The sequence below is a fragment of the Flavobacterium sp. HJSW_4 genome (genome assembly GCF_042436695.1).
GTDB lineage: Bacteria > Bacteroidota > Bacteroidia > Flavobacteriales > Flavobacteriaceae > Flavobacterium.
The window spans coordinates 115,343-173,013 of sequence record NZ_JBHNPP010000005.1 but is presented as its reverse complement, the minus strand read 5'-3'; the positions used below and the strand labels follow the sequence as shown (position 1 = coordinate 173,013).

Genomic DNA, 57,671 nt, shown 5'->3' with positions numbered 1-57,671 from the left:
CTTTTGACCCAATTCTTGCACTAAAGCTTCATAACTTTTTCCAGTTGCTTTTTCGAGCATTAAACCTGCAGCAACAAAACTTGGATTAGAACCGTACCACTCTTGTTTTTCAGTAACAACTTGTTTTTGCTTAAAAAACCAGCTTATAAATTCATAACGCTGTTCTTGATTATTTCCTTTTATTTCTTGTTGATTTGGAGTTTTATTTCCGTAAGACCAAGTTGGAATTGGCGCTCGAAATGTCAAGAAATCCTGCAAGGTTACATTATAAATTTCCGGATTACTTTCAGCTTTTAATTCAGGATATAAATTAAAGAATTTGGTGTCCCATTTTATTTTTCCTTCTTTAACTAAAGTTGTTGCGATATAACTTGTAACGGTTTTTGTGATTGATCCTAAACGAAATTTATCATCGATTTTTGCTTTATAAGAAGACTTATAACGTTGAAATCCTAAAGTTTCGATTTCAATGATAGAATCTGATGAAACGACTGCATAAGCTAATTCTGGAATTTTATATTGTTTTCTGATTTCCTCTGCACGAGAATTATTTTTTTGCCCATAAAATGAATTTAGAAAGCTCAGGAAGAAAGCAAAAAATAATATTTTTTTCATGTTATAAATGATCAGATTTTTTCAGCAAGGTACAAGACTTTTATTAGAAACAAATATAGCATTTCTAAAAATTAATTTAATAAAAATCCTACAAATTTATTAATTTTGGCTTTTCTAATATTTTCTATATGCCTTTAAAATTTAGTTTTTGTCTGATTTTCCTTTTTGGGACTTCAGTCTTTTTCAGTCAATCTAAAAAGTATAAAATACATACAGTTGCTTTTTACAATTTTGAAAATCTTTACGATACTGTAAATGATGAATTTACTAATGATGACGAATGGACGCCAACTGGCGCGCAACATTGGATAACAGAAAAATATCAGCAGAAATTAAAAAATCTAGCAAGAGTTATATCTGAAATTGGAACACCAGAAAATTCAAATCCGCCAACTTTAATTGGAGGTGCGGAAATAGAAAATCGTAGCGTTTTAGAAGATTTAATAAAAGAACCAAAACTGCAACCGTTAGATTTAGGAATTATTCATTTTGATTCGCCAGATAAACGCGGAATTGATGTGGCTTTATTGTATCAGAAAAAATATTTCAGACCAACTTCTTTTTCGAACATTCCTTTAATTATTTATCGAAAAGAAATTCCTAAAAGAAAAGAAGAAACAGAAGTTTTGGATGATGAAGTTGAAGTTAAAAAAGAAAATAAAAACCGAGTTTTTACAAGAGATCAGCTTTTGGTTTCGGGATTTTTGGAAGATGAAGAAATACATATTATTGTCAATCACTGGCCTTCTAGATCAGGTGGAGAAAAAGCAACTAGTTTGTTTCGGGAAGCTGCAGGAAAACTGAACCGAAGAATTATGGATTCATTGCAACAAATTAATCCGCGAGCAAAAGTATTGACAATGGGAGATTTTAATGACGGGCCATTGAATAACAGTATAAAAACAGGATTAGGAGCAAAAAGCACTAAAGCAGAACTTTCAGGGTTTGGAGTTTTTAATCCGTTTGAAGAGCTTGCTAATAAAGGTTTTGGAACTATTGCTTATCGAGATTCTTGGAATATTTTCGACCAGATTATAATGACAGAATCTTTAATAAAATCTGATTTTCTGACTTTCGGTTTTTGGAAAGCAGGTATTTTCAACAAAACTTATCTCATTCAAAATTCGGGAAAGTATAAAGGTTATCCATTACGAAATACATTAGCGGAAGCTGGTTTTAGCGATCATTTTCCAGTTTATATTTATTTGATAAAAGAAGTTAGATAAGTATGCAGTCGCAGTCGCAGCAAAACTGAAAACTGCGACTGCGACTGAATACTTTTCACTACCTTAGCTATTCATAAATTTAGTATTGAAGAAATGGCTATAGCAAAACCTTTTAACCTAACCCAATGGATTGACGAAAACCGTCATTTACTAAAACCACCTGTTGGAAATAAAAACCTATATGTAGATTCTGGAGATTATATTGTAATGATTGTTGCAGGACCAAATGCCCGTAAAGATTATCATTATAACGAAACTGAAGAGCTTTTTTATCAATTAGAAGGGAGCATTAAAGTTGTAATTCAAGAAGATGGCCAGCGTAAAGAAATGGAATTAAATGCTGGCGATATGTATTTGCATCCTGCTAAAGTGCCACATTCTCCTGTTCGTTCAGAAGGTTCGATTGGCCTTGTAATTGAAAGAAAACGTGCAGGACAAGGTTTTACAGATGGTTTACTTTGGCATTGCGATAACTGCAATCATAAATTATATGAAGTGTATTTTGAACTTCATAATATAGAGAAAGATTTCCTTCCTCATTTTGAACATTTTTACAATTCGGAAGAGCTAAGGACTTGCGATAATTGCGGAACTATAATGGAAACTGATCCGAGATTTGTAGCTAAGAAATAGAAAAAACAAAACCCGACAAATTTTAAAAACTTGTCGGGTTTTGTTTTTATTTATAATTCTAACTTCTTCCCTTGTTCAGGATAAATAATCTGAACTCCTAAATCATTTTGCTTTTTTAACTGCTCTTTGATTTTTGCAATATTCTTTGCTGGAGGTTTCAAATGCGTGATGATAATTTTAAAGTTTTTCAGAGAACCTTTTCCTGCTAAATCTTCTAGAACATGAAGTTCTTTCATTAAATAATTAGGAGTTAAATGTCCAAACAAAAATTTGTCAGGCTGTTCGTTTGGAAAAGAAACTTCAATAAAAATTCCTTTTAATTGTCCTTCTTTAACTAATGGTGCAACTGCAGTCCATAAATTACGAAGGTTATTACTTTTTTCTACTTCATCTGGCCCAGTGTCTCCTAAATACAAAGCATAGTCAGTGTCGTTTTTAATTAAGAAAGCGGTACTTTCAAACGGATTAACATGGCTTAAAGGAAATGCTTTAACCGTCATTTTAGCATTGGTCAAAAGGGTTTCTTTTGCCAAATTTAAAGTCTGAAAATGATATTTTTTGATATGAAAACCAGGACCTTCATCTCCAAAATTTGCCCAAGTCTGATCGTTGAAATAATGATTTTCCATCATTTCCATGCATTTATTAGTTGCATAAACAGTTTTTGAAGAATCTGCTGGCGAATTGATTATCAATCCAGAAACATGATCTAAATGCGCGTGAGAAATTAAATATCCTTTGATGTATTTACGTAAAACTTCGCTTGTCGAAACTGTAAATGTTTTCTTTTCAATCGCTTTTTCAATTCCAGCGTTTACAGTTCCAGCGTCAAGACAGATATAATCGTTTGTGTTTGATGGAGCTATTAAATAAGCCGAAAGATTTTTTTCGTCGATTCCGCCCATTACTCCTAAAGGAACAACAGAAAAAGAAGTTTTAGCTTTTTGCGAAAATATTGAAGTTGAAACTAAAAGAAAACAAAGCAGAAGCCTACTGAAATGGGTCATATTTTTAATTTTAAGTATTGCAAATTTCATCAAATAAATTCAATATTTGGTTTCCTTTCTGTTAATACTATAAAATAAACTTAAATTTACGTTCATTTATGAATTAACTTCAATCGGAAATTAATTCTAAAACAATATCTTTACATAAAAATATAACAATTTTAACAAAAAAAGTTACAATGACAACAATAGCATCGCAATTTGGAATGAAGGAAGCTCTTGAAAAATTGGGCATCAAGACAATAAATGAAGGAACATCAACAGGAATTAATAATTTTTCTTCTGGAGAAATCTTAGAGAGTTATTCGCCAGTTGACGGAAAATTAATTGCTTCGGTAAAAATGTCAACAGCTGAGGATTATGAAAAAGCAATTCAAACTGCGGCAGAGGCATTCAAAAAATTTAGATTGATTCCTGCCCCACAGCGTGGTGAAATTGTACGTCAGTTTGGAGAAAAATTGAGACAAAATAAAGAAGCTCTTGGTAAATTGGTTTCTTACGAAATGGGAAAATCATTGCAAGAAGGTTTTGGAGAAGTTCAGGAAATGATTGATATCTGCGATTTTGCAGTTGGTTTATCGCGTCAACTTCACGGATTAACAATGCATTCTGAAAGACCAGGACACCGCATGTATGAGCAATATCATCCGTTGGGAATTGTTGGAATTATTTCAGCATTTAATTTCCCAGTTGCCGTTTGGTCTTGGAATACGGCTTTAGCTTGGATTTCTGGAGATGTTTGCGTTTGGAAACCTTCTGAAAAAACACCTCTTTGCGGTATTGCTTGCCAAAATATTATTGCTCAAGTTATTAAAGAAAATAATCTGCCAGAAGGAATTTCATGTTTAATAAACGGAGATTACAAAATAGGGGAGTTATTGACTGCAGATACTCGCATTCCGCTTATTTCTGCGACTGGTTCGACTAGAATGGGGAAAATTGTAGCACAAACTGTTGCAGGAAGATTAGGAAAATCGTTGCTGGAATTAGGAGGAAATAATGCCATTATTGTGACTCCAGATGCAGATATAAAAATGACTGTTATCGGAGCTGTTTTTGGAGCTGTTGGAACTGCTGGACAACGTTGTACTTCAACTCGAAGATTGATCATTCACGAAAGTATTTATGATAAAGTAAAAGACGCTTTGGTTGCGGCTTACAAACAATTACGAATCGGAAATCCGCTTGACGAAAATAATCATGTTGGACCGCTAATTGATACTCATGCTGTTGAAATGTACGCTGCGGCTTTAAATAAAGTAGTGGCTGAAGGCGGTAAAATTTTGGTTGAAGGAGGAGTGCTTTCTGGTCAAGGTTACGAAAGTGGTTGTTATGTAAAACCTGCAATTGCTGAGGCTGAAAACTCATTTGAAATCGTTCAGCACGAAACATTTGCTCCAGTTTTATACTTACTTAAATATTCGGGTGAAGTAGAAAATGCAATCGAAATTCAAAACGGTGTTGCTCAAGGTTTATCTTCTGCAATTATGACTAATAATTTACGTGAAGCTGAAAGATTCTTGTCTGCAACAGGTTCTGACTGTGGAATTGCAAATGTAAATATCGGAACTTCGGGAGCTGAAATCGGTGGTGCTTTTGGAGGAGAAAAAGAAACTGGAGGCGGCCGCGAATCTGGTTCTGATGCTTGGAAAATTTATATGAGACGTCAAACGAATACAATCAATTATACAACAAATCTTCCGCTTGCGCAGGGAATTAAATTTGATTTGTAGATTTAATCATTTTAATAAAAAGTCCTTTTTCATAATTTATGGAAAAGGACTTTTTTATTTATAGTATTTTTCTTTAATTTTGGTCAAAATCTATATTAAATGAAATCCAAAATTGTATTGTTGTTAATTGCACTTTTTGTTTTAGGTTGTAATAAAAAACCAAGTGCGATAAATAAAATATCTAATGTTGACACATTGAATCAGAATTTATCTGAAGAAAAAGAAGAGAGTTTTAAAGAAGATTTGACTTTGGAACAACCAAATTTTTCAAAAACAGGAAAAACTATTGAAGATTTTGTTTTAGAACCTTACGAAATTCAAATGAAAGCGGAAGGTTTTTTAAATGATGATACATTGAAGGATGTTGTACTTGTATTGCAAAATAAAAATGATGTTTCTGATAATCGTGTGGTATTAGTCCTTTTAAAACAAGAAAAAGGAGGATTTAAACTTCACGATACATCGTGGGAAGCTTTAGAACCTTATTCTCAAGAAGATGGTTTTGTGATGTATGATCATGAAAAAATTTCTATAGATAATAAAACATTACATATTTTGTTACAAGGTACGGGGCCAGTCGTTGCAAGAGAAACGCTTTACAAATATATTGATAATGTTTTGGTTTTAGTCGGTATAAGTACTTTTCATTCTGGCGCTGGTTCTTTTGTAACCAGCAATTATAACTTAATTTCTGGCGAAGCTGATCATGAATTAGCCAATACAATTAACGATAGTATGCCAAGTGATTATGAAGTCAAAAAAAAGTTTCAGTTAAAACGAAAAATGTTATTTGCTTCAGATAACCCGAATACTATTTTAGAAAGTCTTCCTCATGCCGAGTGGTAAAATGCTCAAAATTTCCTAGAATCAAAAACAATATAATGAAGGTATTTTTAACGCTTCTTCTTTTAACAGCTATTGCTATTTCACTACAATATTATTTTCTTAACGGAGAATATCATTCTGAGAACTGGACGACATTAACGATGCCAATTACTATGATTGTTCTCTTGCTTTTTGTTTATTTTTATGCCCCTAGAAAGACTTTTTATCGAAGATTCTTTGGTGTTATCTTGATAATTTGCAGTATTATTTCCATAATCTTTTTTGGACTTTTTTGGTATGCAGTTCAATTAGGTAAAGCATTTTCACATTAAATTATTTATGAAATATTTTACAAAAAGGGAAGATAGAATTAATGTGCTCCTAATAGTTTTTTTGGTTTGCATAGTACTTGCAAATTTAATTCAGATTTATAATTATAAGGCAGATGAAAGATTTACATGGGACAGCGGTGTTCTGAGTAAAAAGGGAAACATAGTACAAGTCAGTACTTGTTATTTTCATCACACAGATGCTTGGAACTATGATGTTGATAAAGATCAAATAATTGATGATGGTTGGGATGAAATCAATTATTCTGAAAAAAGCAAGGATAATGCTTTTTATCCGGATAGTTTATCTATAACTTGGTTTTCTTACACAGAACAAAAATTCTATAAGGGAGATTTTAAGTTGCCTTATGATATCATTTTAGAAAAAGCAAAATACCTGAGAGAAACAACAACTCAGTATGAAAGCACGTTTGCAAGAGAAAACCCAAATCAAATTTTATTAAATTTTTTAGCTGAAATATTACCAAATGGAAAAATTGTGGTATGGATTTCAGATTATGATAAAAAGTTTAAAATTGGCGAATATCAAGCAAAAACTGTAAATGAAACTTGGCATATTTTTGATGATTATGATGAGAAAAATTCTGATTCAAAAATTGATATTGGAAAAAAAGTTGCATTGGTAATGGAACAACATTCTTATAATATTGATCTAAACTTACCAGATGGATTTCATCTGACAAAAGCACAAGTTGAATTATATAATCAAAATGATTGGAACTTGGGAGACGATAAAAATGGAAAACCATATATTTTTCAAAACATTCCTAGTGGCATTCATATCTCATGGGAAAATGATACAAGAGGATTCGCATCGCAAATCGGTTTTAATGAATCAGAAATTTTAGATGCTTTTAGAGAAATGGACAGTCCTAAAGAAGTAAAACCATTATTGTTAGAACTAACCATAAATGAAAAGAACGATAGCATTTTGATATCTTTAAAAAATGATCATAGAGTAGTAAAAATAGTTTCCTCTTACATATATGTTCACCCTTTAGCACAAAACGATAAAAATATGGAAGAAGTTTCGAAATGAATTTAAGGCGAATACAGCGTCTATATTCTTTTTAAAATAAATAAAAAAGGCTTCCTAATTTGGAAGCCTTTTTAGTTAAGTTAGTTTTACTTTTTTATAAGAGTTTGATTAAATGATCCGTCAACAGTGTAAATTTTCGCTAGATAAGTTCCAGGAATTAAACTGCTTGTATCAATGCTTTCAGAGTTTCCAGAGTTAATTACTAGATTTCCAGAAATATTGTAAATAAGTACTTTTTGTACTTTTTGTTCTGTATCAGATAAGTATAATGTACTTGAAACTGGATTAGGATATAAAATTATTTTTGAAGTTTCTGTAGTAGTTGCTGTTTCGGCTACAGCCATTTTTGAAGAGCTTCCGCCATAAACTGTGCTAATATAGAATAAGTTGGCAACAGAATTTTTGGTAATAGTATGAGAACCAGCAGCTACTGAAACCGTCACAATACCTGCAGAAGCAGTATAAGAAACATTGTCTACTTTAATACTTCCTGTAAAAGTTGAATCGAAAACCAAAGTCAAAGTTGATGCACTTGTTGTTGAATACGCTATTGATGTGCTTGATTCTATTTTTAGACGTTCAGTAAGCGTTAATCCGTTATAAGTTACAGAACCCGGAGTTGAATTCATATTTCCTGTAATAGCATAGAATGAACTTGTTTTCCCAGAAGTTGTAAAATTATGAACTTCAGATCCGCCAGATGAACCAGTTGTAACGGTTATAGTTCCAGAAGCAGTTATAGGAGTTCCTGCACTTCCTGAAGTTGTTACAGAGTAAGATACATTTGCAGTCGGAGTTCCTGTAATAGTTATCGTTTTTGCTGATGTATTTTTTACAAAAGATAATCCAGAAGCTGGTAATCCCGTTACAGTTGCATCTGTTGCATTTCCTCCCCAAGTGAACACAATTGAAGCAATAGCTGTTCCAGAAGAAACAGTTTGGCTATTGTTACCAGTAGAAGTTAAAGTTTGAGTGCCTGCCGCGGTAACTGTTACAGTTCCTGAACCAGTGGCTGGGGAACCACTAGTTCCAGAAGTTGCAATAGAGTACGAAACTGTTGCAGTTGGCGTACCCGAAATAGTTATAGTTTTAGCAGTAGCATTTTTAACAAAAGTCAATCCAGAAGCTGGTATTCCAGTTACTGCTGCGTCAGTCGCATCTCCGCCCCATGTAAAAACGATTGATGAAATTGCTGTGCCACTTGCAACAGTTTGATTGTTATTTGAAGAAGATGTCAAAGTTAAAGTCTGCGTTCCAGCTGGAGGATTTCCTTCACCTTGTACCGCAACTAAAGTGCTGCTATAGTTTGTAAGCGTTGTTTTTAATGCTGTAATAACCAAAGAAGAAGTATCATCTGTAGCATTGTTAAATGTCCATTTTAAATCTCCTCCAGAAACACGTCCTGCATATTGAGTAGTTTTTGTTTTTGCAGCAGCTGGTGTATCGATTACTAAATTTTTTACGTACAAATTAGCATCTGTGTCGAAGTTGTTGTACATATTAGCTCCAGATTTAGATTTTACAGAACTGCTTACAACTTCACCTCTTGTTGTTGCTACATAAGCATCAAAATCTGTTGTAGAGCTTATTTTTCCTGAGATATTATATAGTGGATTAGGATCATTGTAAGCTACAAAACGCATGTTGTTTGTTCCATTAGAAGCGTCAAAAGTATTGTTGAAAGCTTTAATACTTCCTCCAGCTTCACCAGAAAATGTTCCCATTGTTCCCGCGTTATTTACTTGGTTGGCTTCGTCCCAAATGTCAGATCCTTGAAGAGAAGTTAGCATTGGGTGCTTGCTGTTTCTGTAGTAATTTCCTTCAACAAAAAGTGAAGAACCTAAAGTTGATCCTGCGCCATATTTAGAAACTCCGTCATAATAGTTGTTATAAATATGTGCCGAATAGTAACGCACACGAGGATGGCGAGAATCAGAGTGGTCAAACCAGTTGTGGTGATAAGTGATATACAGTCCAGAAGTTGTTCCTTCACTCAAGCCTAAAAGACTTGCTTTTCCATTATCCCAAAAGTGGTTGTAAGATAATGTAATGTAAGTTGAAGTTTTATTGTCTAATGCTCCGTCACCTTTTATTTGATCAGCATCGCTACCTGCATTTCCGTAAAATAAATCACAGTTGTGAACCCATACGTGATCATTATCTTGTTGCATTCCTACGTTGTCGCCCGCAGTACTATCACAATTCATAAATCCAAGATTGCTTACCTCTATGTTTGAAGCCGATTTTAATCTAACTCCCCATCCATTTGCAACAGCATCATCGCCAACACCTTCAATTGTTACATAGCTTGAAGCATTATTTGAGTTTTCAATTACGACATCGCCACCTTCCATAACCGACATATCAGTAATATTTCCGATTAAACGAATAATAAATGGGCGAGTGTCCTTTCCTTTTTTAATGGCATAAAGAATATTTTGTAAACCAATACACGGATTTGCACTAGCCCCAGTAATATTCATCGAAATTGTATTTTTTGTATTTTGGGTGATATAAAGAATTACCGCATTGTCTTTAGGAGTTCCATCTGCTTTATATCCTCCTGGAACACGACCGCCATCAAAAGCAAATCCGTTTCTGTCGTGTGCCATTACGGTTAAGCTGCTTGTTGAAGTTCCTGTTCCTTCGGTGCCATTTATAACAGGTTTTACTTTTACAGTATAAGTTCCAGCTTTAAGACCTGGAATATCAGCGCGAAAATAAGAGCCATAACTTCTAATAAGTTGATCATCAATTTTTTTGTCTGTTAATCCATTTCCTGTGTAGTAAACATTGTAGGTCTGGGCGCCGCTGACTGGCTGCCATTTTACAAAAGCAGATTCTAGCCAGCCAGAAGCTTGATTAATCGTTTGTGCCCATAACTGGACTGTCATAAGAAAGACAGCCACGAAAAGTAGGTTTTTTTTCATAGTGTTTGTTTAAGATAGTTAATAAAATAAGTAAGTGGTTTTACTTTCGACTCCAAGTGGTTTAATTGTAATCGATTACACGGAATTATATATTAATTTTTAATACCGTAATTTTTTTACTAAAAAAAAAGACATACTTAATTTTTTTGGCTTTTTAAATGTTAAAAATGCAACTAATTGCATTGATTGTAATTTATTGCACATTTATTTTTGTTTAACAATAGCTGTAATTTCCTAGCTTTTGATAATTTTGAGATTTAAATGGTAAGAATTTAGGAGATTCGTAATTTTTTTTAATTACAAAAATTACATTTTAAATTTTTGTAAGAAATGGATTCTTTTTGAATTTTGAACAGCAGATTATTCTTAGAAGTTTTAAATCTGATTTTATATTTATAAGTAAAAAAGTAGTTATGGAAATAAAAAAAAGCCTTTCTGATTTTACTCAAAAAGGCTTCTGGATTATTTAAAAGAGACTTTTAGTCTTTACTAGAAAGTTTTGATAAAAGTCTTAAGAATTCGATATATAACCAAACTAATGTGATCATTAATCCCATAGCTCCATACCATTCCATGAATTTTGGCATTCTTTCTCTTGCACCTTTTTCAATTAAATCAAAATCTAAGAAAAGGTTAAGAGCCGCTATAATGATAACAAAAACACTGATACCAATACTCATCATAGAATTTCCGTAGTGAACTGGAACGTAGCTTGAAGCAAACATTGAAACAATCCAAGAAATTAAATAATAAGTAGCAATTGCTAATGTTGCCGCAACAACAACAGATTTGAATTGTTCTGTAACCTTTACAATTCTAAATTTGTACAAACCAAGACAAACCAAGAAAGTAACAAGAGTTGCACCAACTGCATTTATTACAATTCCAGGAAATTTTAATTCAAATATTGCAGAAATACCTCCTATGAATAATCCTTCAAATAAAGCATATCCTGGAGCTAGGTAAGGAGACAACTGCGGTTTGAATGAAGAAACTAATACTAGAATAAAACCAACAATTGCACCTCCAATTGTAGGTAACATCGGGTTCATTCCATTAAAAGCCATCCACCATGTTATCATAGCAGCACCGCACAAAATAAGAAATAAAATAGCTGTTTTGTTGATTGTTCCAGACACTGTCATTTCTTGATTGTAATCAATAATCTGAGCTTGGTGTACTTCTGTTCTTGGTTCAGCATTAGATGAAAAACGCTTACTGTTTAAAAATGGATTTTTTGAATTAAAGTTCATATTTTAATACGTTTAATTGAATTCAAATATATGGAGATTTTTTGAAGTGCAATATTAGGAAAGAATTTTTTAACATGAATTTCTGTTCTTTATTTAAGGCATAAAAAAAATCCATTAAAATTGATTTAATGGATTTTGAATATTTTAATGAAATAATCTTATTTCAATAAGTCTAAAACTAATGATGGGAATAAACCAAGAGCAATATTTAAAACAATTGATATTACAGCTGTAGCATAAATAAGGAATGGTCTTCCTGTTCTTTCTTGATTTGGTTCTTTAGAATACATTGCGATAATTAATTTGAAATAGTATCCAACACTAATGATAGAGTTGATTACAGCAACGATTACTAAACCAATATACCCTGCTTGAATAGTTTGGTTGAATAAGAATAACTTAGCAAAGAATCCAGAGAAAATAGGAATTCCGGCCATTGATAATAATGAAGCTGTAAGAACAGCAGCCAATAGCGGATTTGTTTTTCCTAAACCGTGGAAGTTTGTAATATCTTCATTATCTTGATCTCTGCATACATATAAAATAACACTGAAAGCAGCAATACCAGCTAACGCATAAGCAGCAGTATAGTATAATAAAACTCCAGCAGAAGCAGAAACAGTTAATAATGTCATTAACATGAAACCTGCGTGAGAGATTCCAGAAAAAGCAAGCATACGTTTTACGTTTACTTGTCTAAGTGCCATGATATTTCCGACAGACATAGAAGCGATAGAAATAATAACTACGATAACTTCAAATGTGTGTAAAAGGTCTTGATTGTCTAATGAAGCAATTAAGTTCATACCAGAAACTAATTTGAATAAAGTTGCAATTGCTACAACTTTAGCCAATGTACTCATTAAAGCTGTTGTTAAAGCTGGAGAACCTTCGTAAACGTCTGGCGCCCAGAAGTGGAAAGGAACAGCAGCAACTTTAAATAACATTCCAACAACCATTAAAATCATTCCAATTGGAAACCAGATTGGTAACTCTGCAGAAAGTGCGCTTTCGTGAATATCACTAATATCAAAACTTCCCATTGCACCGTAGATCAAACAGATTCCGAAAAGAATAATTCCTGAAGCGAAAGATCCCATTAAGAAATATTTCATACCTGCTTCGTTGCTTTTGATATTCAAACGATCACTTGCAGCAAGTACATATAAAGCAATAGATAAAATTTCAATTCCTAAAAAGAACATTGCTAAGTTTCCAAAAGAAACCATTGCTACAGCTCCAGCCAATAAGAAAACCTTAATTGCAACGAAATCTGAAATTTTTGATTGGTGATTTTGGTAAAAATTATGACTTAATGCTACAAGGAAAATAGTCAAAACGATAAACAAAGATGAAAAAGCTGTAGAAAACTTGTTCACTGCTATCATATTGTTGTAATAACTTTGTTCTGTTCCAAATTCACAGTAGTTAAGTGCCAATACACCTATTAAACCCAAAATGGTAATAGGAACAATGGCCTTTCTTAAATTAAGAATTTCAAACAATAGGCAGAAAATACCCAATCCTGTTATAGCTATTAATGTATTCATTTTTATCTTTTTGATTTAGGATTTCAATTTTTAAGTGGAATCCTAATTTATTTTTTGTTTAAAATATTAGTTCTTATTGATAACTTGTAAAATAGTTTCCAAGCTTGGTGTAATCAAATCTGTGATTGGTTTTGGATAAAAACCAAAGAATAATAAAACTGCAATGATTACCGCAAATGAAATTCCTTCATTAAGAGTAACATCTGCAAAAGTTTTAGAATTAGTTTCGCCTAACATTACATGTTGGAACATTCTCAACATATAGTAAGCTCCTAAAATAATAGTAGTTCCACCAAGAATAGCAAACCAGATATTGATTTGAGATAAACTGTATAATACTGTAAACTCTCCAACGAAGTTAAATGTACTTGGTAATGCAACAGAAGCTAATACTAAGATTAAAAACATTGAGGTGAATTTTGGAGACTGAGTACGGATTCCGCCCATTTCTGCAATTTCTCTAGTTTCATATCTTCTGAATATTACTTCAGCAGCAAAGAACAATCCCACTACCACAAAACCGTGAGCAATCATTTGAAGAACAGCCCCTCTTAAACCGTCAAGAGTCAAAGTGTAAGATCCTGCAGCGATTAATCCAACGTGAGCAAGAGAAGAATAAGCTAATAATTTCTTTAAATCTTTTTGTCTCAAAGCTACAATAGAACCGTAGATAACTCCAGCAATTCCTAAAGCGATGAAGATATACATGTATTCTTTTGCAGCGATTGGCGCAAGTGGCAATTGCCAACGAATTACACTGTACAATCCCATTTTAAGCATGATACCAGACAAAAGCATTGTTCCAACTGTAGGTGCTTTTTGGTACACATTTGCTTGCCAAGTATGGAAAGGAATAATTGGAATTTTAATAGCATAAGCTAAGAAGAAAGCCAAGAAAATCCAGAATTGTTCGCAAGCAGATAAGTTTACTTTATATAAATCTTCAATTAAGAAAGAACCTGCTTTTTGATATAAATAAATGAAAGCAGTTAACATGAATAATGAACCAGCAAGTGTGTAAATAAAGAATTTAACCACTGCTTTTCTTCTTTCTTCAGCATCACCATTACCCCAAATTAAGGCAATAAAGTAGATTGGAATAAGAGCTAACTCCCAGAAAATGTAATATAAAAGACCATCAGAAGCTAAGAAAGTTCCTGTCATAGCAAAAGCCATAAATAAGATCAAAGCATAAAAACCTTTTGCATTTTTATATTCATTTCCAAAAGAAGAAAATATAATAATCGGAGTTAAAGCTGCAGTTAACAAAACCATTGCAAGTCCAAGTCCGTCAGCATTTAAAGCGAAAGAAATTTTTGGCTGAGTAATCCAGCTGTTGATTACGCTGATATTTTCGCCAGCATTATAATTATTCAATAATACAATTGAACATCCTAAAGCTGCTAAACTAAATAGCAAAGCAACTTTTGAAGCTAGTTTGTCACCAGAAAAATAAGTGGCAAATGCACCAATTAAAAGTATAATTAATATAGTAGAAACGTTCATAGTTATAATATTATTGAGCTAAAAATATATAGGAAACAATTGCACAAAGTCCTAAAACAAAAACAAATAGATATAATCCTATACTTCCGGTTTGTAATTTTTTTCCTTGGAAAGCAATTTCGTTTGCTATCTTACCTAATCCAAAAACAAGCGCAGATAATCCTGTCTCGATATAGTCTCTAAAGAATTTAGATAAACTATTAATTGGCTGAACAAATACTGCATCGTAAACTTCGTCTACATAATATTTGTTGTATAATACTTTACTGAAACCAGTAATGTTTTCATCTGATTCTGGAACATTATCTTGTTTGAAGTATTTAACGTAAGCAATTAAAATTCCTAATAATCCACCAAGAACTGCAACACCCATTAAAGTGTATTCAGTTGCGCCTAAATGATGTTCTTCACCAGCTACTTTTGTGAAAAGAGGAGCAAGGTATCCATTTAACCAGCTGTTTCCTGGTAAACTGATTAATCCTCCAAAAGTTGCTAAAATAGCTAAGATGATAAGCGGAATAGTAATTAATGAACCACTTTCATGTAAGTGATGTTTTTGCTCTTCAGTTCCTCTAAATTCTTTGAAGAAAGTTAAGAACATTAATCTAAACATATAGAAAGCTGTCATGATTGAAGCAACCGATCCAACAACGTATAATGGAATACTGTGGTGGAAAGCTGTCAATAAAATTTCGTCTTTAGAAAAGAATCCTGAGAAGAATGGAACTCCAGAAATGGCTAATGAAGAAATTAACATTGTCCAGAATGTGATTGGCATTGCTTTACGCAAACCTCCCATGTTACGCATATCTTGTTCTCCGTGCAATCCGTGAATTACAGATCCAGATCCTAAGAATAAACATGCTTTAAAGAAAGCGTGAGTGATTACGTGAAAAACAGCTACTTCATAAGCTCCAAATCCTAATGCTAAAAACATTAATCCTAATTGTGAAACTGTAGAATAAGCCAATACTTTTTTGATATCCGTTTGAACTAATCCAATTGTAGCAGCAACTAATGAAGTGATAGCTCCAATGATTGCGATTACATTTTGAACATCATGAGCTAAGTCAAAAATAAAGTTCAATCTTGTTACCATAAAGATACCTGCAGTTACCATCGTAGCTGCGTGGATTAATGCAGAAACAGGAGTTGGTCCAGCCATCGCATCAGGTAACCAAGTGTATAACGGAATTTGAGCAGATTTACCACAAGCTCCAATAAATAAACATAAAGCAGCAGCAGATAAAGACATTGCAATTGACGGATCAATTTTAGTGGTCAAAATTATTTGCTTTAGTTCGCTATAGTCTAAAGTGTGGAAAGTATATCCTAAAATGAACATTCCGATTAATAAACCTAAATCTCCAATTCTGTTCATGATGAAAGCTTTTTTCGCAGCATCATTGTAATCTTGGTTTTTATGCCAGAATCCAATTAATAGGTAAGAACAAAGTCCAACACCTTCCCATCCAATGAAAAGAACTAATAAGTTGCTTCCAATTACAAGCGTTATCATAAAGAATACGAATAGATTTAAATACGCAAAAAACTTGTGCATATTCTCATCATCGTGCATGTAACTGATAGAGTATAAGTGAATCAAAGATCCAATTCCAGTTACGAAAAGTAACCAAAGAACAGATAATTGATCTAATAAAAATCCAAGATTGATTTTTAAGTTGCTAATTTGAATCCAATCAAATAAGGTAACTTGAATTCCTTTTCCAGTTGAAGTTATTTGATTAAAAAGTAAAAGAGAAACTACAAAAGAAATTGCCACGGCAACAGTTCCGATTGCACCAGAAGCTGTTTTTCCTAAGCTTTTTCCAAAAAAGACATTTACTAGAAAACCTAGTAAAGGAGTTAAAACTAAAATTAAAGCTAAATTGGTATCCATTTCTGATTATCCTTTTAAATTTTTTAAATTATCGATACTAATTGAGCCGATATTTCTAAAGATAGAAACTAAAATGGCCAATCCTACCGCAACTTCGGCTGCAGCAACCGCCATCGAGAAGAACACAAAAACTTGTCCTTGCGCATCTTGATGATAAGTTGAAAAAGCAACAAATAAAAGGTTTACCGCATTCAACATAATTTCGATAGACATGAAAACGATAATAGCATTTCGTCTGTACAATACACCAAAAATACCAATACAGAAAAGTACAACACTTAAAAAGATGTAGTTTTCAATACCTATTTGATTTAATATATTACCCATTATTTATTTAATTTTTCTTTTTTAGACAATAGAACTGTTCCAATCATAGCAACCAAAAGTAGAACAGAAGCAAATTCGAATGGAACCATATATTCGTCCAATAAAATTTTACCTAAAACTTTAATTGATTGGAAATCTTCTCCAGTAGAATCGTATTCACCCACAATTGGTTTCGAGTTGATAAAGATTGTAATCAAAACAATCACTATTAAACAGAAAGAAACAATTGCTCCTAAGCGTGTAATTCTAGGGCGGTGAACTTCTCGTTGTTCGTTCAAGTTCATCAACATGATTGTAAACAGGAACAGAATCATAATAGCTCCGGAGTAGACTATTATATGTACAATTGCTAAGAATTGAGAATTTAATAATAAATATTGACCGGCAATCGAGAAGAAACAGATAACTAAATAAATAGCACTGTGAATTGGATTTCTGCTGAAAATAGTCAAAAACGCAGTAATAACGGTAATAAACGCTAAAAAGCAAAAGATAATTTGAACAGTTGTTGCGTGTGCAAAATCGGGAATATGTATCATTTAGTTAGCGTTTTTAAGTTGAGCGTTTTTCATAGCCATTTCTAAAGGCATTACTAATTTATCTTTCCCAAAAATGAAATCTTCTCTTTCGTAACTAGCAGGAACTAAAACTTTAGACTGAGTCAAGTAAATAGCGTCTTTTGGACAAGCTTCTTCACATAAACCACAGAAAATACAACGAAGCATATTGATTTCGTAGATTTCAGCGTATTTTTCTTCTCTGTATAAATGTTTTTCATCTGCTTTACGTTCAGCAGCTTTCATTGTAATTGCTTCTGCTGGACATGATAATGCACATAATCCACAAGCTGTACAGTTTTCACGACCTTGCTCATCACGTTTCAACATGTGCTGACCGCGATAAACTGGACTCATTGTACGAACTTGCTCAGGATAATGAATCGTAACTTTTTTTCTAAAAAGGTGCTTAAGCGTGATAGCCAAACCTTTTACAATCGCCACAAGATACAATCGTTCAATAAAAGTCATGTCTTTATTTGACACCACCTTTTTTCTACCCGATAATGATATAGTTTCTATTGACATTTTTACTATTATAGTTTATGATTTGCAATTTGAAATCAATCAAATTTGAAATCTATTTTGTTTTTTATTTGAGCTTCCCAACAATTATCGAGATTGCTATTCAACGTCTTATGATTTTTAGAATCCTAAAGCTGCTGCAATATCGTGTCTTAAAATAACAACACCCGTAATCATAATATTAATAATCGAAAGTGGAATCAAAATTCTCCAGCCTAAGTTCATTAATTGGTCATATCTAAATCTTGGAATCGTCCAACGTACCCACATGTAGAAGAATATGAAGAAACATATTTTCACAAATAATACCGCAATTCCTAACAAGTTCGCTGGATTTACACCAACATTTTCTACCATCCATTGCATTCCAGGATAGTTGTAACCACCAAAGAACAATACAGAAATAATAGTTGCAGAAGTAAACATACTAGCATATTCAGCAAATAAATAGAATCCCATTTTCATAGAAGAATATTCTGTATGGTAACCTCCAATTAATTCACTTTCGCATTCTGCTAAGTCGAAAGGAGTTCTGTTAGTTTCAGCAAATGAACAAATCAAGAAAATCAAAAATGATAAAGGCTGATAGAAAACATTCCAGTTCATGCCTTGTTGCTGTAATGAAATTTCTTTTAAACTCATTGTTCCTGTCATCATCAATAAAGCAATCATTGATAATCCCATCGCAATCTCATAAGAAACCATTTGCGAAGCCGCACGAACAGCTCCCATTAAAGAGAATTTGTTGTTAGAAGCCCATCCACCAATCATGATACCGTAAACTCCAACAGAAAGAACTCCAAAAATGTATAATAAAGCAATATTTACATCAGTTGCCTGAAGAATAACTTCTCTTCCAAAAACTACTAAATGATCTCCCCACGGAATAACAGCACTTGTCATTAAGGCAGTACTCATGGCAATTGCAGGACCTACAACAAATAAAAATCTATTTGGAGTATTTGGAAAAAATTCTTCTTTAGAGAATAATTTCATACCGTCTGCAAGTGGTTGTAATAAACCTCCCCATCCAGCACGGTTTGGACCAACACGGTCTTGTAAGAAAGCCGCAACTTTACGTTCAGCCCAAGTAGAATACATTGCCATAATCATCGTTACAGCAAAAACTACAACAATTACAACACTCTTTTCTATAATAAACGCACCATCTACCATCATTAAGAGTTTTTATTGTTATTGTTTAATGGAATTTCAGCCATACTAATTTTTTTACGGTCAATATCTCTACCCATAAGAATATTCTTTTCAGTATCGATTTGTACTTTCTCAAGTTTTTGAGTGTAGTTATTTTGGTTGATAACAGAATCTTTTTCAAATTCTCTTGGTCCTTCAATAACCCAGTCATTTACATCTTTGTGATCAAAACGACAGCTGTTGCAGATGAATTCTTCAACTTCATGGTACTCATCTTTACGACCAGTCACACGTTGAATTTCTCCACCAAACATCCAAACAGTAGTTTTTCCACAACATCCTGGAGTTGTACATTCTCTGTGAGCGTTGTAAGGTTTGTTAAACCAAACTCTTGATTTAAAACGGAAAGTTTTGTCTGTTAAAGCTCCAACTGGGCAAACGTCAATCATGTTTCCTGAAAACTCATTGTCGATTGCTTTAGAAATTCCAGTTGAAATATTAGCGTGGTCACCACGGTCTAATACTCCGTGAACTCTGTTGTCTGTCAATTGATCTGCAACTTGTACACATCTTTGGCATAAGATACAACGGTTCATATGTAGTTGAATATTTGGACCAATATCTTCCGGTTCAAATGTTCTTTTTTCTTCAATAAAACGTGATTTTGGGTTTCCGTGCTCAAAACTTAAATTTTGAAGATCACATTCACCAGCCTGATCACAAATTGGGCAGTCTAATGGGTGGTTGATCAATAAAAATTCTGTCACCGATTTACGTGCTTCCGTAACTCTGGCAGAAGATTTACTGTTTACTTCCATTCCGTCCATACATCCTGTTACACAAGATGCCATTAATTTTGGCATTGGTCTTGGGTCAGCTTCACTTCCTTTAGAAACTTCAACTAAACAACAACGGCATTTTCCACCGCTGCCTTTTAATTTTGAGTAATAGCACATGGCTGGCGGCACCAAATCTCCACCAATCATACGTGCAGCCTGCAGGATCGTTGTTCCTGGCTCTACGTCTATACTTTGACCGTCTATGGTTACTTTCATCTCTTTATTTTGTTTTTTTAGTTTCAGGTTTAAAGTTTCAGGTTGAACTTGAAACTAAAAAAACTTGAAACTTGAAACTATTTTAAACTTTTTCGTTGAAAGTCGGAATATTGAAAAGAATTGCTGTCCTTTTTAACATTTGAACTTTATAACTTTCTGCTTTTTATACTTATACGATTACTTTACCGCCTACTAAATGCTTTACTTGTGAAAAAGGTTCAGCAACAAAGTGATCTCTATTTTTGATTTTTTCAGGGAAACGAACGTGATATTCGAATTCATCTCTAAAGTGACGAATCGCAGCAGCTACTGGCCAAGAAGCGGCGTCACCAAGAGGGCAGATTGTGTTTCCTTCAATTTTACTTTGAATACTCCACAATAATTCGATATCTTCTTCACGGCCTTGACCGTTTTCGATTCTCCATAAGATTTTTTCTAACCATCCAGTTCCTTCACGGCAAGGAGTACATTGTCCGCAAGATTCGTGGTGGTAAAAACGAGCAAAGTTCCAAGTGTTTCTTACCACACAAGCAGTGTCGTTGTACACGATAAATCCTCCAGAACCTAACATAGATCCAGTTGCAAAACCACCATCACTTAAAGATTCGTAAGTCATTAAACGATCTTCACCGTTTGCTGTTTTGAAAATTAATTCAGCTGGTAAAATTGGCACAGAAGAACCTCCAGGTACAAATGCTTTCAAAGGTCTGCTAGAAGACATTCCTCCTAAATATTCATCAGAATTCATGAATTCGTCAACGCTTAAACCTAACTCAATTTCATAAACCCCAGGATTTTTAATGTGTCCAGAAGCAGAAATTAATTTAGTTCCAGTAGAACGTCCAATTCCAATTTTAGCATAATCATCACCAGAATTGTTTACAATCCAAGGCACAGTCGCAATTGTTTCAACATTGTTTACTACAGTTGGATTTGCCCAAAGACCAGAAACCGCTGGGAAAGGTGGTTTGATACGAGGATTTCCTCTTTTACCTTCCAAAGATTCGATTAATGCTGTTTCTTCTCCACAGATATATGCTCCAGCTCCACAGTGTACATGAAGTTCAAGATCATAACCTGATCCTAATATATTTTTTCCTAACCAACCAGCAGCTTTTGCTTCGGCGATTGCTCTTTCTAAGATTTTGAAAACCCACATATATTCTCCACGAATGTAGATATAAGATAGGTTAGCGCCCAATGCGTAGCTTGAAGTAATCATCCCTTCGATCAATAAGTGAGGAATATATTCCATCAAGAAACGATCTTTAAATGTTCCAGGCTCAGATTCGTCAGCGTTACAAACTAAGTGTCTTGGTCTTCCTGATTTTTTGTCAATAAAGCTCCATTTCATTCCAGCAGGGAAACCAGCTCCACCACGGCCACGTAATCCTGATTTTTTTACTTCTTCAGTAACTTCATCTGGAGTAAGTGTTTTTAAAGCTTTTTCTACAGAAGCATAACCACCATTTTGGCGATATACTTCGTAGGTTTTAATTCCAGGAATATTGATTTTATCTAATAATATTTTTTGTGACATCTTATTTATCGTGTAATATTATTTTATCATCTCTACAATCAGCAATTAACTGATCGATTTTCTCTTCTGTTAATTTCTCTTTGTAGAAATCTCCCAACTGCATCATCGGAGCATATCCGCAAGCACCTAAACATTCTACGCCAGCAATGGTAAACATTCCGTCTGGAGTTGTTTCTCCCATTTTAATGCCTAATTTTTCAGAAGTATAATCCATTAAATTTTCGGCACCGCTTAAACAACAACAAGAAGTCTGGCAAAACTCAAACATGTATTTACCAATTGGTTTTTGGTTAAACATGGTATAAAAAGTAACCACTTCATAAACCTCAATTGGTTTTATCTGAAGAATCTCGGCAACTTTATCTTGCAATTCAATGCTTAACCAGTTGTTATGCGCATCCTGAACCTCATGCAAAACAGGCAATAAAGCCGATTTTTGTTTACCTTCAGGATAATGACTAATCAATTCATTGATGCGAGTCATCAATGCTTCTGTCATGTTTATTTCTTGTTTGTAATGTTTACGTTCCATTTTAATTTTAGATTTCTGATTTTAGATTTCTGATTTTTTCAATCTTTGTCTATAATCTATGATTCTTCAATCATTGTTTAAGTTTTAGATTCTTCAATCTGAATTTTTCAATTCCTAATTATAATTTTTAAATCTAAATTCTAAAATCTGCATTCTCAATCAGCAATCTAAAATCTAAATTCTAAAATCTACAATTTCTTACGCGTCTAATTCTCCTGCAATTACATTCAAACTTGATAAAATTACAATCGCATCAGACAGTAAAGCGCCTTTAATCATGTCTGGATATGCTTGATAGTAAATAAAACAAGGTCTTCTGAAATGTAATCTATATGGAGTCCTACTTCCGTCAGTAACTAAATAAAAACCTAACTCTCCATTTCCACCTTCAACAGGGTGGTAAATTTCTGCAACTGGAACAGGAACTTCTCCCATTACAATTTTAAAGTGATAGATTAATGATTCCATATTATTATACACATCTTCTTTTGGAGGAAGGTAATAATCTGGAACTTCAGCATGATATTCGTTTCCAGCTGGCATTTTGTCCAAAGCCTGACGAATAATGCTTAAACTTTCCCAAACTTCAGCATTACGAACACAGAAACGATCGTAAGTATCTCCCGATTTTCCAACAGGAACAATAAAATCGAAATCTTCGTAAGATGAGTAAGGTTGTGCAACACGAACGTCATAATCAACTCCAGCAGCACGTAAGTTTGGACCTGTAAATCCGTAAGCCATTGCTTGTTCAGCAGATATAGCACCAACGTTTACAGTTCTGTCAAGGAAAATTCTGTTTCTTTCGAATAAGTTTTCGAATTCTTTCCAAGCAACTGGAAATTCTTCAAGAAAAGCCTCGATTTTTTTGAAAGCTTCTGGAGTCCAGTCTCTTTCAAAACCACCAATTCTTCCCATATTTGTAGTCAAACGAGCTCCACAAATTTCTTCGTAAATCTCGTATACTTTTTCTCTAAATTGAAAAACGTATAAGAAACCAGTATACGCACCAGTATCAACCCCAAGAATCGAGTTACAGATTAAGTGGTCTGTAATACGAGCCAGCTCCATAACGATAACTCTTAAATATTGTGCTCTTTTTGGAACTTCAATACCTAATAATTTTTCTAAAGTCATCCACCATCCCATATTGTTGATAGGAGATGAACAATAGTTCATACGGTCTGTAAGAGGTGTAATTTGATAAAAAGGACGATTCTCAGCGATTTTTTCGAAAGCTCTGTGAATGTAACCAATAGTTGGTTCAGCTTCAAGAATTCTTTCTCCATCCATTAAAAGGATATTTTGAAAAATACCGTGAGTAGCCGGGTGAGTAGGTCCTAAATTCAGTACAGAAAGTTCGCTTCCGTCTTCGTTTAGTTTCTCCTTAATTATTTTAGCATAACGATGCTCTGGTGGTAATAATAGTTCTGACATTTTATAATGTTGAATTATTTTTTAGCAATTTGTTGTTGTTCTTCCAAAGAATCTGTCGTCTTTATCAGTTCTTCCGCTGTCTTCCATTGGGAATTCTTTTCTCATTGGGAAAGACACCATTTCATCCATATTCAAAATACGTTTCAATTGCGGGTGGCCAATAAAATTAACTCCAAAGAAATCGTATGTTTCTCTTTCCATCCAGTTTGAACTCAAGAAAATATTTGAAATTGATTTGATCTCTGGTTTTTCACCGCTGATAAATACTTTAATTCTCAAACGTTTATTTTCGTACCAGTTATGTAAATGATATACAATAGCAAACTGACGTTCAGCTTCATTATCTGGATAATGAATTCCGCATAAATCGGTTAAGAAGTTAAAACGTAATTCTGAATCATTTTTAAGGAAAAGAATCAACGCAGTGATTTTATCAGCTGATGCTTCTAAAGAAAAAATATCTCTTTCTTGCTGAAAGTTAAAAACATCACTATTGAATGTTTCTACAAGTTTGTCTTGAATTTGGGTATTTTCTAAGGCCATCTTATGAGATATTATATGAAGCTAATAATTCTTGGTATTCTGGTGAGCTTCTGCGTCTCACAGATTCGCTTTTTACCAATTCCTGAAGTCTCATTACTCCATCAACAATTTGTTCTGGTCTTGGTGGGCATCCAGGCACATAAACGTCAACTGGAATTACTTTGTCAATTCCTTGAAGAACAGAATAAGTGTCAAAAACTCCTCCTGAAGAAGCGCAAGCTCCAACAGCAATTACCCAACGAGGTTCAGACATTTGCTCGTAAACTTGTCTTAAAATAGGAGCCATTTTTTTAGAAATTGTTCCCATTACTAATAACATATCGGCTTGTCTTGGCGAGAAACTCACACGCTCTGATCCAAATCGAGCTAAGTCATAGTGAGATGCCATTGTTGCCATGAATTCGATACCACAGCATGAAGTCGCGAAAGGAAGCGGCCATAATGAGTTAGCTCTTGCTAAACCAACTACATCATTAAGTTTTGTAGCGAAGAAACCTTCACCAGTAACTCCTTCTGGCGGCGCAACCATATTTACTTTTGAATCGCTCATTTTATTTTAGATTTCTGATTTTAGATTTTAGATTTTTTCAAATCGTAAAAAGTAAAATCAATTTTTTAAATCAGTACTTTAAATTTGAGTTCAAATTTTAAATCTCAGTATTAGATAAATCTAAAAGCTCAGATCTAAAATCTAAAATCATTATTCCCACTCTAATGCTTTCTTTTTGATGATATAGAAGAAACCAACCAAAAGCAAAGACATGAAAACTAACATTTTTAACATTCCTTCAATTCCTAAGTCTTTGAAGTTTACTGCCCAAGGGTAAAGGAAAATAACCTCTACGTCGAATAATACGAACAAAATGGCAACTAAGAAGTATTTTACAGAGAATGGAATACGGGCGTTACCAACAGATTCGATACCACATTCGAAGTTTTTATCTTTAACTTCAGAGGTTCTTCTTGGTCCTAATTTTCCAGAAATAATGATTGTTCCTACCACAAAACCAACAGCTAGAATAAACTGCATTAAAATAGGAATGTAACTGTATTGATCAGATTGCATAAACTTCGATTTTTTACTTAAAAAATGAGCCACAAAGATAACTTGGAAGTCTGTAAAACACAAGCTAAAAAAGGATTTAAGTAGGGTAGTAAACCGCGTTTATGTCTAATTTTTATTCATTATAAATAACATTGCGTTATTTTAATATTTTTTTAAGAAATAGATAAAAAAAAACGTTTCGAAATTAATCGAAACGTTTTCTGAGACCATTCAGAGGCAAAAAAAATAAATTGCTATATTTTTCTTAGATTACTGCTACTTTAGCAGCAACTTTCCCTTTTCTTCCTTCTTCTTCTTCATAGCTTACACGGTCACCTTCGCGTAATTCTTCCGCGTTAATTCCTGAAGCGTGAACGAAGATGTCTTTTCCTGTTTCTTCGTCTGTAATGAATCCATAACCTTTAGACTCATTGAAAAATTTTACTGTACCTGTACGCATTGTAATTGTAATAATAATTTATAATGAAACAAATGTAATATATAATATCATACAAAAGACATCTACGTGTTAATTTTTTGTAAAAATTATTGATTTACAGTGTTTTTACGTGGTTTATTGCATCAATTTGTTTATAAAATACTATAATTTGCGAATCATTAATTGTAAGAATCTAAAAAATACTAATTTGTAAGAATTTGATAATCCAAAAAAAATAACTAAGATTTTTCTTAATATTTAGTAAAATAAAAAAAGCCGTCGAAATTTCAACGGCTTTTTAGGGTTTTTATGAATAAATTACTTCAAATTAAGCAATATCAACTTTAATTCGAAGTTCTTTTAATTGTGCATCATCAATTGCAGCAGGAGCATCGATCATTACATCACGTCCTGAATTGTTTTTAGGGAACGCGATGAAATCTCTAATTGTTTCTTGACCTCCAAGAATTGCCACAAGTCTATCTAAACCAAAAGCAAGTCCTCCGTGAGGCGGTGCTCCAAATTGGAAAGCATCCATTAAGAATCCGAATTGAGCTTTTGCTTCTTCTTCAGTAAATCCTAAATATTTAAACATTAATTGTTGTGTCGCTTTATCGTGAATACGGATAGATCCACCTCCAATTTCGTTTCCGTTTAAAACCATATCGTAAGCATTTGCACGAACTTTTCCTGGTTCTGTTTCAAGTAAAGCCATATCTTCTGGTTTTGGAGAAGTAAATGGGTGGTGCATTGCATGGTAACGACCGCTTTCTTCGTCAAGTTCTAATAATGGGAAATCTACAACCCAAAGAGGTGCAAATTCCTCAGGATTACGTAATCCTAAACGAGTAGCCAATTCCATACGTAAAGCAGATAGTTGAGCGCGAGTTTTGTTTGCAGGTCCAGAAAGAACAAAAATCATATCTCCAGGATTTGCTTCTGTTGCTTTTGCCCAATTTGCTAAATCTTCATTATCGTAGAATTTATCTACAGATGATTTGTATGTTCCGTCTTCGTTGCATTTTACATAAACCATTCCAGATGCACCAACTTGAGGACGTTTAACCCAGTCAATTAATCCGTCGATTTCTTTACGAGTGTAATTTCCAGCTCCTGGAACAGCAATTCCGACAACTAATTCAGCTGCATTGAATACAGGGAATTCTTTATGTTGTGCAAATTCGTTTAATTCTCCAAACTTCATTCCGAAACGAATGTCCGGTTTGTCGTTTCCGTATGTTTTCATGGCATAATCGTAAGTAATTCTTGGGAATTTCTCTACTTCAATGCCTTTAATTTCTTTTAATAAATGTCTTGTCAATCCTTCGAAAACATTCAAAATATCTTCTTGTTCCACAAATGCCATTTCGCAGTCAATTTGAGTAAACTCTGGCTGACGGTCTGCACGTAAATCTTCGTCACGGAAACATTTCACAATTTGGAAATATTTATCCATTCCACCTACCATCAATAATTGTTTGAAAGTTTGCGGAGATTGCGGTAAAGCATAAAACTGACCTTCGTTCATACGGCTTGGTACAACGAAATCTCTTGCTCCTTCTGGAGTAGATTTGATTAAATAAGGTGTTTCAACTTCGCAGAAATCTAAATCAGATAAATATTTACGAACTTCCATTGCCACTTTGTGACGGAATAACAAGCTGTTTTTTACTGGATTTCTTCTAATATCCAAGTAACGATACTTCATTCTGATGTCTTCACCACCGTCAGTTTCATCTTCAATCGTAAATGGAGGAGTTAGAGCAGAGTTTAAAATCGTTAATTCAGAAACTAAAATTTCGATTTCACCCGTTGGAATATTTTTGTTTTTAGCTTCACGCTCAATTACAGTTCCTTTTACTTGAATTACAAATTCTCTTCCTAGAGTTTTAGCCAATTCAAAAACAGTTTTATCTGAACGACTTTCGTCGAAAATAAGTTGAGTAATTCCATAACGGTCGCGTAAATCGACCCAATTCATAAATCCTTTATCGCGTGATTTTTGAACCCAGCCCGCAAGTGTAACTTCGGTATTAATATTTGAAGCGTTTAATTCGCCACAATTATGACTTCTATACATAATCAAAATTTTAGATTGCAAAAGTAAATACAAAATTCAAGATAATATAGTAAAGTGATAAGTTGATGCAGAATAATTTTAAATATTTTGTTAATTCTAAAATTCGGAAGCTTTTATTTCTTTAGTTTTGATTCTCTAAAAAACTAATAACAATACCTATGAAAAAACTTTTTGTTGCAGGTTTAGTAATTTTTAATGCTTTAAACGGGATTGCTCAAAGTAAAAGTCCAGTGAAATTCACAGCTAAAATTACGAATAGAAATAGTGATACCTTAGTAATTAGGGGAAGGGACAATTTCAAGCAAATAATTCCAATTGATAAAAAAGAAGTTTTCGCAGCAACTTTTGATGCTCCTCAGGGATTTTATGTGTTTTCTGACGGTACAGAATCTTCTAATTTATATTTAAAGCCAAATTCTGAAGTCAATTTGACAATGAATGCAAAAGAATTTGATGAGACGATTGTATATAAAGGTAAAGGTGTGGACGAAAGCAATTTTTTAGCGCAGCAGGCTCTAAAAGATGAAAACTTTCAGAAAGATGCTTTTGCTAAAGAAGCCAATGAATTTATTGCTTTGCTTGATGGTAAATTAAAATCGGATACAGAGAGTGTAGAGAAAGGTAATTTTGCTCCAGAATTTAAAACTGCTTTAAAGAGTAGTTTCGAGAGTTTTCATCAATATGCTGCTGCAGAATACGAAAGAGTTTCAAAAGCAAATAAAATGGTTGGAAAAGCTTCTCCAAGTTTTGATTATGAAAATTTTAAAGGAGGGAAAACAAAACTGGCTGATTTAAAAGGTAAATATATCTATATTGATCTTTGGGCAACATGGTGCGCGCCTTGTCGAGCTGAAATTCCTTATTTACAAAAGCTTGAAGAACAATATCACGGAAAAAACATTGAATTTGTAAGTATTTCTATTGATAAAGCAAAAGACAATCCGAAATGGAAAAAGTTTGTAACCGATAAACAACTTGGAGGTACGCAACTTTTTGCTGATAAGGATTGGGAATCTGAGTTTGTGGTTAATTACGGTGTAACAGGAATTCCGAGATTTATTTTGATAGATCCAAAAGGTAACATTGTAAGCTCTGATGCTTCAAGACCATCAGATCCGAAGTTGCAGGAGCAGTTAAATGGCTTATTGAATTAATTTATTTACGAAATTTACAACGTTATCGTAGATCACATATTTTTCTAAAATACCAGTAAAACCAGTGCATCAGCGCTGGTTTTTTTGTTTTAATGATTTTTCCAATGTTAAGTTTTTATTCAATGTTACCAAATTGTTAAGCAAAAGTTTTTTTAATGTAAACATTTAACTATCTTTGGTAAAGATTTCTTAACATTAATACCTAAAGATATGAAAAAGAGTGTAATTTTAGCTGCAATATTGTTCTCTGGAATTGTAGTTGCACAAGAAGGAAAGCCTGAATTAGAAGCTGCTGGAAACAAGGTAAAAGCAACCTATTACTATGAAAATGGTAAAGTGCAGCAAGAAGGCTTTTTTAAAGACGGCAAATTAGACGGTGTTTGGGTATCTTATGACGTAAATGGAAACAAAAAAACCGTTGGAGAATACGCAGACGGAGTTAAAACTGGAAAATGGATCTACTTTAATGAAGACAGCTTGAAAGAAGTTGCTTATGTTGATAATAAAGTAAGTTCAGTTAAAAATTTACAGAAAAATGCTTTAGCAAACAGAAATTAATCATATAATTTCAGAACCCTAATTATAAAAAAGCCGCTTATTTAAGCGGTTTTTTTATGGCTTTACTTTTTTAGATTTTCTATTTCTTCCAAACCAAATTATAAATCCGCTTACGGGCAGGGCAGCAGCAATTAAGCTCACAGTAAAAGCTATAATTTTTCCCGGAAGATCTAAAACTTGTCCAGTATGTATGCCGTAATTCATTTCGACAACTTGCAATCCTAATGTTTTTTTATCGAATGTCTGACTTTGAATTAATTTTCCGCTTGACGGATGAAAATAATAATTGCTCTGCTGATCATAACGCAAAGTATGCGGATAAGCGCCTGTACTCACAATATCGCCTTTTTGTTGCGGAATCATTATAAAAAACATTTCTGCTTTTGGCTGTAATTTTAAAGTCTGAGCAAATGCTTTGTCAATTGCAGTAACAGAATTTGCTTTGAAAGTGGTTGTGTCAATTACAGGCGTTTTGGTTTCAGCGGCTTTGTCTCCTCCCAAATTGAAAGATTTATAAATTCCTTCGCCAACCCATTCGTAAGTAAAAGTAAGCCCTGTTATGGCTAGAATTAAGACAATTAATGAAATGTAAAATCCAGAAGTATTGTGCCAGTCATAATTTACGCGACGCCATTTTGCGGACCATTTTACTGTAAAACTTCTTTTAATATCGCTTTTTCGTTTTGGCCACCATTGAATTATTCCTGAAATAAGTAATAAAATAAAAATGATGGTTGAGCCGCCAATAATATGTTTTCCTATATAATCGGGAAGGAGCAAGTATAAATGAATATATTCTACAATAATGAAGAAATCAGTTTCAGGGTTTTCTGATTTCAGATATTTGCCTGTATATGGATTAAAATATAAATAAAGATTCCCTGTATCTGAATACGTATAAACAATTGCCGATCTGTTTTTTCCGTAATAAGCCACCATGCTCGCTTTGTTTGTGGGAGCAACTTCTTTTGCTTTTTCCTGTAATTCAGATGGTGTGAGAAAAGGTTTGTTTTGAGGTTCAACCAAACGCCATTCTTTTCTTGTGATGTCTTTTATTTCGTCATGAAAACAAAAAATACAGCCCGTAATACAGACTATAAAAACAATAAGCCCAGAAATTAATCCGAGCCACTTGTGTAGAAAACGTATTTTGTTTTTGAATCCCATTTTTTGATTAAAAGCGTAAAAGTATGCTCAAAATTTGTAAGGGACAAGTTATTACAAATTATTTGCGACATCAAAAGGATAAGTGTTGCTAAAGAATTAATCTCGCAAAGACGCTAAGTCGCAAAGTTTTTTAATATTTCTTTGCGACTTAGCGTCTTTGCGAGATTCTAAAAATGTGGCTTTTGAGAAAGCTTTCTCGATATTATTTTAAGCGATTGCTTTTTTAGGTTTTAAATGATAAGCTGTGTACAATGAAATTGCAGCTAAGAAAATCCAGAAAACATCAATGAAAAAAATCTGAAATTTGTTTTCCATAAAAGAAGTCCAAAACCAATTTCCAGAAACGATTCCGTTTGTAATAGGAATTAAAAAGCCTAAAATACTTCCAGAAATCAAGCAGAATTTATTGGTAAAAGCATCATTCTTTTTAATGATAAAGAAAATGGCAAGCAATAGCCATCCTCCAAAATAAAGCGCATACAAATTAGACTGACTTAATGGATAGAAAATTTTACTTCCGATAAAAGCCAATGCCGTAATAGGATACATGCTTAAACAAATCGCCAAATAAATACGCACAACAGCATTATTGAATCGTCTTTTCTTTTCTGGCATGTTGTTTTTTTGTCGGGCAACAAGCCAAATCATCACTCCAGAAATAATGACAAAACAAGTTATGATTCCTAAAATGAAGCTTACAATTTTTAAAGCATATCCACCGTAATCACCAAAATGAATTCGGTACAGAACATTTTTTACAACATCTAAATAAGTAGTTTGCGCGATAGGATCTTTTTTGGCAATTTCCTTTCCATCGGCAACTCGGTAAACTACTTTTCCGATTCCTGTAAATTTTTTATGGCTTAAAAGTTCACCTTCAACCAAAACATGCATATTTGCATCTCCATAATTTTGAATAAAAACACGTGTGATTTCAAAATCAGACCAATTGTTTTTGGTTTTGGCAACTAATTCATTAATGTTAAATGGATTGGCTAACTTTTTATTTTCAAATTTATAATCAGGATCTTTGTATTCTAATTCTTTATATAATTTATCTTGATCACCTTTGTATAATGCCATTACGGCTGGCGCTACAATTAAAAGCTTAATCATAAAGAAAGCACCTGTAACTGCATATACAAACTGAAATGGAAGTCCAATCATTCCTAAAGCAGTATGCGCGTCTGTCCAAAGCGTTTTCAATTTTTCTTTTGGACGGAACATATAAAAGTTAGAAACAATTTTATTCCAATGCAATAAAACTCCTGTTATGATTGCGAATAAAAAAAACAGGGCTGTAAAACCAGCTAAATAATATCCAGCAGGATAAGGAATTTGAGCAAGAAAGTGCAAACGGTATAAAAGTTCTCCTAATGAATAGGATTCTTCGTAAGTGTAAGTTTTGTAGTTTTTATTGTCTAAATAAAAAAAGTCTCCTGCCTGTTGTTTTTTTGGAGCCAAAGTGTCTTTGGTTCCTTCCATATAAACAGCAACTCGATTTTCTACTGAAGGTTTAGAAATAGTGATATTTCTTCCGTGCAAAACATATTTTTTGTCTAAATGCTGCAGGGCATCATTGTAATCCAGTTGAATTTCTCTTGTGATTGCTGTAGATTCACTTCTTTCCCAATTGATGATTTCATCTCTAAAAAAAGAAAAAGATCCAGCAAAGAAAATTACAAAAAGAACTACACTGATAACGATTCCGCTGACAGTATGTGTATGAAAATAGATATTGTAATGACGGTTATTCATAAATATTATTGTGCCGTATTATAGGTTTGACCCAAATAAATAAAAAGACAAAAAAGTAAAGAAAGCAGAATGTAAATTCCCCATATTTTCCAGCCGCTTTTGGCTAAAAATGCAATGATCATTAAGGCTACCCAAAGGATAAATCCGCTAAAAGCCATAGTTATAAGTACATCTGCACGACTAAACCAAGCCGCTAAAGCCAAATGAAAAGTAACAGAAACAAAGTATCCTCCTAAAATTGCAGCAGTAATTTTAGAAAAACGTGGCCAAAAAGAAGGATTTAGATATTTTGCATTTGCTGGCATAGGATAATTTATAATGGATTTTAGTTGTAATAAAATTCAGTTATGGCAATAAAAAGCAGTAAAGCTAAAAGTAGTTTACTGTTAATCTTTTTTAAAGGAGTAAGAATAATGATTAAGCTTCCAACTGTCATCAGTTGAATAAAAAACATCAAAGTGCCACAGCCTAATGATTGTGTAAAAAGCCACATTGCATAAGCAGATAATAAAAGCGTTAACCCAATAATTTTGGTTGGTTTTGGATTTTTCTGCATCCATTTTTCAAAACCCAAATCATAAGACAGTACTGCTTTTTTAGAAGTATAATACAGTGTGTAAAAAGCTAGGAAAACGATAAGACTGGCAATTGTAATCATAATCTTTAAAATTTAAAAAACACCTTTCCTGTAAAAGAAAGGTGTTTTTATTGTTTTTTATTAGAATCTGTAAGCGAAGTTCGCAGCAACAGTTCTCATATTTCTTGGATGAATTGTTGACCAACCATCATATGTGTCAATATTAGCAATATTGTCTAATTTTAATGTCAAAGTAAATTTTTCTGTTCCGTAGAAAATAGAAGAATTTAAAACAGTGTAAGAAGGTAATGTAAATTGACCAACTCCGTTTCTGTTCATGATTAAGTTTTTGTCAGCATAATTTCCTCCAAAACCTAAACCAAAACCTTGTAAATCTCCTTCTTGGAATTTATAGCTTGCCCATAAGTTTGCTAAATTTCTTGGTCCTGAACTCTCTGGTCTGCGACCAACAAAAGAAGGATCTCCAGCGTTTAAGACAGCGTCAACATAGCTGTAACCCGCTACGATATTTAAACCATCAATAGGACTTGCAACGAATTCTGCTTCAAAACCTTTGTTTCTTTGCGCTCCATCTTGAAAAGGTGTTTGAGATGTAGCAGTGTAAACTACATAAACTTGGTCTTTTACCTGAATATCGTAGTAGCTGAATGTAGCATAAAGTTTATCTTTAAACACGTTTAATTTTGTTCCGATTTCGAATTGGTTAGCGTGCTCTGGTTTGAAAGTTCTTGGACGAGTAGTTCCGTCTGCAGAAATTTCTGTAACAGGAGCAGAATTAGCAAAACCATCCATGTAGTTTGCAAAAAGAGATACTTTATCCAGAATTGGCTGGTAAACGATACCAAATTTAGGAGAGAATGCAGTTTGGTTAAAGTCGTCTGCGCTTGTTGATACATCGCCAGCAGTTACAAAACGGTCAACACGTAAACTTGCCATTGCTGATAATGCAGGTGTGAAATTGATTACATCAGAAAAATAAGCACTGTAAACTTCTTGTTTTGTTTTGTTCATGCTGATTCCAGCAGAAGCAATTAGAGCATCAGTTCCAGCTTTAGTTAAGTTTCCGTTATCACCATTCGTGATGTATTTTTTAGGATCTGTAATTCCATAAAGATATTGATTTACAGTCGCTACATCTAGATTACCAATGTAAACGTTTCCATTTCTAACATAGTTAGAGCTGTTGTCAACCATACCTCTGTTGAAGTAATCTAAACCAACAACAATACGGTTTCTTAAACTTCCAATTTTGAAGTCTCCAATAAAGTTTTGTTGAATATCTGTTGTTAGCGTTGTAGAATTTTGATAATTCATAGAACGTCCTAATACAATTCCTTCGCTTATTTCATCAGGAGCGTATTGTGTTCCTTCATATAAATAGCTGTAATATCCGTTAGAAGAAGAAGAACCTCTTGAAACTACAGTTTGTGAAGTCCATTGGTCATTGAATTTGTACATCATTTGACCTTGTAAGTTGTATGAAGGAGTTTCGATTGCCAATTCATTACTAGTGTAAGAACGTTTGTTATCGTAACCTAATTCAGCCATATTGTGAACTCTTAACGGAGCAGCTCTATCTAAAAATAACATAGTAGCGTTAGTCTGTTTGTTGTTCATGAATTCCGTATTAACGAAAAACGAAAGTTTGTCATTCACTTGGTAAGATAATGATGGAGCAAAAAAGAATGATTTTTTAAATCCAGCATCTTGGAAACTGTTTTCTGTATGATAAGCAGTATTTACACGAAAATTAATTTTGTGTTCTTCATCCACAGGAGTATTGACATCAGCCGTTACTCTGTTTAAACCGTTGCTTCCAGCTGTGTAAGTTACTTCTCCTCCAAAATGATCGTAAGGTTTTTTTGTAGTTAAGTTAATTAAACCTCCGTAAGAGATTAAACTACTTCCGAATAAAGTACCAGATGGCCCTTTAATTACTTCAATTTTATCAATGTTTGCAGGATCTAAACCTCCGTTTGTTAATCCAGGTAATCCATTAGTCATTGTTGGTTGTACTGCAAATCCTCTTAAAGAGAAATATCCAGCTCCGTCACCTCCACGTCCAGTAGAAGCCCAAAGCGGTGTTAATCCAGGTGCATTTTTAAGAGCATCGTCAAGATTTGTAACAACTTGTTCTTTTAATAACTCAGCAGTAATTGTAGTGTAAACTTGTGGGTTTTCAAGATTTTTAAGAGGTAATCTTGAAACTTGTTGTGTTTCTTTACGAGCTAACGGATTTTTTCTGTTTCCGTTTACAACAATTTCATTCAATTCTTGAGAGTTTTCACTAATTCTAAAATCCTCGATAACCGAATCGCCACTATTAAGGCTAATGCTTTTTTCTTTAGAAGAATAACCAATTCCAGAAACTTTTATCACATAGTTACCTGGTTTAACATTTTTAATCTCGTAGAAACCGTTGGCATCTGTGCTAGTTCCTATTTTAGTTCCTTTCAACACTACAGACACATTATCGGCAGCTTGATTATTTGTTAAGCTAATTTGACCTTTAATAGTTGCTTTTTCTTGAGCCAAAGCAGTTACGCTGGTCATTAAAGCAAAACAAAAACTCAAAAAAGAAATTGTAAATTTTAATTTCATTTTTATTTAGAATTAATTTTGATAGCGCAAATTTAATTGTTGGACAGCAACTAAACAAGTTATTCTTATTTATTCTAAATTAAATATTTTTTAAAGGGCAAAATTTACATTTTCATAAAAAATTAACATCTTAAGCTAAAATTAAGCTAATCTTAAGCAAAAAAACCTGCTCAAATTAATGAACAGGTTTTTATTATTGTCAAAAATTACTTTAAAAATTACAACTCTAAAGCACGTTTAGCGTCGCCATTCATCAATAATTCTACTGGATTTTCTAAAGCTTCTTTTACAGCCACTAAGAAACCAACAGACTCACGTCCGTCGATGATTCTATGATCGTAAGAAAGAGCAACATACATCATTGGGTGAATTTCAACTTTACCGTTTACAGCGATTGGACGCTCGATGATGTTGTGCATTCCTAAGATTCCTGATTGAGGAGGGTTGATGATTGGAGTAGATAACATACTTCCGAAAACACCACCATTTGTGATTGTGAAAGTTCCTCCAGTCATATCGTCAACTGTAATTTGACCATCACGAGCTCTTAAAGCTAATCTTTTGATTTCAGCTTCAATTCCACGGAAAGTTAAAAGTTCAGCATTACGAACAACAGGAACCATTAATCCTTTTGGTCCAGAAACTGCGATTGAGATATCAGCAAAATCGTAAGCGATTTTGTAATCACCATCCATCATAGAGTTTACATCTGGATATAATTCTAAAGCTCTTGTAACTGCTTTTGTAAAGAATGACATGAAACCTAAACCTAAACCACCATGTTTAGCTTTGAAAGCATCTTTGTATTCGTTACGAATTTGGTTGATTGGCGTCATGTTTACTTCGTTGAAAGTAGTCAACATAGCTGTTTCATTTTTAGCTGAAACTAGTCTTTCTGCCACTTTACGACGTAACATAGATAATTTTGTACGCTCAGTTCCACGGCTTCCTCCTGTTGGAGTTCCCATAGAAGGTACTGCGTTTACAGCGTCATCTTTAGTGATTCTTCCACCTTTACCAGTTCCTGAAACAGTTGCTGGAGCAATATTTTTCTCGTCTAATATTTTTCTTGCTGCAGGAGATGGAGTTCCAGCTGCATAACTTGTAGCTGCAGGAGCCTGAACTGGAGCTGCTTTTGGAGCCTCAGCTTTTACTTCTGCCTTAGGAGCCTCAGCTTTTGGAGCTTCAGCTGCTGGAGCCGCGCCACCTGCTGGTTTTGCAGCATCAGTATCAATTAAACAAACCACAGCACCTACTGCTACTGTATCACCTTCTTCAGCTTTTAGTGTAATTACACCGCTCATTTCAGCAGGTAATTCAAGAGTAGCTTTGTCTGAATCAACTTCAGCAATAGCCTGATCTTTCTCTACATAATCTCCGTCTTTTACTAACCAAGTTGCGATTTCAACTTCTTTTATTGATTCCCCTGGTGATGGGACTTTCATTTCTAAAATCATCTTTGTTTTTGTTTAAGGTTGTAATGTTTAACGTTTCATGTCAGTGTAAACTTGAAACGTTAAACTTGAAACATTTTTTTATCTGAATAAATTTTTATCGAATACCATTCTAATTGCATCTGCATGACGACGTTTTGCACGTGTGTAACTTCCTGATGCTGGAGCAGAGTATGCTTTTAATGAAGCTAATCTCCATTTTACAAGATCAAAGTTCATTAACATATAGCTGTAAGCTCCCATGTTTTTAGGTTCTTCTTGCGCCCAAACATAATCATCTGCATTTGGATATTGTGCAATGATTTCTTTAATCTGCTCAATTGGGAAAGGGAATAATTGCTCGATACGAACAACTGCAACGTCATTTCTTCCGTTGTTTTCTCTTTCTGCAACGATGTCATAATAGAATTTACCAGTAACAAAAACCAAAGTTTTTACTTTTTTCTTGTCTACTGTATTGTCATCAATTGTTTCTTGGAAACTTCCGTTTGCTAATTCTTCAGCAGTTGATACGCATCTTGGATCACGTAATAAACTTTTAGGAGAGAAAACAACTAAAGGTTTACGGAAATTCGTTTTCATTTGTCTTCTTAACAAGTGGAAGAAGTTTGCTGGCGTTGTACAATCAGCAACATACATATTATGTCTTGCACAAAGTTGTAAATAACGCTCCATTCTTGCAGAAGAGTGCTCAGCACCTTGTCCTTCATATCCGTGAGGCAATAATAAAACGATACCATTTTGGTTGTTCCATTTATCTTCTCCACAAGAAATATATTGGTCAATCATAATTTGAGCTCCGTTAGAGAAATCTCCAAATTGTGCTTCCCAGATTGTTAAGGCTTTTGGATTTGCTAATGCATATCCGTAATCAAAACCTAAAACTCCATACTCAGATAAAAGTGAGTTGAACACGCCAAAGTTTCCTTTTTTGTTTTCAATACCATTTAAAAGAATTACTTCTTCTTCAGAATCTTCAACTTTAACTACAGCGTGACGGTGAGAGAATGTACCACGCTCAACATCTTGACCTGAAATACGGATATCGAATCCTTCAGTTAAAAGCGAACCGTAAGCCAATGCTTCTGCAGTTCCCCAATCAATAGTATTATTGTCATAACCAGCTTTTCTGTCTGTAACAATTTTACTGATTTTGTTGATGAATTTTTTGTCTGATGGTAAAGTTGAAATTGTATTGATAATAGAATCTAATCCTTCTTTAGCAAAAGTAGTATCTACTTTTTGAAGCATTTGAGTATCTGTTACCTGAACAAATCCGTCCCATTCGTTTTTCATGAATGGAGTAATGATAGTCAAATCTTTTTTACGAGAAGCTTCTAAGTTTTCTTCTAAAGCAGATTTGTATTGTTTTTCTAAAGCATTAACATAAGACGCATCGATTACACCGTCAGAAAGTAATTTATCTGCGTAGATGTCTCTTGGGTTTTTATGTTTAGCAATTATTTTGTATAAAACTGGTTGCGTGAAACGAGGTTCGTCACCTTCGTTGTGTCCATATTTTCTATATCCTAATAAGTCAATAAATACGTCACGTCCAAATTGCATTCTGTAGTCTAAAGCAAAAGATACAGCGTGTACAACAGCCTCTGCATCATCAGCATTTACGTGTAATACTGGAGATAAAGTTACTTTAGCAACGTCTGTACAATAAGTAGAAGAACGAGCGTCTAAGTAGTTTGTTGTAAATCCAACTTGGTTGTTGATTACAATGTGGATTGTTCCTCCAGTTTTGTAACCATCAAGTTGCGCCATTTGGATGATTTCGTATAAAATACCTTGACCTGCGATTGCAGCATCTCCGTGTACTGCGATTGGCAATACTTTAGAGAAATCATCAGCATAATATTTATCTTGTTTTGCTCTTGTGATACCTTCAATTACAGCTCCAACAGTTTCTAAGTGAGAAGGGTTTGGTGCTAAATTGATGTTGATGCTTTTCCCAGATCTTGTTTTTCTGTCAGCAGTAAGACCTAAGTGGTATTTTACGTCACCGTCAAAATATTCTTGATCGTAATCTTTTCCGTCAAACTCACCAAAGATATCTTGAGTAGATTTTCCGAAGATGTTTGCTAAAACGTTCAAACGACCACGGTGAGCCATTCCCATTACGAATTGTTCAACACCTTTTTCAGCAGCTTGCTCGATCAAAGCGTCAAGAGCAGGAATGATAGATTCTCCACCTTCTAATGAGAAACGTTTTTGTCCAACATATTTAGTATGAAGGAAGTTCTCAAAAGAAACAGCTTCGTTTAATTTATTTAAGATGGTTTTCTTTTCTTCAGTAGAGAAAGTAGGCTGGTTAACATTTACCGCCAATTTATCCTGAATCCATTTTACAACATGAGGATTTCTGATGTACATATATTCAATACCGATATGCTGGCAGTAAATAGCTTTAAGGCGATTTACGATATCTTGTAAAGAAGAAGGTACCATTCCAATTGTTTGAGCAGCATCAAAAACAGTTGAAAGATCAGCTGTAGATAATCCGAAGTTTTCAATATCCAAAGTTGGAGATGAAGTTCTACGGTCACGAACAGGATTTGTTTTCGTGAATAAATGCCCGCGCGTACGGTATCCGTCAATTAATTTTAAAACGTTGAATTCTTTCTTTAGTTTTTCTGAAACTTGACTGTAATCTGTGTTGTCGCTAGTCACGTACTCAACGATTGTTTGCACCGGATTTTCGTCGTTATAAGTAGTTTGTCCAAAGTCAAAACCTTGAAAGAAACTTCTCCAGCTAGGCTCAACGCTGTCTGGGTTTACTAAATATTGATCGTATAATTGTGCAAAAAACTCGGTATGCGCTGCGTTTAAAAATGAAAACCTATCCATAATATGAGTGAATATACTTTTTGTTATATAGAAAGGCAAAAGTACAACAATCACATTTATTTAAATCTTTTTTTTACGTACTTTTACGTAAAAATTTGTTAAAATAAACGTTAACTATGAATAAAATTCACTTTTCAATCGATTGCAGATATTTTTTTGTGATTTTGGCTGTCTTGTTTTCAAGTTATAGTATTGCACAACAAAAATATGTCATTGACAACAAGAACCAGTTTTGGGATAAAGTTCAATTTGGAGGAGGCTTAGGTCTCGGATTCGGTTCAGGATATACCAATATTTCGGTAATGCCAAGTGCCATTTACAATATCAACGAAATTGTTGCCGTTGGTGTCGGATTGCAGTTTGGTTATTTATACCAAAAAAATTATTACGAATCGTTTGTTTATGGCGGAAGTTTCATCACGCTTGTAAACCCGATTCCAGAAATCCAATTATCTGCAGAATTGGAACAAGTTAGGGTTGATACTGATTATGAAGAAAATTATTACCATCCTGGTTTTTCAGATGCGTATTGGAATACAGCTTTATATTTAGGGGCAGGTTACAGAACTAAGAATGTAACAATTGGAGCGCGTTACGATGTTCTATATGATCCTAATAAAAGTCTTTATGGCTCTGGATTTATGCCTTTTGTGAGAGTGTATTTCTAGGAGGTTCAAAGGTTTAAAGTTTTAAATACAGAAATTTGAAGAAATTTATTTTTGTAATTACGGTAATTTTACTTTTAGGTTTTAATTCCAAGAAACCGAATATCAATGGAGAAAAGGTGGTAAAAAAAGAATTACGACCTTTTTTCGATTCTGATGAAATCAATCATTATTATATTGATTTCAAAAGCGATTTCGAACATTTATCCAAGGATAATGATTTACAGGTAGAAAAGAAAAAAGAATTCTCAAGCTTTTTTTATTGGTATTATCCAAATACTGTTGAAAAAGATTTTGAAAATCTGTTGTTGAAATATGATTATAAAAAATCGAAATTATCAAGTAAACAACAAAGTCAAATTCAAGACGTATTCAGTGAAAAAGATTCTATTCAAACTAATGAATTTGCTTGTATCCCTGAATATCGTGATATTTTTATTTTTAAAAAGAAAAAAAAGACAATCGGAATAGCAAAGATTTGCTTTAAATGTTATCGTTTCCAAATTATTGGAAGTGAAATTGATACGCAATATTTTGGACTTTGGAGTGAATTGGATAAGCTACGCAATATCGTTCGTCCTAATGAGAAAAAAACTTAGTCCCGAAGCTTCGGGATATTATTTCAGAACCTTAGAATCTTTTATTTGTAATAATTTCTAAACCAAACCTTTTGCCATTCTCTTTTTAAAATCAAGAAAGCAACTTGTTCAGCCAAAATAACTAAATCTGAACCGTCGAGTTGTTTGATTTCGTTTTCGGGAACGTCAATTATATAAAGGAGATTTAAGTATTCAGCAAATTTGTACTGAATCATTCGGTAGATTTTTTCGTGAAGCTGGATTTTTAATTCGTCAGGCGAAATGCTTAACGGAAAATCAATTCCTTCATTGGCCAAATTAAAATCCTTATTAATCTGCTCAATAAGATTCAAATATAAAGTCTCTGCTTGCGCTTGCGCTAACAAAGATTCTGTATTTACTGGTGCTACAAACATGATATTTTTGATTTTAGATTGATGATTGTAGATTTTTTACTGAATAATGACACTGAATACTGAAAACTAGACTTTACGTCCCATTAAATTTTCGCCAAAAGTTCTTAAAATATTTTTCTTTTCGGCATTAATATCCATTTTTTCTAAAGTTTCAAAAGCTTTAAAAGTGTACATTTCGATCGCTTCTTGCGTTGCTTTAGATGCTCCAGATTCATTAAAAATTGCTTTGGCAGTTTCTATTTTTTCTGAATTATCTTCTAATTGAAGCGTAAATAATTGTTCTAATTCTGAAGCTTTTTCATCAGAAGAAAACTCTAAGGCTTTTAAATATAAATACGTTTTTTTATTTTCGATAATATCTCCACCAACTTGTTTCCCAAAAGTTTCAGGATCTCCAAAAGCATCCAAATAATCATCTTGAAGTTGGAAAGCTAATCCTAAATTCAATCCGAAATCATAAATTAAATCAGCTTCTTTTTCAGAAGTTTTAGATACAATTGCTCCCATTTTCATAGCAGCAGCAACCAAAACAGCTGTTTTATATTCTATCATTTTAAGATATTGCGGAATCGTAACATCATTACGAGTCTCAAAATCTACATCCCATTGTTGTCCCTCACAAACTTCCAGCGCAGTTTTGCTGAATAATTTTGCAAGGTTTCTAAAAACGATCGGTTCGTATTGTTCAAAATATTGGTAGGCTAAAATCAGCATGGCGTCTCCAGAAAGGATTCCAGTATTTAAATCCCATTTTTCATGAACCGTAACCTGCCCTCTTCTTAAAGGAGCATCATCCATAATATCGTCATGAACCAGTGAAAAGTTGTGGAAAACTTCAACCGCCATTGCTGCCGGAAGCGCAATCGAATAATCAGTATCAAAAACCTCTGCAGCCATTAAAGTTAAAACTGGGCGGATGCGTTTTCCTCCAAGTCCTAAAATGTATTCTATAGGTTCGTAAAGATTTGTAGGCTCTTTATGTATGTTTTGGCTCTGAAGATAATTGATAAAAAAATCTTGGTACTGACTTATATCGTGCATAATGAATTCTGATTTCGAGCCTCAAAGATACAATTCAAATATGAATTTTAATTATTGAAATGATTAAAAGCGCATTAAAGAATTTAACGGGCTCTTAACCATTCTCATTTCTAAGATGTTAAATTTTTTTCTAAAAAACTCGGAAACTTTTTTGGTATTTAGAGTTTCCTGTCTATATTTGCAGCGTTGTAATGGAAACTAAGAACACTGTAAAAGTTTCCATGAAGAGTTTTGAAGATTTATAAACTCAATTAAATCAAGTATTTATGAAAACAAAATGGACTTTAGATTCTAGTCAGTCAGATGTTTTATTGAAAATGAGACGTTCAAGAACTGCTTATTTGGGAGGAGATGCAAATAAATTTGATGGGTATGTGAACATTGAAGACAATGAGATTGAAGACGCTTCGGTTGAATTCTCATTAGATATCAATAACAAAGATGAAAGTTTCCAATCGATAGACGCTTATTTACAGCTTCAGGATTTTTTTGAAGAAGATGAGCATCCGATTATCAGTTTCAAATCGACATCATTTCAAAAAGTAAATCAGAATATCAATTTTTTCAAAGGAGATTTAACGATAAAAGATATTACTCGAGTAGTTGAATTGGATGCTGAATTTTTAGGAGAAAATATTTATAACGGAGAAAAGAAAGTAGCTTTTGAAATTAAAGGAAACATCAAGCGTGAAGACTTTGGTTTAGAATACAGCTCTTTTAATCATTCTGCGGGTACTGCTTTAGGAAAAGAGATTAAATTAATTGCAAATTTAGAATTTGGCATATAATTCTTACTAAATCTATAAATTAATGTAAAATTATTACAAAAATATCGGAAACTATTTTTTTGATTTTAGTTTCCAAAGTATATTTGTAAGGCAATTCGAGAATTTAAAATGAAAGAGAAGATTATAGCAAAAGCAAGCGAGTTATTTTTAAAGCTTGGTTTTAAGAGTGTTACAATGGATGATATTGCAGGTGAAATGTGTATTTCGAAAAAAACGATTTACAAATATTTCTGTAATAAAGAAGTTCTAATTGAAGAGAGCACTTCGATGGTTCATAGCCAAGTACACGAAATCATGGATACTATTATTGCTAAAAATTATAATGCTATTCATGAGAATTTTGAGATTAGAGAAATGTTTCGTGATATGTTTAAAAACAACATTGACACTTCGCCAATCTATCAGTTAAAAAAACATTACCCAGAGATTTATCAAAACATTTTGTCTTTCGAAATTGATCAGTGTACGCAATTATTTAGAGAAAATATCGAAAAAGGAATTCGTGAAGGTCTTTATAGAAGTGATTTGAATGTAGAGATTTACGTTAAATTTTATTACACTCTAGTTTTCCATATAAACGAAAATACGGTTGCTGAAAGTGAAGCACAAAGAATAGAGTTGGAAGCCTTGGAGTATCATACTCGCGCAATGGCAACCGAAAAAGGAGTAGAGGAATTAGAAAAGCAATTAAAAAAAATTAATAATTAATTATCCAAATTGTCGTCATTTATTCTTGGAGAGTTGTAAAGATAAAATGACGATGCCATCTCAAATTTTTAAAATAAATAGTAACTACTTATGAAAAGAATCTTTCTTATAGTTTTGTGTACAATAGGCCTATCAGCCGCCGCACAAACCACTACTTTAACTCTGAAAGACGCAGTCACTTATGCGCTTCAAAATAAAGCGGACGCGAAAAAAGCGAAACTTCAGGTTGAAAATAGTGAGTATCAAATTCAAGAAGTGCGTTCGAGAGCTTTACCTCAAATTAGTGCAAACGGAAGTCTTACTTATAACCCAGTAATCCAGACAACAGTTATTGATGGAGCAGCTTTTGGTGCGCCAGGAACTACAATTCAAGCAGCTTTTGGTCAAAAATGGACATCTACTGCAGGGCTTTCTTTGACTCAAGCTTTGTTTGACCAATCTGTTTTTACAGGTTTAAGAGCGGCAAAAACAACACGTGAATTTTATCAAATTAATGATCAATTAACTGAAGAACAAGTTATTGAAAGAGTTGCAAATAACTACTATTCAGTTTATGTACAACGCGAAAGATTGATTCTTTTAGACAGTAACTACGTAAATACTGAAAAAGTTCGTGATATTGTTAAAGGTCAGTTTGATAATGGTTTAGCTAAAAAAATTGATTTAGACCGTATCATTGTAAAAATGTCTAACATTGATACTGAGCGTCAGCAGGTTAAAAATCAAATCGAATTACAGGAAAATGCATTAAAGTTTTATATGGGTATGCCAATCGAAACTCAAATCGATATGCCTAAAGAAGAATTTGAAGTAGTTCCTGCAGCTTTAACTCAAGAACCAAATATTGAAAACAGAACAGAATATTTGCTTTTGAAGAAACAAGAAGAACTTTTAGTTTTTAATAAAAAAGCGGTTCAAGCTGGATATTACCCTACACTTTCATTATCTGCAGGTTACAATTATATCGGACAGGGACCAGAAATGCCTTGGTTTGCAAAACCAGAAAAAGGAGTGTATTGGTCTGATTTCTCTGCTGTTGCTTTAAACTTACACGTGCCAATCTTTACAGGTTTCGGAACTCGTGCTAAAGTAAGACAAGCTGATGTTCAAATCAGAGAATTGCAAGAAGATATCAAAGACACTAAACTTTCTCTTGATTTAGATTATAGAAATGCAATGACGCAAATCAATAATAATCTTGTGACTATTGAAAACCAAAGAGAAAATATGCGTTTAGCGCTTGATATTTTATCAAACACCAAAAATAATTACCTTCAAGGTTTAGCTTCTTTAACCGATTTGCTAGACGCTCAAAATGCATCACTTGAAGCTCAAAATAACTTTACAAGAGCAGTTTTAAATTATAAAATTGCCGAAATATCTCTAATCAAATCGAAAGGCGAACTAAAATCTCTTACTAAATAACAAATTATTACAATGAAGAAAATAATTATAACAATCGTAATCATAGTCGTGGCTCTTGTCGGGATTAACTACATTTTAAATAAGAACAAAGCAGAAAACGAAGCGAAAACTGCAATTGTAGCAGAAAAAAATGCAGCGGTTTCTGTAAAAGTAGCTACAGTTAAAACTGAAGATGTTAACTTAGGTTTTACTGCAAACGGAAACTTCGCACCAATTCAGGAATTGACTTTCTCTGCTGAAAAATCTGGAAAAGTAATTAGTGTTTTAGTTAAAGAAGGTGACTACGTAAGAGTAGGACAAACTCTTTTAACAGTAAGAGGTGATGTTATCAACGTAAATGCACAACAAGCTCAAGCTGTTTATCAAAATGCAAAATCTGATTATGCTAGATACGAAAATGCATTTAAAACAGGCGGTGTAACAAAACAACAATTAGATCAGGCAAAATTGGCTTTAACAAATGCACAATCTAGTTTGACACAAGCAAATATCAACGTTGGAGATACAAAAGTAAAAGCTCCAATTAACGGATACATCAATAAAAAATATATCGAACCAGGTTCTATTTTAGCTGGAATGCCTGCAACTGCTTTATTTGATATTGTAAATGTTTCTAAATTAAAATTAACGGTTACTGTAAACGAAACTCAAGTGGCTAGTTTAAAATTAGGAAACACAGTAGATATTACTGCAAGTGTTTATCCTGATAAATCTTTTAGCGGAAAAATTACTTTCATCGCTGCAAAAGCAGATGCATCTTTAAATTTCCCTGTTGAAATCGAAATCACAAACAATGCTAACAACGACCTAAAAGCAGGTATGTACGGAACTGCAAACTTTGGTGCTAAAAACCAAAAACAAAACTTGAAAGTGGTTCCTAGAAATGCTTTTGTTGGAAGTGTAAGCAGCAACGAAATCTTTGTTGTAGAAAACAATGTTGCTAAATTAAGAAAAGTTGTAGCTGGAAGAATTTTAGGAGATCAAGTTGAAATCATTAATGGTTTAAATGACGGAGAAACTGTAATCGTTACAGGTCAAATCAATTTACAAGACGGAAATACAGTAGAAATTATTAAATAATTTAAAGCAATTAAGCTATAAGGTCGTAAGCTATGAGCTTATTGTCTAGAGCTTAAAGCCTAAAGCAATAAATATGAAATTAGCCGAAATATCCATAAAACGTCCGTCGTTGGTAATTGTATTGTTTACAATTCTGACTCTTGGTGGATTGTTCAGCTACAGCCAATTAGGCTACGAGCTGATCCCAAAATTCGAAACTAACGTTATTACGGTTTCAACTGTATATCCTGGAGCTTCTCCAAGTGAGGTTGAAAATACAGTGACAAAGAAAATTGAAGATGCGATTGCGTCTCTGGAAAATATCAAAAAAATCGATTCGAAATCTTATGAATCACTTTCTGTAGTATCGATTACATTGACTTCAAATGCAAATGTTGATATTTCGATGAACGATGCGCAACGTAAAATTAATGCCATTTTAAGTGATCTTCCAGACGATGCAGATCCGCCGTCATTGACTAAATTCTCTTTGAGTGATTTACCAATTATGACGCTTGGTGCGAATGGAAAAATGGACGAAGCAGCGTTTTACGATTTGATCGATAAAAAGATTGCTCCAGTTTTGTCTCGTGTACAAGGGGTTGCTCAGGTAAATATTATTGGTGGTCAAGAGCGTGAGATTCAAGTAAACCTTGATGCAGTAAAAATGCAAGGTTATGGACTTTCAGTTCCTCAAGTTCAGCAGACTATTTTGACTTCGAATTTGGATTTCCCGACAGGTAACATTCAAACTCGTAACCAAAAAATCTTAATCCGTTTAGCGGGTAAATATAAAAATGTTGAAGAGTTAAGAAACTTAGTAGTTTCTTCAAAAGATGGAATTCAAATTCGTTTAGGCGAAATTGCAGATGTTCAGGATACACAAAAAATCGCAGAGAAAATTGCGCGTGTAGATCAAAAAAGTGCGATTGTACTTCAAATTGTAAAACAATCAGATGCGAATGCCGTAGCGGTAAGTGAGCAGTTGATTAAGACAATTAAGACTTTAGAGAACGATTACAAATCGGCTCAATTGAAATTAGAAGTAGCAAAAGACAGTACAGTCTTTACTCTTGAAGCAGCAGATTCTGTTGTACATGATTTATTAATTGCGGTTATTCTGGTAGCTTTCGTAATGTTGTTCTTCTTGCACAGTATTAGAAACTCATTAATCGTAATGGTGTCTATTCCAGCATCTTTGATTGCTACATTTATTGGTATTTATTTATTAGGTTACACGCTTAACTTAATGTCTTTACTTGGTTTATCTCTTGTTGTTGGTATCCTTGTGGATGATGCGATTGTGGTATTGGAGAATATTTACAGGCATATGGAGATGGGTAAAAGCCGAATCCGTGCGGCTTACGATGGAACAGCAGAGATTGGTGGTACGGTAACTTCGATTACATTGGTAATTGTGGTGGTGTTCTTGCCAATTGCAATGAGTAGCGGATTGGTATCGAACATTATTACACAATTCTGTGTTACGGTAATTATCTCTACGATGTTCTCATTATTGGCTTCGTTTACTATTATTCCTTGGTTGTCTTCACGTTTTGGAAAACTAGAGCATATTGAAGGTAAAAATCTTTTCGGAAAAATTATCCTTGGATTTGAAAGCTACTTGACTCGTTTTACAGACTGGATTTCAAACTTGCTAAACTGGTGTTTAGATCATTATATCAAAACTATGGGTATTATCCTAGTTATGTTCTTTGGAACGATCTTCTGGTTAATGGGAGGTGGATATATTGGAGGAGAATTCTTCGCATCATCTGATAGTGGTGAGTTCTTAGTTCAAATTGAGATGCCAAAAGACGCTTCGTTAGAGCAAACTAACTTTATGACGCAAAAGGCAGAAGCTTTCTTAAAAGGAGAGAAATATGTTTTCAGCCAAATTACAACCGTTGGACAAACTTCTGAAGGTTTAGGAGCTGCTCAGGCAACTGCTTACAAAGCGGAGATTGACGTTAAGATGATCGAGCAAAAAGATCGTACAGACGATGCCAACGTTTATGCTGCAAAAGTAAAACGTAAACTAGAGAAAGTTTTAGTTGGTGCAAAAGTAAAAACAGTTCCAGTAGGTATCTTAGGTACGGCTGAGGATGCAACTTTAGGTTTGATCGTTACTGGTCCGAACGTAGAAAGTGCAATGAAATTTGCTAAAATGGCTGAAGCCGAATTACGTACAATTCCTGGAACAACTGAGATTAAATTAACTGTTGAGGACGGAAACCCAGAGATCAACGTTCAAGTTGACAGAGATAAAATGGCTGCTTTAGGATTAACACTTCAAACTGTTGGTTTAACAATGCAGACGGCTTACAGTGGTAATACTGACGGTAAATTTAGAGCTGGTGAATACGAATATGATATCAACATCAAATACAACGAATTTGATAGAAAAAATATCACAGACGTTAGTAACTTGATTTTTATAAACAATGCAGGTCAGCAAATTAAATTAAACCAATTTGCTACAATTACTGAAGGTTCTGGACCAAGTAAATTAGAGCGTAGAGATAAAACAGCTTCTGTAACTGTACAAGGTCAGAATGTTGGGGTTCCAGCAGGAACAATTGTTCAACAATGGCAAGCGAAATTAGATAAATTGCAAAAACCAACTGGAGTTAACTACATCTGGGGTGGTGACCAAGAGAACCAATCTGAAGGTTTTGGTACTTTAGGAATTGCATTATTAGCGGCTATTATCTTGGTTTACCTTGTAATGGTTGGATTATATGACAGTTTCGTTCACCCGTTTGTTGTATTGTTCGCGATTCCGCTTTCGTTTATTGGAGTTTTATTCGCATTAGCTTTAACAAACAATACCTTGAATATCTTTACCATCTTAGGGGTAATCATGTTGATTGGTCTGGTGTGTAAGAATGCGATCATGCTTGTCGATTATACGAATCAGCGTAGAGCAGCTGGAGAATCTATCAGACAAGCGTTAATCCAAGCAAACCACGCTCGTTTACGTCCGATCTTGATGACAACAATTGCGATGGTATTCGGTATGTTCCCAATTGCATTAGCATCTGGAGCAGGAGCTGAGTGGAAAAACGGATTAGCATGGGTAATCATCGGAGGTTTGATTTCATCATTATTCCTTACTTTGATTGTAGTGCCTGTTATCTACGATATTATGGAGAAAATTATCCGTAGATTCTCTAAAGGAGAAAAAATCGACTACGAAGCTGAAATGCATGCAGATTACGAGCATACAGAATTAAGCGAAGACGGTTTTAATCCGAAACATACACATTAATAGTTTTGATTTTCAATAGAAATTTCAAACCCCGAATTTGAAATTTCCCCATTAAAATCCCAAGTTCCAAATCCCGATGCTTCGGGATTTGGAACTTGGGATTTTTTAATTGGAATTTAAATAAATATCAGCTTTTTCGTTTATTTGTATCACCTTACAAAATTATTATGCTACAAAAAGATAAGTCTGCAGCAATTGGTTTTATTTTCATAACCATGTTAATAGACATTACAGGATGGGGAATTATTATTCCTGTAATTCCAAAATTAATTGAAGAACTAATTCATGGAGATATCAGCGAAGCTGCAAAAATTGGAGGCTGGTTGACTTTTGCGTATGCGATAACCCAATTCGTTTTTGCTCCTGTTATTGGAAATTTAAGCGATAAATTCGGAAGAAGGCCAATTATCTTAATTTCTCTTTTCGGATTTTCATTAGATTATCTTTTATTGGCATTTTCGCCAACTATTATTTGGCTTTTCATAGGAAGAATTATTGCCGGAGTGACGGGCGCAAGTATTACAACAGCTTCAGCATATATTGCCGATGTCAGCACTGCAGAAAACCGAGCTAAAAACTTCGGATTAGTTGGTGCGGCTTTCGGATTAGGATTCATCATCGGACCCGTTATTGGAGGACTTTTAGGTCAATACGGATCACGAGTTCCTTTTTACGCTGCAGCCATTTTATGTATGGTAAATTTCCTTTACGGATTTTTCATTTTACCAGAATCGCTTAAAAAAGAAAACCGCCGCCCTTTCGACTGGAAACGCGCTAACCCAATTGGAGCTATTTTAGGATTAAGAAAACATCCAACATTAATAGGTCTAATTGTAGCGATATTTCTTTTGTATGTGGGCTCGCATGCAGTGCAAAGCAATTGGAGCTTCTTCACAATCTACCAATTTAAATGGGACGAAAGAATGATCGGAATTTCACTAGGAATAATCGGTCTTTTGGTTGGAGTTGTACAAGGCGGATTAGTGCGATACATCAATCCTAAAATTGGAAATGAGAAAAGCATTTACACCGGTTTAGCTTTATATACAATCGGAATGTTGTTGTTTGCTTTTGCAACAGAAAGTTGGATGATGTTTGTCTTTTTAATTCCGTATTGCCTTGGCGGAATTGCTGGCCCAGCTTTGCAATCTGTTGTGGCAAGTAAAGTAGAACCAAGTGAACAAGGAGAAATTCAAGGAACTTTGACGAGTTTAATGAGCGCCTCTTCTATTATTGGTCCGCCAATGATGGCGAATACATTTTACTTTTTTACGCATGACGATGCACCATTTAAATTTGCAGGAGCACCTTTTATTTTGGGAGGAGTTTTAATGTTGCTAAGTACAATTGTTGCTTATTTTTCATTGAAAAAACATGCAACTCCAAAAATAGAAAATGAGAATCAAGAAATAGTATAAAAACAAAAAAGCCTTCATAAATTAAATATGAAGGCTTTTTTTATTGTGATGAGGTTTTATTCTTTAATAAACTTCATTGCTTTTTCTTTCCCGTCAGATTTTATATTTAAAATGTACATTCCTTTTGAAAGATTATTCAAATCAATTTCGACATGTGTTTTATTTACTTTTTGAAATAAAACAGATTGTCCAGAAATGGAGAAAATTTGAATGTCTTCAATAGTCGATTTGTTGTTTATCGTCAATACATGTTTTACAGGATTTGGATAAAACTGAAAGTCAGTCAAATCAAAATCTGGAGTAGAAAGTGAACCGTTTAATTTTGCAGTTACAGCAAGACGATCTTTACTTTCGATTCCGTTTATAGTTTGAGAAGCATAATAAGTTACGCCATCAACCAAAGCCGTAGACAATGGTAAAGTCGGTTCTACAGCAGTTTTATTGGTTTTTCCAGTTGATGAAGTTCCTGGCCTGCCATACCAGTTAATGTTTTGACCTTCGATAACAAGATCTCCTAAAGTCTGTCCAGATTTAAATTCTAAAGTTATTTCTGTTTTACCATCAATTACAGGAGCTGGAGGGTTAACAGTTATATATACCAATGTCAAGCAGCCTTTTTCATCTATGGCTATAACTTCATGATTTCCATAGCTAACGTTTGTAAATACATTGTTCGATTTTTGCTCAAGAAAATCTATCTGATACAAATAATTACCATTTCCTCCAGTAGCATTTACCGTTACAGTTTGATTTTCAATACTTACTGTTACATCTAATGGAGAAGGTTGACTTATATGGATTGTAGATGATTTTATACTACAGTTTGTTGCGTCTGTAACATCAACCATGTAATCTCCAGCACTAATGTATTGAAAAACATTAGAAGATTGTAGGTTTGTTAGTGCGGTTCCAGCAGCATTTCTAAGTAAGTATTTGTATGGAAAAACACCGCCAGTTACATTTACTTCAATTGATCCTTCATTTGAAAAAGGACAAATTGCATCTTTCTTGACAACATCTAGAACTAATGGCATATATTGATCTATAGAGCAAATCAAATTGGTTGTGCAATTATTGCTATCTTTTACGTTTACACTATAGATTCCTGGTTCTAAGTTACTGAAAACATAATTAGAAGTTTCGCTCGGGACAAAAGATGTTCCATCTATGGAGTATAGATATGGAGGTTTTCCTCCTTGTCCCTTAACCGTAATTGAACCCTTATCGCTACAAGTAGGGCCATTTATAACAGCAAGTGAAGATAAAGTAGATCTATATTGATTAACCGTAACTGTTGTTGAAGCAATACAACCCATTTGATCTTTTACAAAAACAGTATGATTTCCAGCTTCTAATTCGCTTGACGTATTTTTATTAGAATAATTAACACCATCAAAAGAGTATGTATATAGAGGTGATCCTCCTGTTCCATTAATAGTAACGACATCTTTATCGCCACAATTAATACCTTCTGTTACGATTGCATTTGCTTTTAAAGGTATATAAGCTGTAATCTCAACAAAAACAGGGCTATCAGTTTTACAATTATAAGAATCTTTTACTAGAATAGTATAATTACCAGGCTCCAGATAAAATGGCCTATTAAGATTGTACGTCTGTCCATAATCTAAAGAATAGCTAAAATTTTGGTTTGCGCCTGGCAGAACTGAAACTAACTGAACTTTTGTGCGTGGTTCATTACAGTCAGGATTTATTTTTAATGCGATAATCTGCTCAGTTGGATAGAAGATTAATTGAAAGAAATTCGTTGTTATAGTGCCTTTATTGTCTATTCTAGCATAAACTGCTTGCGATTGAGGTGAAACAAAGTAAGTTGGATCTGGAATTGGATTTGTATTAGTATTTGCGTCATTAAGGCTTAAATGGTAACTTACTGTAGTTTCGCTAGGATTTAAATTACCAATTAATTCCGCATTCCGAGTCGTTAAATTAAAAATAGGATATGTTTGACATCCTGTAAGAGGGCTAATCTGGGCAAAAAATAAAGTAGGCAATAAAAAAAGAAAACAAAGTAGAGTTTTTTTCATAAGGATACATTTGTTAAAGTAGCTCAACAAATATATCAAAAAAACTAAATTGTCTTATTTTAAATACAAATAATGGTTAAAATAATCAATAATTGCTTTTCCTTCCAATAAAACATCAGCGCCGATAATACCGTGAACAGGTTTTGCTTTGTAAGATTCCAAAGCTTCGTTTACATGCGAAAGATCAAAAATTACGAGACTAAAATCCTTGTTTTTCCAGCTTCCTAATTGCAGTTTATTTTGAGAAGAAATCTGAGTTGTCATTCCAGTTCCGCCAGCTCCAGAAGCTTTTGTTTTAGAATTTTTTGCAGCCAGCTCAAAGCGCTCAATAGACTCAAAACCCACACACGTATTTGATGCGCCAGTGTCTAAAATGAAATTGCCAGAAATACCATTTATCTTGGCTTTAATCTGCAAATGCTGTGTTTTAGTTATTTTGAATTTTATTTTTTTGTAATTCTCTTTTTTAAGAATTTCATGAAGATTTTCCATTTCTGTAATGATTGAAACTCAAAAATAAAGCAATTACAATCAAAAAACTAAACTAAGCGAAAGATTTTCTACGGAATATATTATAAGTGAAAAATAATAAAACTGCTGTTTTTTTATTGGTAAATTATTGAATATGATATAATTGTCATTATATTTTAAGATTCTTTTTTTAAATTAGCTTTAAAATGTTTTTTTATGGATCTAAATAAAATTCATCCTGATCAAAAATATATCGACGGACTGGCAGCAAATGATTCAGTCGTGATTGAAATGATATATAAAAAGTTTGCGCCCAAAGCGGTCCAGTTTATAACCAATAATTCTGGAGACAAGGATCAAGCGCAAAATGTGATTCAGGAAATTATGATTTTGCTTTTTAGTCAGGCGAAAGCCGGAAAACTTCAACTGACGTGCCCATTTGATGCCTATTTTTTCTTGTTATGCAAAAGACGCTGGCTGAAAGAACTTAAAAATTCTGCCAATGAAGAAGTGACAATTTATGAAAATGTAGTTTCTGTTAATGAATCGGCTCACGAATTGATTGCTCAAACAGAAGAATTTGAAGAAGAACAAAAGCGTTACGGGCAAGAAAATAGATCAGAAATAGCAGAAGAGAGAGTTGCCTTTGAAGAAAACCTGACTAAAATCTCAGATAAATACTTTAATAAAAAGAGAAATAAAGCCGTTTCACTCAAACCTTGGTATTTTGCCGCGGCGATATCTATAATTGTGATGTTCGGTTTGTTTTTCTTCGATTATAGACATTATCCTAATTTTGAAGATTATAACCATCCAGAAAGTGCCTATTTTACAGAAAGAGGCGTTTCTGAAGCAATTTTAAAGCAAGCAGAGAATAATTTCAACGGAAAAAGATATGAAACTGCAATTCCGATTTTTGAAATGATTTTAAAGGAAAATAATTCAGATGAAATTAAATATTTTTATGCGGTTTCGTTATTGCAAGTAAGCAAATACGTAAAAGCCGAAAATATCTTTAAAGAATTAGAAGCCGGAAATTCTGTTTACAAAGAAAAAGCAAAGTGGAATCTGGCTTTGTCTAAGCTAAAACAAGGAAAATATAAAGAATGTAAAGCCATCTTACAGACCATTTCGCAAGACTACGAAGACTATGATGACGTAGAACAACTTTCGGAAGAATTGGAGTAAAATTATAATTATTAAGAAAAATTTTATCTCTTTACGGAAAACCTCAATCGAATTTGGAATTTTAGTTCTAAATTCGATTTTCTTTTTTAAGAATTGACCCAAAGTAACTTAACCTAACTAACCAACCAAAAATGAGAAATTTTTTATTGATTTTTCTTCTTGTTTTTTGTCAAACTATCTTTGGTTTGAATAAAATTACAGAGACCGAAAAACTAGCAGCAACCTGTAAAGTTTGGGGTTTCTTGAAATATTATCATCCAAAAGCTGCAAGCGGAGAGTTGAATTGGGACAATCAGCTTTTAGAAAAATTACCTTTAATAGAAAAAGCGCAAACCAAAGAAGAGTTTTCATTAATCTTAGAAAATTGGATTGATGATCTTGGTCCAGTGAAAGAAATAGCACCAATTGTTGCACCAAAAGACGTTAAGTTTTTTGATAAGAATTTCGATTTAAGCTGGTTTAATAATAAGTTGTTTTCTAAAAAGCTTTCAAAAAAATTAAAATTTATTGAAGAAAACAGATTTCAGAGTGATGAAGAATTCGATTATAAGTTTGATGGTTTTAAAAAGCTGAAAAACTACTTTGATCTTGATTATAACAATAAGAATTCTAGGCTGTTAATGATTTTTGCTTACTGGAACTTACTTGAATATTATTTCCCATATAAGTATGCGATGGATCAAAAATGGGATTTGACTTTAGAGCAGACGTTGCCAGAAGTATTAAAAGCGGAGAGTGTGAATGATTTTTACGTCGCTTTTATGAAGATGTCTACTAAACTTAATGATACACATGTTGAGTTTGTGACCTATCAGGGAGGAAAATCGAGATATTTTTTTCCAGCTACAGGCAAAATAATTGATGATAAATTGGTAATTACCGAGATTCTAGGGGACAGTCTTGCAGAAGCAGATAATATTAAAATAGGAACTGTCATTACTAAAATCAATGGTAAAACTATTAAAGAGCTTGCAGAAGAAAAAAGAGATGCGATTTGTGCTTCAAATGAGGCGTCGTATTTGGATAAAGCGGTAATCAGAATTTTGCTTAGTGATTCTGAAAACGTGAAAGTTGATTTCTTGAATGATGGAAAATCCGAAACAAAATCAATGAAATGGTTCGATTATCATGAATCTCATAGAAATGAGTTTAAAAAGGGAGCTCAGAAAAAGAAAGATAAGTTTAAACTTCTCGATAAAAATATCGGTTATGTAAATATGGGTGTGATAAAACCTAAAAATATTCCTGATATGATTGAAGCTTTGAAAGATACAAAAGCAATTGTTTTTGATATGAGAAACTATCCAAATGAAACATGGCAAGAGATTTCAGATTTTTTAAATGCCGAAGAAAAGAGATTTTGCGATTACACAGAACCATATTTGAAATACCCAGGAAGATACCAATGGGTTGAAGGAAGAAAAGCCGGTTTTGCAAACAAAGATCATTATAAAGGTAAAGTTATTGTATTGCTTAATGAAGACGCTTTTAGTCAGGCAGAATGGACAGCGATGTGTTTTCAGACAGCAGGTAATACAACAATTATTGGAAGCCAGACAGCAGGAACAGATGGGAATGCAGTGGATATTGATTTTAAAGGATTTCATACCAGATATACAGGATTAGGAGTTTATTATCCAGATGGAAGAGAAACGCAACGTGTAGGAATTGTACCAGATATTGAGGTGAAACCAACAATTTTAGGCATTCAACAAGGTAAAGATGAAGTTTTGGAACGAGCTTTGCTATTTATTCAAAATGGAAAATAAAGCTAAAATGTCATACTGAAGCACGAGGGGTCACACTAGCTGATCGAGAGAAAAAATGGGGGTTTTCTTTTCGAAGCTTCTTGTGAGGCCCTTCGTTCTTCAGAATGACAAAATAATTGGTTGTTATTGTTCAAGCCTTTGTCAAAGTTTAAATCTTTGACAAAGGTTTTTCTTTTTTTAGCCAGAAAAAAAACCGATTTAATCCGCGTTTTCACGAAAGTGATCCGTTTCATCAGTGTACCAATTACATCGAATTGCTATTCTTTTATTATTGTCGTAATTTTGGCGCTTTAAAATTAAAGTCTTGAATTCAACACCCATTATTACCGATACCCACACGCATTTATATTCTGAAGAATTTGATCAGGATCGTGACGCCATGATTCAACGCGCTATCGATGCCGGAGTTACTCGTTTCTTTATTCCCGCAATAGATGCCGCCGCAACGCAATCTATGTACGATTTAGAGAAAAATTATCCTGAAAATATATTTCTAATGATGGGTTTGCATCCCACTTACGTGAAAGATAATTATCTGGACGAATTGGCGCATGTGGAGACAGAATTATCTAAAAGAAAATTCTATGCAGTTGGCGAAATCGGAATCGATTTGTATTGGGATAAAACACATTTAAAAGAACAGCAAATTGCTTTTAAAAGACAAATTCAGTTGGCTAAACAATACAAATTGCCAATTGTAATTCACTGTAGAGAAGCTTTTGATGAAATCTTCGAAGTATTAGAAGAAGAAAAATCTGAAGATTTGTTTGGGATTTTTCATTGTTTTTCCGGAACTTTAGAACAAGCAGAGCGAGCAATTTCTTATAAAATGAAATTAGGAATCGGTGGAGTTGTTACTTTTAAGAACGGAAAAATTG

50 protein-coding genes (2 of these 50 running past the window's edge) are annotated in these 57,671 nt (G+C 33.6%); 19 read left to right on the top strand and 31 right to left on the bottom strand.

The genetic code is table 11. From position 1 onward, the window contains the following. Nucleotides 1–615 carry the 5' portion of a serine hydrolase domain-containing protein gene (locus tag ACE01P_RS06865; protein ID WP_379695609.1) on the bottom strand. It extends 462 nt beyond the left edge of the window, so only the first 615 of its 1,077 coding nucleotides appear in the window; it begins with the start codon at nt 613–615; its stop codon lies off the left edge, out of view. 128 nt (nt 616–743) lie between these two features. On the opposite strand from ACE01P_RS06865, the gene ACE01P_RS06860 reads away from it, so the two are divergent. After that, nucleotides 744–1,841: an endonuclease/exonuclease/phosphatase family protein gene (locus tag ACE01P_RS06860; RefSeq protein ID WP_379695607.1), complete on the top strand. Its 1,098-nt coding sequence runs from the start codon at nt 744–746 to the stop codon at nt 1,839–1,841. 93 nt (nt 1,842–1,934) lie between these two features. Beyond that, nucleotides 1,935–2,474, top strand: coding sequence for a 3-hydroxyanthranilate 3,4-dioxygenase (locus tag ACE01P_RS06855; RefSeq protein WP_379695606.1), 540 nt, complete (start codon nt 1,935–1,937; stop codon nt 2,472–2,474). Between the two features lie 50 nt (nt 2,475–2,524). On the opposite strand, the gene ACE01P_RS06850 is transcribed toward ACE01P_RS06855, so the two are convergent. Next, the gene (locus ACE01P_RS06850) at nt 2,525–3,481 is read right to left on the bottom strand and encodes an MBL fold metallo-hydrolase (protein WP_379695604.1); all 957 of its coding nucleotides are present in this window, start codon (nt 3,479–3,481) and stop codon (nt 2,525–2,527) included. A gap of 179 nt (nt 3,482–3,660) precedes the next feature. Here ACE01P_RS06850 and ACE01P_RS06845 point away from each other — a divergent pair, with 179 nt between their 5' ends. The 4 genes from ACE01P_RS06845 (at nt 3,661) to ACE01P_RS06830 (ending at nt 7,428) form a co-directional block, all read left to right on the top strand. Then, nucleotides 3,661–5,214: an aldehyde dehydrogenase family protein gene (locus ACE01P_RS06845; protein ID WP_379695602.1), complete on the top strand. Its 1,554-nt coding sequence runs from the start codon at nt 3,661–3,663 to the stop codon at nt 5,212–5,214. A 99-nt stretch (nt 5,215–5,313) separates the two neighbouring features. Beyond that, complete coding sequence (locus ACE01P_RS06840) at nt 5,314–6,060, top strand: hypothetical protein (RefSeq protein WP_379695600.1); 747 nt, start codon at nt 5,314–5,316, stop codon at nt 6,058–6,060. Between the two features lie 35 nt (nt 6,061–6,095). Further along, nucleotides 6,096–6,371 (top strand): hypothetical protein, encoded by a 276-nt coding sequence (locus tag ACE01P_RS06835; protein ID WP_379695598.1) that lies wholly within the window; start codon nt 6,096–6,098, stop codon nt 6,369–6,371. 7 nt (nt 6,372–6,378) lie between these two features. Then, on the top strand, nt 6,379–7,428 hold the full coding sequence (locus tag ACE01P_RS06830; RefSeq protein WP_379695596.1) for a DUF2931 family protein: 1,050 nt from the start codon (nt 6,379–6,381) through the stop codon (nt 7,426–7,428). Nucleotides 7,429–7,514: 86 nt separating this feature from the next. On the opposite strand, the gene ACE01P_RS06825 is transcribed toward ACE01P_RS06830, so the two are convergent. The 18 genes from ACE01P_RS06825 to aspS form a co-directional block, all read right to left on the bottom strand. Further along, nucleotides 7,515–10,358 carry a T9SS type A sorting domain-containing protein gene (locus ACE01P_RS06825; protein WP_379695594.1) on the bottom strand — a complete coding sequence of 948 codons (2,844 nt, stop codon included), beginning with the start codon at nt 10,356–10,358 and terminating at the stop codon, nt 7,515–7,517. Between the two features lie 479 nt (nt 10,359–10,837). Further along, entirely contained in the window at nt 10,838–11,611 is a 774-nt protein-coding gene (locus ACE01P_RS06820; RefSeq protein ID WP_379695591.1) for a Bax inhibitor-1/YccA family protein, read from the bottom strand. A 158-nt stretch (nt 11,612–11,769) separates the two neighbouring features. After that, nucleotides 11,770–13,161 (bottom strand): NADH-quinone oxidoreductase subunit N, encoded by a 1,392-nt coding sequence (locus ACE01P_RS06815; RefSeq protein ID WP_379695589.1) that lies wholly within the window; start codon nt 13,159–13,161, stop codon nt 11,770–11,772. Between the two features lie 66 nt (nt 13,162–13,227). After that, complete coding sequence (locus ACE01P_RS06810) at nt 13,228–14,667, bottom strand: NuoM family protein (RefSeq protein ID WP_379695587.1); 1,440 nt, start codon at nt 14,665–14,667, stop codon at nt 13,228–13,230. 10 nt (nt 14,668–14,677) lie between these two features. After that, nucleotides 14,678–16,567 carry an NADH-quinone oxidoreductase subunit L gene (gene nuoL, locus ACE01P_RS06805; RefSeq protein ID WP_379695585.1) on the bottom strand — a complete coding sequence of 630 codons (1,890 nt, stop codon included), beginning with the start codon at nt 16,565–16,567 and terminating at the stop codon, nt 14,678–14,680. Between the two features lie 6 nt (nt 16,568–16,573). Beyond that, the gene (gene nuoK, locus ACE01P_RS06800; RefSeq protein ID WP_008466103.1) at nt 16,574–16,894 is read right to left on the bottom strand and encodes an NADH-quinone oxidoreductase subunit NuoK; all 321 of its coding nucleotides are present in this window, start codon (nt 16,892–16,894) and stop codon (nt 16,574–16,576) included. After that, nucleotides 16,894–17,433 (bottom strand): NADH-quinone oxidoreductase subunit J, encoded by a 540-nt coding sequence (locus tag ACE01P_RS06795; protein ID WP_379695583.1) that lies wholly within the window; start codon nt 17,431–17,433, stop codon nt 16,894–16,896. Before ACE01P_RS06795 ends, nuoK begins: the two co-directional genes overlap by 1 nt. Further along, a complete protein-coding gene (locus ACE01P_RS06790) occupies nt 17,434–17,979 on the bottom strand; it encodes a NuoI/complex I 23 kDa subunit family protein (RefSeq protein WP_379695581.1) in 546 nt (181 codons plus the stop codon). A 117-nt stretch (nt 17,980–18,096) separates the two neighbouring features. Beyond that, nucleotides 18,097–19,155 (bottom strand): NADH-quinone oxidoreductase subunit NuoH, encoded by a 1,059-nt coding sequence (gene nuoH, locus ACE01P_RS06785; RefSeq protein ID WP_379695579.1) that lies wholly within the window; start codon nt 19,153–19,155, stop codon nt 18,097–18,099. After that, entirely contained in the window at nt 19,155–20,186 is a 1,032-nt protein-coding gene (locus tag ACE01P_RS06780) for a 2Fe-2S iron-sulfur cluster-binding protein (protein ID WP_379695577.1), read from the bottom strand. Before ACE01P_RS06780 ends, nuoH begins: the two co-directional genes overlap by 1 nt. 169 nt (nt 20,187–20,355) lie before the next feature. Next, entirely contained in the window at nt 20,356–21,726 is a 1,371-nt protein-coding gene (gene nuoF / locus ACE01P_RS06775) for an NADH-quinone oxidoreductase subunit NuoF (protein ID WP_109191391.1), read from the bottom strand. Nucleotide 21,727: 1 nt separating this feature from the next. Continuing rightward, on the bottom strand, nt 21,728–22,258 hold the full coding sequence (locus ACE01P_RS06770; protein ID WP_132990489.1) for an NAD(P)H-dependent oxidoreductase subunit E: 531 nt from the start codon (nt 22,256–22,258) through the stop codon (nt 21,728–21,730). 198 nt (nt 22,259–22,456) lie between these two features. Beyond that, the gene (locus tag ACE01P_RS06765; RefSeq protein WP_379695574.1) at nt 22,457–23,695 is read right to left on the bottom strand and encodes an NADH-quinone oxidoreductase subunit D; all 1,239 of its coding nucleotides are present in this window, start codon (nt 23,693–23,695) and stop codon (nt 22,457–22,459) included. Between the two features lie 21 nt (nt 23,696–23,716). Next, nucleotides 23,717–24,238: an NADH-quinone oxidoreductase subunit C gene (locus ACE01P_RS06760; protein WP_379695572.1), complete on the bottom strand. Its 522-nt coding sequence runs from the start codon at nt 24,236–24,238 to the stop codon at nt 23,717–23,719. Between the two features lies 1 nt (nt 24,239). After that, entirely contained in the window at nt 24,240–24,788 is a 549-nt protein-coding gene (locus ACE01P_RS06755; RefSeq protein WP_026727108.1) for an NADH-quinone oxidoreductase subunit B, read from the bottom strand. 150 nt (nt 24,789–24,938) lie between these two features. After that, on the bottom strand, nt 24,939–25,304 hold the full coding sequence (locus ACE01P_RS06750; RefSeq protein ID WP_095929654.1) for an NADH-quinone oxidoreductase subunit A: 366 nt from the start codon (nt 25,302–25,304) through the stop codon (nt 24,939–24,941). Between the two features lie 244 nt (nt 25,305–25,548). Beyond that, nucleotides 25,549–25,743, bottom strand: coding sequence for a cold-shock protein (locus tag ACE01P_RS06745; protein WP_007137066.1), 195 nt, complete (start codon nt 25,741–25,743; stop codon nt 25,549–25,551). 307 nt (nt 25,744–26,050) lie between these two features. Continuing rightward, the gene (gene aspS, locus ACE01P_RS06740; protein WP_379695570.1) at nt 26,051–27,802 is read right to left on the bottom strand and encodes an aspartate--tRNA ligase; all 1,752 of its coding nucleotides are present in this window, start codon (nt 27,800–27,802) and stop codon (nt 26,051–26,053) included. 158 nt (nt 27,803–27,960) lie between these two features. On the opposite strand from aspS, the gene ACE01P_RS06735 reads away from it, so the two are divergent. Both ACE01P_RS06735 and ACE01P_RS06730 read left to right on the top strand, forming a co-directional pair. Then, nucleotides 27,961–28,956, top strand: coding sequence for a TlpA family protein disulfide reductase (locus ACE01P_RS06735; protein ID WP_379695568.1), 996 nt, complete (start codon nt 27,961–27,963; stop codon nt 28,954–28,956). A 210-nt stretch (nt 28,957–29,166) separates the two neighbouring features. After that, nucleotides 29,167–29,514 carry a toxin-antitoxin system YwqK family antitoxin gene (locus ACE01P_RS06730; protein WP_379695566.1) on the top strand — a complete coding sequence of 116 codons (348 nt, stop codon included), beginning with the start codon at nt 29,167–29,169 and terminating at the stop codon, nt 29,512–29,514. 54 nt (nt 29,515–29,568) lie between these two features. On the opposite strand, the gene ACE01P_RS06725 is transcribed toward ACE01P_RS06730, so the two are convergent. From ACE01P_RS06725 to ACE01P_RS06695, 7 genes are all read right to left on the bottom strand, one after another. Further along, nucleotides 29,569–30,681 (bottom strand): PepSY-associated TM helix domain-containing protein, encoded by a 1,113-nt coding sequence (locus ACE01P_RS06725; protein WP_379695564.1) that lies wholly within the window; start codon nt 30,679–30,681, stop codon nt 29,569–29,571. 207 nt (nt 30,682–30,888) lie between these two features. Further along, a complete protein-coding gene (locus ACE01P_RS06720) occupies nt 30,889–32,439 on the bottom strand; it encodes a PepSY-associated TM helix domain-containing protein (RefSeq protein WP_379695562.1) in 1,551 nt (516 codons plus the stop codon). A gap of 5 nt (nt 32,440–32,444) precedes the next feature. Next, entirely contained in the window at nt 32,445–32,744 is a 300-nt protein-coding gene (locus ACE01P_RS06715) for a hypothetical protein (RefSeq protein WP_379695560.1), read from the bottom strand. 20 nt (nt 32,745–32,764) lie between these two features. Then, complete coding sequence (locus ACE01P_RS06710) at nt 32,765–33,097, bottom strand: hypothetical protein (protein WP_379695558.1); 333 nt, start codon at nt 33,095–33,097, stop codon at nt 32,765–32,767. A 60-nt stretch (nt 33,098–33,157) separates the two neighbouring features. Next, nucleotides 33,158–35,638, bottom strand: a complete 2,481-nt coding sequence (locus ACE01P_RS06705; protein ID WP_379695556.1) for a TonB-dependent siderophore receptor — start codon at nt 35,636–35,638, stop codon at nt 33,158–33,160. Between the two features lie 218 nt (nt 35,639–35,856). Then, the gene (gene odhB, locus ACE01P_RS06700) at nt 35,857–37,095 is read right to left on the bottom strand and encodes a 2-oxoglutarate dehydrogenase complex dihydrolipoyllysine-residue succinyltransferase (RefSeq protein ID WP_379695554.1); all 1,239 of its coding nucleotides are present in this window, start codon (nt 37,093–37,095) and stop codon (nt 35,857–35,859) included. 78 nt (nt 37,096–37,173) lie between these two features. Then, nucleotides 37,174–39,948, bottom strand: coding sequence for a 2-oxoglutarate dehydrogenase E1 component (locus ACE01P_RS06695; RefSeq protein ID WP_379695552.1), 2,775 nt, complete (start codon nt 39,946–39,948; stop codon nt 37,174–37,176). A 116-nt stretch (nt 39,949–40,064) separates the two neighbouring features. On the opposite strand from ACE01P_RS06695, the gene ACE01P_RS06690 reads away from it, so the two are divergent. Then, nucleotides 40,065–40,616 carry a hypothetical protein gene (locus ACE01P_RS06690; protein WP_379695551.1) on the top strand — a complete coding sequence of 184 codons (552 nt, stop codon included), beginning with the start codon at nt 40,065–40,067 and terminating at the stop codon, nt 40,614–40,616. Between the two features lie 35 nt (nt 40,617–40,651). Further along, nucleotides 40,652–41,212, top strand: coding sequence for a hypothetical protein (locus ACE01P_RS06685; RefSeq protein ID WP_379695549.1), 561 nt, complete (start codon nt 40,652–40,654; stop codon nt 41,210–41,212). 41 nt (nt 41,213–41,253) lie between these two features. Here ACE01P_RS06685 and ACE01P_RS06680 read toward each other — a convergent pair whose 3' ends face one another. Both ACE01P_RS06680 and ACE01P_RS06675 read right to left on the bottom strand, forming a co-directional pair. After that, the gene (locus tag ACE01P_RS06680; protein ID WP_091490550.1) at nt 41,254–41,607 is read right to left on the bottom strand and encodes a hypothetical protein; all 354 of its coding nucleotides are present in this window, start codon (nt 41,605–41,607) and stop codon (nt 41,254–41,256) included. A 66-nt stretch (nt 41,608–41,673) separates the two neighbouring features. Continuing rightward, nucleotides 41,674–42,648 (bottom strand): polyprenyl synthetase family protein, encoded by a 975-nt coding sequence (locus ACE01P_RS06675; RefSeq protein WP_379695547.1) that lies wholly within the window; start codon nt 42,646–42,648, stop codon nt 41,674–41,676. 266 nt (nt 42,649–42,914) lie between these two features. Between ACE01P_RS06675 and ACE01P_RS06670 the strand changes: the two genes are divergently transcribed. The 6 genes from ACE01P_RS06670 to ACE01P_RS06645 all read left to right on the top strand — a co-directional run bounded on the left by ACE01P_RS06670 (nt 42,915) and on the right by ACE01P_RS06645 (nt 51,317). Further along, on the top strand, nt 42,915–43,436 hold the full coding sequence (locus ACE01P_RS06670) for a YceI family protein (protein WP_379695545.1): 522 nt from the start codon (nt 42,915–42,917) through the stop codon (nt 43,434–43,436). Nucleotides 43,437–43,544: 108 nt separating this feature from the next. After that, entirely contained in the window at nt 43,545–44,144 is a 600-nt protein-coding gene (locus ACE01P_RS06665) for a TetR/AcrR family transcriptional regulator (protein WP_379695543.1), read from the top strand. Nucleotides 44,145–44,234: 90 nt separating this feature from the next. Continuing rightward, a complete protein-coding gene (locus tag ACE01P_RS06660; RefSeq protein WP_379695541.1) occupies nt 44,235–45,569 on the top strand; it encodes a TolC family protein in 1,335 nt (444 codons plus the stop codon). A gap of 12 nt (nt 45,570–45,581) precedes the next feature. Then, nucleotides 45,582–46,649 (top strand): efflux RND transporter periplasmic adaptor subunit, encoded by a 1,068-nt coding sequence (locus ACE01P_RS06655; RefSeq protein ID WP_379695539.1) that lies wholly within the window; start codon nt 45,582–45,584, stop codon nt 46,647–46,649. 73 nt (nt 46,650–46,722) lie between these two features. Then, on the top strand, nt 46,723–49,899 hold the full coding sequence (locus ACE01P_RS06650; protein WP_379695537.1) for an efflux RND transporter permease subunit: 3,177 nt from the start codon (nt 46,723–46,725) through the stop codon (nt 49,897–49,899). Between the two features lie 167 nt (nt 49,900–50,066). Beyond that, complete coding sequence (locus ACE01P_RS06645) at nt 50,067–51,317, top strand: TCR/Tet family MFS transporter (protein WP_379695535.1); 1,251 nt, start codon at nt 50,067–50,069, stop codon at nt 51,315–51,317. 56 nt (nt 51,318–51,373) lie between these two features. Here ACE01P_RS06645 and ACE01P_RS06640 read toward each other — a convergent pair whose 3' ends face one another. Together ACE01P_RS06640 and ACE01P_RS06635 are read right to left on the bottom strand one after the other, a co-directional pair. After that, the gene (locus tag ACE01P_RS06640; RefSeq protein WP_379695533.1) at nt 51,374–53,365 is read right to left on the bottom strand and encodes a T9SS type A sorting domain-containing protein; all 1,992 of its coding nucleotides are present in this window, start codon (nt 53,363–53,365) and stop codon (nt 51,374–51,376) included. Nucleotides 53,366–53,419: 54 nt separating this feature from the next. Next, on the bottom strand, nt 53,420–53,857 hold the full coding sequence (locus ACE01P_RS06635) for a retropepsin-like aspartic protease (protein ID WP_379695531.1): 438 nt from the start codon (nt 53,855–53,857) through the stop codon (nt 53,420–53,422). 195 nt (nt 53,858–54,052) lie between these two features. On the opposite strand from ACE01P_RS06635, the gene ACE01P_RS06630 reads away from it, so the two are divergent. The 3 genes from ACE01P_RS06630 to ACE01P_RS06620 form a co-directional block, all read left to right on the top strand. After that, entirely contained in the window at nt 54,053–55,024 is a 972-nt protein-coding gene (locus ACE01P_RS06630) for a tol-pal system YbgF family protein (protein ID WP_379695529.1), read from the top strand. 185 nt (nt 55,025–55,209) lie between these two features. Continuing rightward, the gene (locus tag ACE01P_RS06625; RefSeq protein WP_379695527.1) at nt 55,210–56,793 is read left to right on the top strand and encodes a S41 family peptidase; all 1,584 of its coding nucleotides are present in this window, start codon (nt 55,210–55,212) and stop codon (nt 56,791–56,793) included. 304 nt (nt 56,794–57,097) lie between these two features. Beyond that, on the top strand, nt 57,098–57,671 hold the 5' portion of the coding sequence (locus ACE01P_RS06620) for a TatD family hydrolase (protein WP_379695525.1). 206 nt of this gene lie beyond the right edge of the window; only the first 574 of its 780 coding nucleotides appear in the window; its start codon is at nt 57,098–57,100; its stop codon lies beyond the right edge, outside the window.

Coding starts and splice junctions, on each gene's coding strand:
- ACE01P_RS06730 (WP_379695566.1), top strand. CDS start 29,167: ATGAAAAAGAGTGTAATTTTAGCTGCAATATTGTTCTCTGGAATTGTA.
- ACE01P_RS06680 (WP_091490550.1), bottom strand. CDS start 41,607: ATGTTTGTAGCACCAGTAAATACAGAATCTTTGTTAGCGCAAGCGCAA.
- ACE01P_RS06710 (WP_379695558.1), bottom strand. CDS start 33,097: ATGATTACAATTGCCAGTCTTATCGTTTTCCTAGCTTTTTACACACTG.
- ACE01P_RS06855 (WP_379695606.1), top strand. CDS start 1,935: ATGGCTATAGCAAAACCTTTTAACCTAACCCAATGGATTGACGAAAAC.
- ACE01P_RS06815 (WP_379695589.1), bottom strand. CDS start 13,161: ATGAATACATTAATAGCTATAACAGGATTGGGTATTTTCTGCCTATTG.
- ACE01P_RS06765 (WP_379695574.1), bottom strand. CDS start 23,695: ATGTCAGAACTATTATTACCACCAGAGCATCGTTATGCTAAAATAATT.
- ACE01P_RS06690 (WP_379695551.1), top strand. CDS start 40,065: ATGAATAAAATTCACTTTTCAATCGATTGCAGATATTTTTTTGTGATT.
- ACE01P_RS06725 (WP_379695564.1), bottom strand. CDS start 30,681: ATGGGATTCAAAAACAAAATACGTTTTCTACACAAGTGGCTCGGATTA.
- ACE01P_RS06695 (WP_379695552.1), bottom strand. CDS start 39,948: ATGGATAGGTTTTCATTTTTAAACGCAGCGCATACCGAGTTTTTTGCA.
- ACE01P_RS06770 (WP_132990489.1), bottom strand. CDS start 22,258: ATGGAACGTAAACATTACAAACAAGAAATAAACATGACAGAAGCATTG.
- nuoF (WP_109191391.1), bottom strand. CDS start 21,726: ATGTCACAAAAAATATTATTAGATAAAATCAATATTCCTGGAATTAAA.
- ACE01P_RS06840 (WP_379695600.1), top strand. CDS start 5,314: ATGAAATCCAAAATTGTATTGTTGTTAATTGCACTTTTTGTTTTAGGT.
- ACE01P_RS06665 (WP_379695543.1), top strand. CDS start 43,545: ATGAAAGAGAAGATTATAGCAAAAGCAAGCGAGTTATTTTTAAAGCTT.
- ACE01P_RS06650 (WP_379695537.1), top strand. CDS start 46,723: ATGAAATTAGCCGAAATATCCATAAAACGTCCGTCGTTGGTAATTGTA.
- ACE01P_RS06830 (WP_379695596.1), top strand. CDS start 6,379: ATGAAATATTTTACAAAAAGGGAAGATAGAATTAATGTGCTCCTAATA.
- aspS (WP_379695570.1), bottom strand. CDS start 27,802: ATGTATAGAAGTCATAATTGTGGCGAATTAAACGCTTCAAATATTAAT.
- ACE01P_RS06780 (WP_379695577.1), bottom strand. CDS start 20,186: ATGAAAGTAACCATAGACGGTCAAAGTATAGACGTAGAGCCAGGAACA.
- ACE01P_RS06630 (WP_379695529.1), top strand. CDS start 54,053: ATGGATCTAAATAAAATTCATCCTGATCAAAAATATATCGACGGACTG.
- ACE01P_RS06705 (WP_379695556.1), bottom strand. CDS start 35,638: ATGAAATTAAAATTTACAATTTCTTTTTTGAGTTTTTGTTTTGCTTTA.
- ACE01P_RS06655 (WP_379695539.1), top strand. CDS start 45,582: ATGAAGAAAATAATTATAACAATCGTAATCATAGTCGTGGCTCTTGTC.
- ACE01P_RS06845 (WP_379695602.1), top strand. CDS start 3,661: ATGACAACAATAGCATCGCAATTTGGAATGAAGGAAGCTCTTGAAAAA.
- ACE01P_RS06715 (WP_379695560.1), bottom strand. CDS start 32,744: ATGCCAGCAAATGCAAAATATCTAAATCCTTCTTTTTGGCCACGTTTT.
- ACE01P_RS06860 (WP_379695607.1), top strand. CDS start 744: ATGCCTTTAAAATTTAGTTTTTGTCTGATTTTCCTTTTTGGGACTTCA.
- ACE01P_RS06635 (WP_379695531.1), bottom strand. CDS start 53,857: ATGGAAAATCTTCATGAAATTCTTAAAAAAGAGAATTACAAAAAAATA.
- ACE01P_RS06675 (WP_379695547.1), bottom strand. CDS start 42,648: ATGCACGATATAAGTCAGTACCAAGATTTTTTTATCAATTATCTTCAG.
- ACE01P_RS06760 (WP_379695572.1), bottom strand. CDS start 24,238: ATGGCCTTAGAAAATACCCAAATTCAAGACAAACTTGTAGAAACATTC.
- ACE01P_RS06745 (WP_007137066.1), bottom strand. CDS start 25,743: ATGCGTACAGGTACAGTAAAATTTTTCAATGAGTCTAAAGGTTATGGA.
- ACE01P_RS06720 (WP_379695562.1), bottom strand. CDS start 32,439: ATGAATAACCGTCATTACAATATCTATTTTCATACACATACTGTCAGC.
- nuoH (WP_379695579.1), bottom strand. CDS start 19,155: ATGATGGTAGATGGTGCGTTTATTATAGAAAAGAGTGTTGTAATTGTT.
- ACE01P_RS06820 (WP_379695591.1), bottom strand. CDS start 11,611: ATGAACTTTAATTCAAAAAATCCATTTTTAAACAGTAAGCGTTTTTCA.
- ACE01P_RS06755 (WP_026727108.1), bottom strand. CDS start 24,788: ATGAGCGATTCAAAAGTAAATATGGTTGCGCCGCCAGAAGGAGTTACT.
- nuoL (WP_379695585.1), bottom strand. CDS start 16,567: ATGGATACCAATTTAGCTTTAATTTTAGTTTTAACTCCTTTACTAGGT.
- ACE01P_RS06645 (WP_379695535.1), top strand. CDS start 50,067: ATGCTACAAAAAGATAAGTCTGCAGCAATTGGTTTTATTTTCATAACC.
- ACE01P_RS06850 (WP_379695604.1), bottom strand. CDS start 3,481: ATGACCCATTTCAGTAGGCTTCTGCTTTGTTTTCTTTTAGTTTCAACT.
- ACE01P_RS06810 (WP_379695587.1), bottom strand. CDS start 14,667: ATGAACGTTTCTACTATATTAATTATACTTTTAATTGGTGCATTTGCC.
- ACE01P_RS06835 (WP_379695598.1), top strand. CDS start 6,096: ATGAAGGTATTTTTAACGCTTCTTCTTTTAACAGCTATTGCTATTTCA.
- ACE01P_RS06790 (WP_379695581.1), bottom strand. CDS start 17,979: ATGTCAATAGAAACTATATCATTATCGGGTAGAAAAAAGGTGGTGTCA.
- nuoK (WP_008466103.1), bottom strand. CDS start 16,894: ATGGGTAATATATTAAATCAAATAGGTATTGAAAACTACATCTTTTTA.
- ACE01P_RS06660 (WP_379695541.1), top strand. CDS start 44,235: ATGAAAAGAATCTTTCTTATAGTTTTGTGTACAATAGGCCTATCAGCC.
- ACE01P_RS06825 (WP_379695594.1), bottom strand. CDS start 10,358: ATGAAAAAAAACCTACTTTTCGTGGCTGTCTTTCTTATGACAGTCCAG.
- ACE01P_RS06750 (WP_095929654.1), bottom strand. CDS start 25,304: ATGCAATCTGATCAATACAGTTACATTCCTATTTTAATGCAGTTTATT.
- ACE01P_RS06640 (WP_379695533.1), bottom strand. CDS start 53,365: ATGAAAAAAACTCTACTTTGTTTTCTTTTTTTATTGCCTACTTTATTT.
- ACE01P_RS06795 (WP_379695583.1), bottom strand. CDS start 17,433: ATGATACATATTCCCGATTTTGCACACGCAACAACTGTTCAAATTATC.
- ACE01P_RS06735 (WP_379695568.1), top strand. CDS start 27,961: ATGAAAAAACTTTTTGTTGCAGGTTTAGTAATTTTTAATGCTTTAAAC.
- odhB (WP_379695554.1), bottom strand. CDS start 37,095: ATGATTTTAGAAATGAAAGTCCCATCACCAGGGGAATCAATAAAAGAA.
- ACE01P_RS06670 (WP_379695545.1), top strand. CDS start 42,915: ATGAAAACAAAATGGACTTTAGATTCTAGTCAGTCAGATGTTTTATTG.